This window comes from Pseudomonas sp. PS01301, from assembly GCF_029960215.1.
Classification (GTDB): domain Bacteria; phylum Pseudomonadota; class Gammaproteobacteria; order Pseudomonadales; family Pseudomonadaceae; genus Aquipseudomonas; species Aquipseudomonas coleopterorum.
The window spans coordinates 1-48,944 of sequence record NZ_JASCPM010000035.1 but is presented as its reverse complement, the minus strand read 5'-3'; the positions used below and the strand labels follow the sequence as shown (position 1 = coordinate 48,944).

Annotated in this window: 45 protein-coding genes; 28 read left to right on the top strand and 17 right to left on the bottom strand. The window is 63.3% G+C overall.

Annotation, left to right across the window (positions count from 1 at the left end):
- Positions 1-58: 58 nt before the first annotated feature.
- The 5 genes from QMX89_RS17040 to QMX89_RS17020 are packed head-to-tail and all read right to left on the bottom strand — an operon-like array spanning position 59 to position 6,264.
- Positions 59-1,804: a biotin carboxylase N-terminal domain-containing protein gene (locus tag QMX89_RS17040; RefSeq protein ID WP_282349106.1), complete on the bottom strand. Its 1,746-nt coding sequence runs from the start codon at positions 1,802-1,804 to the stop codon at positions 59-61.
- On the bottom strand, positions 1,801-3,420 hold the full coding sequence (locus QMX89_RS17035) for a 5-oxoprolinase/urea amidolyase family protein (RefSeq protein WP_282349105.1): 1,620 nt from the start codon (positions 3,418-3,420) through the stop codon (positions 1,801-1,803). The genes QMX89_RS17040 and QMX89_RS17035 overlap by 4 nt, the downstream gene beginning before the upstream one ends.
- Before the next feature lie 9 nt (positions 3,421-3,429).
- A complete protein-coding gene (locus tag QMX89_RS17030) occupies positions 3,430-4,236 on the bottom strand; it encodes a putative hydro-lyase (RefSeq protein WP_282349103.1) in 807 nt (268 codons plus the stop codon).
- Complete coding sequence (locus tag QMX89_RS17025; RefSeq protein ID WP_282349102.1) at positions 4,233-5,003, bottom strand: 5-oxoprolinase subunit PxpA; 771 nt, start codon at positions 5,001-5,003, stop codon at positions 4,233-4,235. The genes QMX89_RS17030 and QMX89_RS17025 overlap by 4 nt, the downstream gene beginning before the upstream one ends.
- A gap of 28 nt (positions 5,004-5,031) precedes the next feature.
- Positions 5,032-6,264: an NRAMP family divalent metal transporter gene (locus QMX89_RS17020; protein ID WP_090362396.1), complete on the bottom strand. Its 1,233-nt coding sequence runs from the start codon at positions 6,262-6,264 to the stop codon at positions 5,032-5,034.
- Positions 6,265-6,533: 269 nt separating this feature from the next.
- Here QMX89_RS17020 and QMX89_RS17015 point away from each other — a divergent pair, with 269 nt between their 5' ends.
- The 4 genes from QMX89_RS17015 to QMX89_RS17000 all read left to right on the top strand — a co-directional run bounded on the left by QMX89_RS17015 (position 6,534) and on the right by QMX89_RS17000 (position 9,533).
- The gene (locus QMX89_RS17015) at positions 6,534-7,199 is read left to right on the top strand and encodes a GntR family transcriptional regulator (protein ID WP_049860897.1); all 666 of its coding nucleotides are present in this window, start codon (positions 6,534-6,536) and stop codon (positions 7,197-7,199) included.
- A gap of 153 nt (positions 7,200-7,352) precedes the next feature.
- The gene (locus QMX89_RS17010; protein ID WP_282349100.1) at positions 7,353-7,913 is read left to right on the top strand and encodes a GNAT family N-acetyltransferase; all 561 of its coding nucleotides are present in this window, start codon (positions 7,353-7,355) and stop codon (positions 7,911-7,913) included.
- Positions 7,914-8,079: 166 nt separating this feature from the next.
- A complete protein-coding gene (gene tesB, locus QMX89_RS17005) occupies positions 8,080-8,949 on the top strand; it encodes an acyl-CoA thioesterase II (protein WP_049860899.1) in 870 nt (289 codons plus the stop codon).
- Positions 8,946-9,533: an HAD family hydrolase gene (locus QMX89_RS17000; RefSeq protein ID WP_282349099.1), complete on the top strand. Its 588-nt coding sequence runs from the start codon at positions 8,946-8,948 to the stop codon at positions 9,531-9,533. Before tesB ends, QMX89_RS17000 begins: the two co-directional genes overlap by 4 nt.
- Positions 9,534-9,593: 60 nt before the next feature.
- Here QMX89_RS17000 and QMX89_RS16995 read toward each other — a convergent pair whose 3' ends face one another.
- A complete protein-coding gene (locus tag QMX89_RS16995; RefSeq protein WP_049860901.1) occupies positions 9,594-10,481 on the bottom strand; it encodes a neutral zinc metallopeptidase in 888 nt (295 codons plus the stop codon).
- 143 nt (positions 10,482-10,624) lie between these two features.
- Here QMX89_RS16995 and pcaH point away from each other — a divergent pair, with 143 nt between their 5' ends.
- Both pcaH and pcaG read left to right on the top strand, forming a co-directional pair.
- Positions 10,625-11,344, top strand: a complete 720-nt coding sequence (gene pcaH / locus QMX89_RS16990; protein WP_282349097.1) for a protocatechuate 3,4-dioxygenase subunit beta — start codon at positions 10,625-10,627, stop codon at positions 11,342-11,344.
- 12 nt (positions 11,345-11,356) lie between these two features.
- A complete protein-coding gene (pcaG, locus tag QMX89_RS16985; protein WP_282349095.1) occupies positions 11,357-11,962 on the top strand; it encodes a protocatechuate 3,4-dioxygenase subunit alpha in 606 nt (201 codons plus the stop codon).
- 129 nt (positions 11,963-12,091) lie between these two features.
- On the opposite strand, the gene QMX89_RS16980 is transcribed toward pcaG, so the two are convergent.
- A complete protein-coding gene (locus tag QMX89_RS16980; RefSeq protein ID WP_049860903.1) occupies positions 12,092-12,916 on the bottom strand; it encodes an aldo/keto reductase in 825 nt (274 codons plus the stop codon).
- A gap of 14 nt (positions 12,917-12,930) precedes the next feature.
- Entirely contained in the window at positions 12,931-14,661 is a 1,731-nt protein-coding gene (locus QMX89_RS16975) for an FAD-dependent oxidoreductase (protein WP_282349094.1), read from the bottom strand.
- Positions 14,662-14,801: 140 nt separating this feature from the next.
- Between QMX89_RS16975 and QMX89_RS16970 the strand changes: the two genes are divergently transcribed.
- From QMX89_RS16970 to QMX89_RS16960, 3 genes are all read left to right on the top strand, one after another.
- Complete coding sequence (locus tag QMX89_RS16970; RefSeq protein ID WP_282349093.1) at positions 14,802-15,578, top strand: IclR family transcriptional regulator; 777 nt, start codon at positions 14,802-14,804, stop codon at positions 15,576-15,578.
- Positions 15,579-15,704: 126 nt separating this feature from the next.
- Positions 15,705-16,766, top strand: coding sequence for a Gfo/Idh/MocA family oxidoreductase (locus tag QMX89_RS16965; RefSeq protein ID WP_282349092.1), 1,062 nt, complete (start codon positions 15,705-15,707; stop codon positions 16,764-16,766).
- A 54-nt stretch (positions 16,767-16,820) separates the two neighbouring features.
- Complete coding sequence (locus tag QMX89_RS16960) at positions 16,821-17,636, top strand: sugar phosphate isomerase/epimerase (protein ID WP_282349091.1); 816 nt, start codon at positions 16,821-16,823, stop codon at positions 17,634-17,636.
- 130 nt (positions 17,637-17,766) lie between these two features.
- Here the strand turns inward: QMX89_RS16960 and QMX89_RS16955 are convergent, their stop codons facing one another.
- The gene (locus QMX89_RS16955; protein WP_282349090.1) at positions 17,767-19,107 is read right to left on the bottom strand and encodes an MFS transporter; all 1,341 of its coding nucleotides are present in this window, start codon (positions 19,105-19,107) and stop codon (positions 17,767-17,769) included.
- A 556-nt stretch (positions 19,108-19,663) separates the two neighbouring features.
- Between QMX89_RS16955 and quiC the strand changes: the two genes are divergently transcribed.
- Complete coding sequence (gene quiC, locus QMX89_RS16950; protein WP_282349089.1) at positions 19,664-21,574, top strand: 3-dehydroshikimate dehydratase QuiC; 1,911 nt, start codon at positions 19,664-19,666, stop codon at positions 21,572-21,574.
- A gap of 94 nt (positions 21,575-21,668) precedes the next feature.
- Positions 21,669-22,340, top strand: a complete 672-nt coding sequence (locus tag QMX89_RS16945) for a TetR/AcrR family transcriptional regulator (protein ID WP_049860910.1) — start codon at positions 21,669-21,671, stop codon at positions 22,338-22,340.
- A gap of 177 nt (positions 22,341-22,517) precedes the next feature.
- Here QMX89_RS16945 and QMX89_RS16940 read toward each other — a convergent pair whose 3' ends face one another.
- From QMX89_RS16940 to QMX89_RS16925, 4 genes are all read right to left on the bottom strand, one after another.
- Entirely contained in the window at positions 22,518-23,369 is an 852-nt protein-coding gene (locus QMX89_RS16940) for a shikimate dehydrogenase (protein WP_056844053.1), read from the bottom strand.
- 68 nt (positions 23,370-23,437) lie between these two features.
- Positions 23,438-24,871 (bottom strand): MFS transporter, encoded by a 1,434-nt coding sequence (locus tag QMX89_RS16935; protein WP_349012775.1) that lies wholly within the window; start codon positions 24,869-24,871, stop codon positions 23,438-23,440.
- 158 nt (positions 24,872-25,029) lie between these two features.
- Positions 25,030-26,115 carry a tRNA (uridine(54)-C5)-methyltransferase TrmA gene (gene trmA / locus QMX89_RS16930; protein ID WP_282349087.1) on the bottom strand — a complete coding sequence of 362 codons (1,086 nt, stop codon included), beginning with the start codon at positions 26,113-26,115 and terminating at the stop codon, positions 25,030-25,032.
- Positions 26,112-27,404 carry an NCS2 family permease gene (locus QMX89_RS16925; protein ID WP_282349086.1) on the bottom strand — a complete coding sequence of 431 codons (1,293 nt, stop codon included), beginning with the start codon at positions 27,402-27,404 and terminating at the stop codon, positions 26,112-26,114. Before QMX89_RS16925 ends, trmA begins: the two co-directional genes overlap by 4 nt.
- 237 nt (positions 27,405-27,641) lie before the next feature.
- Here QMX89_RS16925 and QMX89_RS16920 point away from each other — a divergent pair, with 237 nt between their 5' ends.
- The 10 genes from QMX89_RS16920 to QMX89_RS16875 all read left to right on the top strand — a co-directional run bounded on the left by QMX89_RS16920 (position 27,642) and on the right by QMX89_RS16875 (position 37,830).
- Positions 27,642-28,160 (top strand): (2Fe-2S)-binding protein, encoded by a 519-nt coding sequence (locus QMX89_RS16920; RefSeq protein ID WP_049860915.1) that lies wholly within the window; start codon positions 27,642-27,644, stop codon positions 28,158-28,160.
- Positions 28,157-29,146 (top strand): xanthine dehydrogenase family protein subunit M, encoded by a 990-nt coding sequence (locus tag QMX89_RS16915; protein WP_282349084.1) that lies wholly within the window; start codon positions 28,157-28,159, stop codon positions 29,144-29,146. The genes QMX89_RS16920 and QMX89_RS16915 overlap by 4 nt, the downstream gene beginning before the upstream one ends.
- Positions 29,143-31,332 carry a xanthine dehydrogenase family protein molybdopterin-binding subunit gene (locus QMX89_RS16910; RefSeq protein ID WP_282349083.1) on the top strand — a complete coding sequence of 730 codons (2,190 nt, stop codon included), beginning with the start codon at positions 29,143-29,145 and terminating at the stop codon, positions 31,330-31,332. The genes QMX89_RS16915 and QMX89_RS16910 overlap by 4 nt, the downstream gene beginning before the upstream one ends.
- Positions 31,333-31,770: 438 nt before the next feature.
- Positions 31,771-32,361, top strand: a complete 591-nt coding sequence (locus tag QMX89_RS16905) for a hypothetical protein (protein WP_282349082.1) — start codon at positions 31,771-31,773, stop codon at positions 32,359-32,361.
- A 30-nt stretch (positions 32,362-32,391) separates the two neighbouring features.
- Positions 32,392-32,895 carry a hypothetical protein gene (locus tag QMX89_RS16900; protein ID WP_282349081.1) on the top strand — a complete coding sequence of 168 codons (504 nt, stop codon included), beginning with the start codon at positions 32,392-32,394 and terminating at the stop codon, positions 32,893-32,895.
- A gap of 60 nt (positions 32,896-32,955) precedes the next feature.
- Positions 32,956-34,212 (top strand): transporter, encoded by a 1,257-nt coding sequence (locus QMX89_RS16895; protein WP_282349080.1) that lies wholly within the window; start codon positions 32,956-32,958, stop codon positions 34,210-34,212.
- A complete protein-coding gene (locus QMX89_RS16890; protein WP_282349079.1) occupies positions 34,212-34,844 on the top strand; it encodes a C39 family peptidase in 633 nt (210 codons plus the stop codon). Before QMX89_RS16895 ends, QMX89_RS16890 begins: the two co-directional genes overlap by 1 nt.
- A gap of 325 nt (positions 34,845-35,169) precedes the next feature.
- Positions 35,170-36,606, top strand: coding sequence for a cytochrome ubiquinol oxidase subunit I (locus QMX89_RS16885; RefSeq protein ID WP_049860918.1), 1,437 nt, complete (start codon positions 35,170-35,172; stop codon positions 36,604-36,606).
- A 2-nt stretch (positions 36,607-36,608) separates the two neighbouring features.
- Positions 36,609-37,616 (top strand): cytochrome d ubiquinol oxidase subunit II, encoded by a 1,008-nt coding sequence (cydB, locus tag QMX89_RS16880; RefSeq protein WP_056844062.1) that lies wholly within the window; start codon positions 36,609-36,611, stop codon positions 37,614-37,616.
- Positions 37,617-37,668: 52 nt separating this feature from the next.
- Entirely contained in the window at positions 37,669-37,830 is a 162-nt protein-coding gene (locus QMX89_RS16875; RefSeq protein WP_084139847.1) for a DUF2474 domain-containing protein, read from the top strand.
- A gap of 85 nt (positions 37,831-37,915) precedes the next feature.
- Here the strand turns inward: QMX89_RS16875 and QMX89_RS16870 are convergent, their stop codons facing one another.
- Positions 37,916-39,040: a class I SAM-dependent methyltransferase gene (locus QMX89_RS16870; protein ID WP_282349077.1), complete on the bottom strand. Its 1,125-nt coding sequence runs from the start codon at positions 39,038-39,040 to the stop codon at positions 37,916-37,918.
- A 150-nt stretch (positions 39,041-39,190) separates the two neighbouring features.
- On the opposite strand from QMX89_RS16870, the gene QMX89_RS16865 reads away from it, so the two are divergent.
- Positions 39,191-39,967 carry a ferredoxin--NADP reductase gene (locus QMX89_RS16865; protein WP_282349076.1) on the top strand — a complete coding sequence of 259 codons (777 nt, stop codon included), beginning with the start codon at positions 39,191-39,193 and terminating at the stop codon, positions 39,965-39,967.
- 154 nt (positions 39,968-40,121) lie between these two features.
- On the opposite strand, the gene mscL is transcribed toward QMX89_RS16865, so the two are convergent.
- Positions 40,122-40,574, bottom strand: a complete 453-nt coding sequence (gene mscL, locus QMX89_RS16860) for a large-conductance mechanosensitive channel protein MscL (RefSeq protein ID WP_282349074.1) — start codon at positions 40,572-40,574, stop codon at positions 40,122-40,124.
- 211 nt (positions 40,575-40,785) lie between these two features.
- On the opposite strand from mscL, the gene radA reads away from it, so the two are divergent.
- From radA to QMX89_RS16845, 3 genes are all read left to right on the top strand, one after another.
- Complete coding sequence (gene radA / locus QMX89_RS16855; RefSeq protein WP_049860923.1) at positions 40,786-42,153, top strand: DNA repair protein RadA; 1,368 nt, start codon at positions 40,786-40,788, stop codon at positions 42,151-42,153.
- 151 nt (positions 42,154-42,304) lie between these two features.
- Entirely contained in the window at positions 42,305-43,540 is a 1,236-nt protein-coding gene (locus QMX89_RS16850; protein WP_282349073.1) for a M20/M25/M40 family metallo-hydrolase, read from the top strand.
- A gap of 106 nt (positions 43,541-43,646) precedes the next feature.
- On the top strand, positions 43,647-44,339 hold the full coding sequence (locus QMX89_RS16845; protein WP_049860925.1) for an HAD-IA family hydrolase: 693 nt from the start codon (positions 43,647-43,649) through the stop codon (positions 44,337-44,339).
- A 51-nt stretch (positions 44,340-44,390) separates the two neighbouring features.
- Here QMX89_RS16845 and QMX89_RS16840 read toward each other — a convergent pair whose 3' ends face one another.
- Positions 44,391-44,759, bottom strand: coding sequence for a PilZ domain-containing protein (locus QMX89_RS16840; RefSeq protein ID WP_056844068.1), 369 nt, complete (start codon positions 44,757-44,759; stop codon positions 44,391-44,393).
- 40 nt (positions 44,760-44,799) lie between these two features.
- Positions 44,800-45,261 carry an isoprenylcysteine carboxylmethyltransferase family protein gene (locus tag QMX89_RS16835; RefSeq protein ID WP_282349072.1) on the bottom strand — a complete coding sequence of 154 codons (462 nt, stop codon included), beginning with the start codon at positions 45,259-45,261 and terminating at the stop codon, positions 44,800-44,802.
- A gap of 173 nt (positions 45,262-45,434) precedes the next feature.
- Here QMX89_RS16835 and QMX89_RS16830 point away from each other — a divergent pair, with 173 nt between their 5' ends.
- The 3 genes from QMX89_RS16830 to yjiA all read left to right on the top strand — a co-directional run bounded on the left by QMX89_RS16830 (position 45,435) and on the right by yjiA (position 48,823).
- Entirely contained in the window at positions 45,435-47,501 is a 2,067-nt protein-coding gene (locus tag QMX89_RS16830; RefSeq protein WP_056844070.1) for a carbon starvation CstA family protein, read from the top strand.
- Positions 47,502-47,519: 18 nt separating this feature from the next.
- Positions 47,520-47,717, top strand: a complete 198-nt coding sequence (locus QMX89_RS16825) for a YbdD/YjiX family protein (protein WP_043192786.1) — start codon at positions 47,520-47,522, stop codon at positions 47,715-47,717.
- Between the two features lie 146 nt (positions 47,718-47,863).
- A complete protein-coding gene (gene yjiA / locus QMX89_RS16820) occupies positions 47,864-48,823 on the top strand; it encodes a GTPase (protein WP_236690514.1) in 960 nt (319 codons plus the stop codon).
- Positions 48,824-48,944: the final 121 nt, after the last annotated feature.

Sequence of the window (48,944 nt, the reverse complement as noted above, 5' to 3'; positions counted from 1 at the left end):
CGCGGCACCTGGGCCAGGGCCCGGTGCCGCCGGCTGCTATTGGGCCTGCAGCCACCGCTCAGTTGTCGGTCTGGATACGACCGATCACGGCGCCAGCTTCGAAGTAGTCACCGGCTTGCTGGCCGATCTGCACGCGGCCTGCACACGGCGCCAGCACCGAGGTCTCCATCTTCATCGCTTCCACCACGGCCACTACCTGCCCGCTGGAAACGTCGGCGCCGTCTTCCACCACCCAGGTGTGCAGGTTGCCCGCCACTGGAGTGAGCAGCGCCTGGGCGTCCACCTCTGCCGAAGCCGAAGCCGAAGCCTGTGCCTGGGCAGCGGGTGCCGCGTCCAGGCTCATGCCGCGCAGCAATGCAGCGGGCAGACCGAGCGCGTGGCGCTTGCCGTCGATCTCGACGAAGGTGCGCAGGATGTCCGCGTCGGCCTTGGGTTCGACCCGCGGCGCCAGGGTGATGGATTCGGCGAAGTCGGTTTCGATCCAGCGCGTGTGCACGGCGAAGCGCTCGGGACCGGTGAAATCCGCGTGATCCATCACGGCGCGGTGGAACGGCAGTACCGAGGCGATGCCTTCGATACTGAATTCGGCCAGGGCGCGTCGGGCGCGGGCAATGGCCTGCTCACGGGTGGCGCCGGTGACGATGAGCTTGGCCATCATCGAGTCGAAGTGGCTGGGCACGCTCGACCCGCTGACCACGCCACTGTCCAGGCGTACGCCGGGGCCGAACGGCGGAAGGAACTCACCGATCTGGCCAGGTGTGGGCAGAAAGCCCTTGCCCGGGTCTTCGGCGTTGATGCGGAATTCGAAGCTGTGGCCTCGCGGCACGGGCGTTTCGGTGAACGACAAGGGCAAGCCGTCGGCGATCCGCAGTTGCTCGATCACCAGGTCCACGCCTGTGGTTTCCTCGGTGACCGGGTGTTCGACCTGCAGGCGCGTGTTGACCTCCAGGAACGACAGGGTGCCATCCTGGCTGAGCAGGAACTCGACCGTACCGGCGCCGACGTACCCGGCCTTGGCGCAGATGTCGCGGGCCGCCTGGTGGATACGCTCGCGCTGCTGTTGCGTGATGAACGGCGCGGGCGCTTCTTCCACCAGCTTCTGGTTACGGCGCTGCAAGGAGCAGTCGCGCGTGCCCACGACCACGACCTGGCCGTGCCGGTCGGCCAGGATCTGCGCTTCGATGTGGCGCGGGCGGTCGAGAAACTGTTCGACGTAGCATTCGCCGCGGCCGAAGGCGGCCTCGGCCTCGCGCACCGCCGAGGCGAACAGTTCCGTCACCTCGTCCAGGCGCCAGGCGACTTTCATGCCGCGTCCGCCACCGCCGAACGCGGCCTTGATGGCGATGGGCAGGCCATGCTGCTCGGCGAAGGCCAGCACCTCGTCGGCGCTTTCCACCGGCCCCGGCGTACCGGCCACCAGAGGCGCACCCACGGCCTGGGCGATCTTGCGGGCTTCGACCTTGTCGCCCAGCACGTCGATGGTCTCGGGGTTGGGGCCGACCCAGATCAGCCCGGCCTCGATGACGGCGCGGGCGAAATCGGCCCGCTCGGAGAGGAACCCATAGCCGGGGTGCACGGCATCGGCGCCGCTGCGCTTGGCCACCGCCAGCAACTTCTCGATGTTCAGGTAGGTTTCGGCAGAGCGCTGGCCGTCGAGCCCATAGGCTTCGTCGGCGTGGCGTACATGCAGGGCGTCGATGTCGGCATCGGCGTACACCGCCACGCACTGCACGCCGTGGTCGCGGCAGGCACGGGCGATACGCACGGCGATCTCGCCGCGGTTGGCAATCAGGAGCTTTTTCATGGAAGTCGTTCCACATCGGCAGGTGAAGAAGGGGCAGGCGCGGTGGGGTGTAGCGCTTCGAAGGCGGCCACCGGGTTGAAGCGAATCCAGGCGTTGACCGGTATCTGTCCTGCCAGATCGAGATGGTAGTTGGCGACCACGGCGATCACCGGGTAGCCGCCGGTCAGCGGGTGGTCGGCGAGGAACAGCACCGGCTGGCCGCTGGCGGGTACCTGAATGGCGCCCACGGCGGTGCCTTCGCTGGGCAGCTCCTGGTGATTGCTGCGTTCCAGCGGCGTTTCACCGGCCAGGCGAATGCCGACGCGGTTGGACTGTGCGGTGACCTGCCACGGCTGGCTGCTCAGGCGCTCGATGGCGTCGGCGGTGAACCAGTCGCTGCGCGGGCCCATCAGCACATCGAGAGTGACGGTGTCGGCGGTTTTCGGCAGGGCAAACGCCGGGGCTTCACTGAGCGATACGCTGGTGCCGCCCGTTGGCGGCGTGAACCCCAAATGGTCGCCGGCGGCCAGGGCGGGCGGACCGACCTGGGCCAGGGTGTCGGTCGACAGGCTGCCGAGCACCGGCGTCACGTCGAAGCCCCCGCGGATCGCCAGGTAACTGCGCAGCCCGGCGCTGGGCGCACCCAGCGTAACGGTGTCGCCCGGCGCCAGTTCGATGGGCCGATAGTTGTCCACAGGCCATTGCAGGCCACTGGCGCTGGTAAGGATGACCGGGGTCTGTGCGCCGGTGACGGCGATCACCGCGTGGCCATGGCAGGTGAAGCGCAGGCCGCCGAGCACGGTTTCCACGCAGGCCATGTCCGAGCGGTTACCAACGGCGCGGTTGGCGGCGCGCAGGGCGCCCAGGTCCAGCGCGCCGGAGCGGGACACGCCCTGGCCGGTCTGGCCGATGCGCCCGGTGTCCTGCAGCACGCTGTGCAGGCCGGGGCTGAGAATCTGCAGGTACGCGCCGCTCGGCGGCAGGGCCGCGGCGGGCGCAGCCGGTGCGGGCAGGCCGCCTGCGGGCAGAGGCCCGGCATCGACGAAGCGGACCTTGTAACCGGGCCGCAACAGCGCCGGTTCGGCGCGCTCCAGGTCCCACATCTGCAAGGGCGTAACGCCGATGATCTGCCAGCCACCGGGGCTGGCCTTGGGGTAGATGCCACTGAATTCACCCGCCAGCGCCACGGCGCCCGCAGGGATGCGCGTGCGCGGCGTCTTCCGGCGCGGCACCTGGAATCCGGCGCCGCCGGTCAGGTAGCCGAATCCCGGGGCGAAGCCACAGAAGGCGACGCTGTAGTCGTCGGCGGTGTGGCGTCGGATCACTTCCTCGCGGCTGATCTGCAACAGCGCGGCGACCTCATCCAGGTCTTCGCCGTTGTAGTGCACCGGGATCTCCACCCGCCGCTGCTCGACGGCACGGCGCTGGCTGGCATCGCGCCGGGCGAGTTGATCGACCAGCGTCTGCCGAGTGATGGCGCTGGGTCGGAACTGGATCAGCAGCGTCCGCGCGGCCGGAATGATTTCTTCCACGCCGGCGATCGGCTCGGCGCTCAAGGCGTCGAACAGGGCCAGGGTCTGCTCGAGGTCGTCGAGCTCGACCATCAGGGTGTCCAGGTTGACCGGTAGAAAACGCACGGCAATCTCCTAGACGTGGTACGTGCTGTCAGGCACGTCGGTGATGAACATATGGCCGGGTGAATGGGTGATGGCGAACGGCACACCCGAGGCCATGACCGCTGCCTGGGGCGTGACCCCACAGGCCCAGAACACCGGCACTTCGCCCGGTTCGATGCGCACGGCGTCGCCGAAGTCGGGACGGGCCAGGTCGGCGACGCCCAGCAGCGCCGGGTCGCCCACGTGCACCGGCGCGCCATGCACCGAGGGATAGCGGGCGGTGATGGTGCAGGCTTCCGCCACACGGTCGGCGCGGATCGGGCGCATGGACACCACCATGTCACCGCGCAGCCGCCCGGCGGGGCGGCAGGCACGGTTGCTCAGGTACATCGGCACGTTGCTGCCATCGGCGATGTGCCGGACTTCGATGCCCGCTTCCTGCAACGCGGTTTCGAAGGTGAAGCTGCAACCGATGAGAAAGGTCACCATGTCGTCGTGCTCGGCCCAGGCGTGGCGGGCGTCGCTGATCTCTTCGACCAATTGGCCGTTGCGCCAGACACGGTACAGCGGCAGATCGGTACGCAGGTCTGCGCCCTCGGCCAGTACGGTGTGCGGGCTGCCGGCATCGGTGACGTCGAGGATCGGACAGGCTTTCGGATTGCGCTGGGCGTACAGCAGAAAATCGTAGGCCCAGTCGCGGGGCAGGGCGATCAGGTTGGCCTGGGTCATGCCTGGGGCGATGCCAGCGGAAGGCGCTACCCGCCCGCCGCGGTAGTCGGCGCGGGCTGCCCGAGCGGCCTCGATGGCGCTCTTCGCTGCGCGTTCGAGTGCGCTCATGGTCGGCCTCCGGCAAACGGCTGCAGTTGCATGTTCGCCTGCTCCAGCACGCGCCGCAGTTCGCGGGCCATGGCCACGGCGGCCGGGCTGTCGCCGTGCACGCAGATGGAATCGGCCTGGATGCGGGTGATGCTGCCGTCGATGGCCTCCAGGGTGCCTTCCTCGACCAGGCGCAGCATGCGTTGGCCGATGAGTTGCGGATCGTGCAGCACGGCACCGGGCTCGCGACGCGACACCAAGGTGCCTTCAGGCGTGTAGGCGCGATCGGCGAAGGCTTCGGCGACGCATGTCAGGCCTTCTTCACGGGCCAGTTCGATCAGGCTCGAACCGGCCAGGGCCACCAGTACCAGGCCAGGGTCGACCGCGCGGATCGCGGCGATCACGGCCAGCCCCTGGCGGCGATCGTGGGCGATGGTGTTGTACAGCGCGCCATGGGGCTTGACGTAGCTGACGCAGGTGCCCGCGGCCTGGGCCAGGCCCTGCAGCGCGCCGATCTGGTAGATGACGTCGGCGGTCAGCTCGTCGCTGGCCACGTCCATGTTGCGGCGACCGAAACCGACCTTGTCCGGGTAGGACACATGGGCGCCGATGCTGACCTGCCTGGCCGCAGCCGCCTTGAGGGTGCGCAGGATGCCGGCCGGATCGCCCGCATGGAAGCCGCAGGCGACGTTGGCGCTGGTCACGATGTCGAGCATGGCGTCGTCGTCGCCCATGCTCCAGGCGCCGAAGCTTTCACCCAGGTCGCTGTTGATATCTATGCTTGGCATTGGGGAGATTCCTTGTAGTTGTTCTGGCTCATACGACCTTGAGGAAGGCGAAGATTGGTCCGACCGACTTGATCGCCATGTACCAGGTGAGCAGGCAGGTCAATACACCCAGCACCAGCAGCCAGCGAGGATAATGGTAGCCGTCCATGAGGTCCGACCGGCGCCAGCCGACGTAGATAAAGATACTCAGCCCGATGGGCAGGATCAGACCGTTGAAACCGCCGGCGAAGAGCAGCAATGCGGCAGGCGGCGTACCCATCAGGACAAAGACGAGCAGCGACACGCCGATGAAAATGGTGGTGGCGCGGTTGCGCGCCTTCTCGCTGATGTTGGGCGAGAACACGGTGATGAACGAGATCGAGGTGTATGCCGCGCCGATTACGCTCGTAATGGCAGCCGCCCACAGGATCAAGCCGAAAATACGCAGGCCGAATTCACCTGCGGTGGCCTGAAAAGCCTGAGCCGCCGGATTGGCACCCTGGCCCGAGATGTCGATGACCACGCCACTGGCAACCACCCCGAGAATGGCGAGAAACAGGATGTAGCGCATCAGGCCGGTCACCAGGATGCCGCTCAGGGCAGCCTTGTTCACCGCCTGCAGGTTCTCGATCCCCGTAGTGCCACGGTCCAGCAGACGATGCGCACCGGCGTAGGTGATGTAACCACCTACCGTGCCGCCGACGATGGTGGTGATGATGGCAAAATCCACCGTCTCGGGCAGGATGGTCTGGTACAGCGCCTGACCCAGCGGCGGGTTCGAGGCAAAGGCAACGAACAGGGTCATGCCGATCATCACCAGGCCCAGCACGACGATGATACGGTCCACTGCCAGGCCAGCGCGGTGAGACATGAAGATACCGATGGCCAGCAACGCGCTCAGGGCGCCGCCCCATTTCGGATCCAGCCCGAGCAGCGCATTCAGGCCCAGCCCGGCCCCGGCAATGTTGCCAACGTTGAACACCACGCCGCCGAAAATGACCAGTACCGCCAGCAGGTAGCCGCTGCCTGGAATCGCTTTGTTGGCTACGTCGGCCGCCCGCATGCGCGTCAGTGTGACGATACGCCAGATATTCAACTGGACCACGAAGTCGATGAGAATCGAAGCCAGGATGCCGAACGCGAACGCCGCGCCCATCTTGGCCGTGAAGGTCGCGGTCTGGGTAATGAAGCCTGGGCCGATGGCCGAAGTGGCCATCATGAAGATCGCGGCAATCAGGGAAGAGCGACGCGCCTTGGTGAAGTCCTTGGCGGTCTGTGTCACGGCTGTGTGTGTCACGGCATCGTTCCTGCGATGGGGGATGCAGGTGGTAGAGCAATCAGCATGCCAACGCCATGATAAAAGGCCAAGAGTGTTGATCTGCATGATGTTGATTGTTCAACAATAAATATATGCATGACCCACAATATGCACCACTTTGTAACGCTTTCGGGTGTCGCTGTTACTTAATGATGCACCGAGGCCGCATGGGTCTTGCTTGCGACCGGCCTGTGATGGAACATCGCCGGGACTCTTTTCCACCAGGACCGAACATGAACGACACCTCGCTGTGCCCCCCTCGTTCGCTGGGTGAATCCATTACCCAGGAGATTCGCAGAATGCTGGTGGAAGGCGAGTTGGTTCCCGGCCAGCGCCTGTCCGAGGCCGCGCTGGCGGAAACCCTGCAGATCTCGCGCAACACCTTGCGCGAGGCCTTCAGGGGCCTGACCCGTGAGGGTTTGCTCAAGCACGAGCCGAACCGGGGGGTGACCGTGGCGGTGCCGGACATGGCGTCGATCATCGACATCTACCGGGTCCGCCGTTTCATCGAGTGCCAGGCCCTTGCCCAGGGCTATCCGCTGCACCCCGGCACCGTGCGCATGCGCGAAGCGGTCGCCATGGGCCAGCAGGCCAGCGAGGCGAAGGACTGGAAAGCCGTGGGCACGGCCAACATGATGTTCCACAAGGCGGTGGTGGAGTTGGCCGACAGCCCCCGATTGGAGGCGTTCTACGCGCAGATCTCGGCCGAATTGCGATTGGCCTTCGGCCTGCTCGATGACCCGCGGTTTCTGCACATGCCCTACCTGGACATGAACGGCTCCATCCTGCACTGCCTGGAAGAGGGGCGTGCCGAGGAGGCCACGCAGTTGCTCGAAGCGTACCTGGTGCGCTCGGAACGCACCGTGCTCGCGGCCTACGAGCGCAGCACCCGACGCTAGCGTGCAGCGGGGTAGCACGTCCGCTCGCAAGTCCGGATGCGCCGTTGGTCTTGCCGTGAAAACTCCCTTGTGACCTCGCGTTCGAAATGTGCGGGAAGGTGCCCGTGAGCTCGGAATCGAACCGGGGCGGGCGGTATCGGCAAGGAATCAGCAATGAAAGAGATCCTCCAACTTGAAAGTGCGCGACTGATCCTGCGTCAGTGGCGTGACAGCGATTTGCCCGCGTTTGCCGACCTGTGCGCGGATCCGCGGGTCATGCGTTATTTTCCCGAAACCCTGGGGCGTTTGCAGAGCGCCGAAGTGATCGGTCGCGCACGCGGTCATTTCGCCGAATTGGGCTATGGCCTGTGGGCGCTGGAGCGCAAGGACAGCGGGCAGTTCATCGGCTTCACCGGATTGGGGCAGGTGGGCTTCGACGCGCCCTTCGCGCCGGCCACCGAGATCGGCTGGCGCCTGGCCTATGAGCACTGGGGCCTGGGTTTCGCCAGCGAAGCGGCCTGGACCTGCCTGGCTTGCGCCTTCGACAGGCTGGGGCTGGAAGAGGTCGTGGCGTTCACCGCGGTGGCGAACGCGTCGTCGGAAAAGGTGATGCAGTCCATCGGTATGCAGCGCGATGTGGAGGGTGATTTCGACCATCCGAACCTGCCGGGGCACGAGTTGCAGCGGCACATGCTGTACCGCATCACCAAGCCCCAGTGGCAGCACAACCGGTAGGAGCGGCCAGTGGCCGCGAAGGGCGCGCTGCGGTGTGCCAGATGTACCGTGTCGCGTTTTCGCGGCCGATGACCGCTCCTACAGGTGTTCGCGGCGTGGCTGTCCGCTATCATTGCGCCCATTTGGTTCTGCCTATTTGGGTAATGCCTGTGCCGAGGAGTTTTGAATGAGCCATGTGTTGGACGATCTGGTCGAGCTGTTGAGCCTGGAACCCATCGAAGAAAACCTGTTTCGCGGCCGCAGCCAGGACCTGGGCTTTCGGCAGCTGTTCGGCGGCCAGGTACTCGGCCAATCACTGTCGGCTGCCAGCCAGACGGTCGAGCCCGATCGCCACGTGCACTCCCTGCATGGCTACTTCCTGCGCCCCGGCGATGCGCAATTACCTGTGGTGTACATGGTCGACAGGGTGCGTGACGGGGGCAGCTTCAGCACCCGGCGCGTCACGGCGGTGCAGAAGGGCCAGCCCATCTTCACCGGTACCACCTCGTTCCAGTACGACGAAGAGGGCTTCGCCCATCAGAGCGCGATGCCTAACGTGGTCGGCCCGGAAAACCTGCCCACCGAGCTTGAGCTGATGCAGCAGGTCGCCCATCTGATCCCTGCGCACATGCGCGACAAGCTGCTGTGCGCCAAACCCATCGAGATGCGTCCGGTGGCCGAGCGTGACCCGTACAATCCATCGCCAACCGACCCGATCAAGTACATCTGGTTTCGCGCCGACGGCGCCCTGGCGCAGACCCCGGCGTTGCACAAGTACGTCATGGCCTATGCCTCCGACTTCAACCTGCTGACCACCTCGCTGCTGCCCCACGGTAAATCGGTCTGGCACCGCGACATGCAGATCGCCAGCCTCGACCATTCGCTGTGGTTCCATGGCAACCTGGTCGCCGACGACTGGCTGCTGTATGCCCTGGACAGCCCCTGGGCGGGCAACGCACGGGGCTTTGCCCGCGGCAGCGTGTACAACCGCGCCGGCCAATTGGTGGCGTCCTCGGCCCAGGAAGGTCTGATCCGTCATCGGCAGGACTGGTCATGAGCCTGGCCCACGTCCGTCACTGGGTGTTCGATCTGGACGGCACCCTGACCGTGGCCGTGCACGACTTCGCTGCCATTCGCCGTCATCTGCAAATTCCGCCCGAGGCCGACATCCTCAGCCACCTGGCTGCCTTGCCGGCCCACGAGTCGAAAGCCAAGCACGTCTGGTTGCTCGAACACGAGCGCGCCCTGGCCGTGGCCTCGACGGCGGCGCCTGGAGCGGTGGAGCTGGTGCGTGAGCTGGCCGGTCGTGGTCATCGCCTGGGGATTCTCACCCGCAATGCGCGGGAGCTGGCGCATATCAGCCTGCAAGCAATCGGCATCGCCGACTGTTTCCAGCCGAATGACGTGCTGGGCCGCGACGAAGCCGCGCACAAGCCAGACCCGGCCGGTCTGCTGCACCTGGCCGGCGCCTGGCGCGTGCGTCATCCGGACATGGTCATGGTGGGTGATCATCAAATGGATCTGCAGGCAGGCCGAGCGGCCGGTACCGCCACGGTGCTGGTGAACCAGCCGGAGAACCTCTGGCCGGAACTGGCGGACTGGCATGCGTTGGATTGCACGCACCTGCGCAACCTGATCTGAATCGCCCGCCGCCCGCGTAAGCGGGTGGCGAGCATCAATACGTTCAGAGGCCCTTGAAAATCAGAGACTCTTGGCGCCGAACGTATCGCACTGGTCGATCTGACCCTGAGCAAACCCGGCCTTGAACCAGCGCACGCGCTGCGCCGAGGTGCCGTGGGTGAACGAGTCAGGCACCACACGTCCCTGGCCCTGCTGTTGCAGGCGGTCGTCACCGATGGCGTTGGCCGCGTTCAGGGCTTCTTCGATGTCACCCGGCTCCAGCCAGTTCAGACGCTTCTGCCCGTTGAACGCCCAGACCCCGGCGAAGCAGTCGGCCTGCAGTTCCTGACGCACCAGCAAACCGTTGGCGCCTTCCATGCGCTGGCCACTCTGGCGCGCCTGCTGAACCTGGTCCGATACGCCCAGCAAGGTCTGCACGTGATGGCCCACCTCGTGCGCGATCACATAGGCCTGGGCGAAATCACCCGCGGCACCGAAGCGCTGCGACATCTCGCGGAAGAATGCCATGTCCAGGTACACCTGCTGGTCGGCCGGGCAGTAGAACGGTCCGCTGGCCGCCGTGGCGTGGCCGCAGGCCGACTGCACCTGGCCGCTGAACAGCACCAGTTTCGGTTCTTTGTAAGTCTGCCCGCCCTGTTGGAAGATCTGCTTCCAGGTGTCCTCGGTGTCGCCCAGTACCGTGCTGACGAATTCGGCCTGCTCGTCATTGGCCGGTGGCGCCTTGCGCTGGCTGGTGTCTACCGGCGCCGCCTGCTGGCTCTGGCCGGTCAGCTCGCCGAGGATCTGCATGGGGTCCTGGCCGGTCAGCAGGCCGAAGCCGACGATCAGCACCACTGCGGTCAGGCTCAGGCCCTTGCCGCCCATGCGCATCCCGCCGCCGCCACTGCCGCCACCGTCACCGCGGGCATCCACGACGTTATCGCTGCGTCGGCCTTTCTTCCATAACATGGCAAAATCCTCATTCAATTCATGCATAACCATTCGGGTATGCCTGTGACCGTGTTTTTCAATATTCGTTGTCGACCATTTCCTTGAGACTAGTCCGAAGCCTGGAAACAGGTCCTCTATAAATCGAATAACAGGAGAACGGCATGTCTTCCCAAGACAGCAGTCGCTTCATCATCCGTGATCGCAACTGGCACCCCAAAGCCCTGACGCCGGACTACAAGACCTCGACCATGCGCTCGCCCCGCCAGGCGCTGGTGAGCATTCCGCAGTCGGTCAGTGAAAACACCGGCCCCAATTTCGCCCATCTCAAGTTCGGCGAGTTCGACAACGACCTGCTGCTCAACTACAACCATGGCGGCTTGCCGATCGGCGAGCGGATCATCCTGGCCGGGCGCGTCTGCGACCAGTTCGGCAAGCCCATTCCCAATACCTTGGTGGAAATGTGGCAGGCCAACGCCGGTGGCCGTTATCGGCACAAGAACGACCGTTACCTGGCGCCCCTGGACCCCAACTTCGGTGGCGTCGGCCGTACGCTGACCGACAGCGACGGCTACTACAGTTTCCGTACCATCAAGCCGGGTCCGTACCCATGGCGCAACGGGCCGAACGACTGGCGCCCGGCCCACGTGCATTTCTCCATCAGTGGCCCGTCGATCGCCACCAAGCTGATCACCCAGCTGTATTTCGAAGGCGACCCGCTGATTCCGATGTGCCCCATCGTCAAGTCGATCAACGACCCCGAGGCGGTGCAGAGCCTGATCGCCAGGCTGGACATGGCCAACGCCAATCCGATGGATTGCCTGGCCTACCGTTTCGACATCGTGTTGCGCGGCCAGCGCAAGACTCACTTCGAAAACCGCTGAGGGGGAACCGACATGCCTATCGAACTGCTGAAAGAAACCCCTTCACAAACGGCCGGACCTTACGTCCACATCGGCCTGGCCCTGGCGGCAGCCGGCATCGAGCCGCGCGAGCATGAAATCTGGAACCAGATGGCCAAGCCCGAAGCGCCGGGCGAGCACATCCTGCTGCTGGGCAATGTCTACGACGGCAACGGTCACCTGGTGCGTGACTCGTTTCTGGAGCTGTGGCAGGCCGACCATCAGGGCCACTACCACATCGATTTCGACCAGGACAAACCCTTCAAAAGCTTCGGCCGCACCGCCACCACCTTCGACGCCGGTGAATGGACCGTGCAAACGATCAAGCCGGGCGTGGTGAACAACGCCGCCGGTGTGCCGATGGCGCCGCACATCAACATCAGCCTGTTCGCCCGTGGGGTGAACATTCACCTGCACACGCGGCTGTATTTCAGCGACGAGGCCGAAGCCAATGCCAAGGACCCGGTGCTGAACCTGATCGAACAGCCGGCGCGGCGCGAGACGCTGGTGGCGACTCGCTGCGAGGTGGATGGCAAGCTGGCCTACCGCTTCGATATGCGCATTCAGGGGGAAGGGGAGACGGTGTTTTTCGATTTCTGATCCAGATACTGCGGTGCTCCCTTCGCGGGCAGAGGGCTCGCCGCCCGCCCCGCTCCCACATGAGGTCGCATGTCTTATGTGGGAGCGGGCTCTGCCCGCGAAGGGGTCACTGCGGTTCAGCGTCCCACCTCAATCCCACTCAGGCGCAAAATCCGGGCTCACCAACCGCTGATCCTTGGGCAACGCCGCAATGATCCGGCGATCTTCATCGTCCAACTGCACCTTCAATGCATCCAGGTTGCTCTGCTGGTTGGCCTTGCTGGCCGCCTTCGGGATCGCGGCGACATTGTCCTGATCCAGCAACCACTTCAACGCCACCTGGGTCGGCAGCACGCCATGCTTTTTGGCAATCGCCTGTAGCTCGGGAATCTGCGACACCTTGTTGCGCACCAGAGGGCTGTAGGCGGTCAGCGCCATGTCGTGCTGGCGGGCGTAGTCGAGCAGGGCGCTTTGGTCCAAGGTCACATGATATTCAACCTGGATGGCCGCCAACGGTGCGTTCAACTCCTCGACCACATGGCGCAGCAGTGGCAGGGGGAAGTTGGCCACGCCGATGTTCAACGCACGGCCGTCCTGCTTGAACGACACCAGGGTCTCGATGGCTGCTTTCACATCCCAGCCCTCCTGGCCGGGCCAGTGGATCAGGAACAGGTCGATGTAGTCGCTTTGCAGCGCATTCAGACTGTTCTGGAACGATTCGCGCATGGCGTCGGGCGCCAGCTTGTCCCACCAGACCTTGCTGGTGACATGAATGTCGCCGCGCGGCACGCCGGATTCGGTCAGGCCGCGGCCCACGGCGGCTTCGTTGTTGTAGCCGGCAGCGGTGTCGATGTGCCGGTAGCCCAGTTCCAGTGCCTGGATCACGGCCGAGGTGCATTCCTCGTCGAGCATCGGCCAGGTGCCCAGGCCCAGTTTCGGCATCTTCAACTGTTGGGCGTTGGTGATGAGTTGCATGTCGATCTCCTTCTCTACTGGCGGTTATTGTCGTGTGTCGCTCCGGCCATGTGTCGCGCGGCAATGTAGCCGAAGGTGGCGGCAGGGCCCAGGTTGATGCCCCCGGCCGGGTAATGGCCGCCCATGATGCTGGCCATGTCGCTGCCGGCGGCGTACAGCCCGGCAATCGGCAGGCCCTGGCGATCGAGCACCTGTGCGTGCTCATTGGTCTTGAGCCCGGCGAAGGTGCCGAAGCTGCCTGCTTCAACCTTGACCGCATAGAAGGGCCCCTGTTCGATCGGCGCCACGCACGGATTGGGTTGGTGCAGGGCATCACCCTGTTTGCGGTTGTAGGCGCTGCCGCCGCGGCCGAATGCCGGGTCCTGCCCCAGCCGCGCGTGCCGGTTGAAGTCGTCCACCGTGCGGCGCAGCCCTTGCGGGTCGATGCCGCAGGCGCTGGCCAGCGCTTCCAGCGTGTCGCCGACTTTCAGGTAGCCGCTGTCCAGATGCGGTTTGATCGGCAGGGGAAAGGGCCGCGAGATGCCCAATCCGTAGCGGCGCTGGAAGCGATGACTGCAGATCAGCCAGGAGGCGACTTCGCTGCCGGGCGCATGCTCGACCATCGCCTTGACGTAATCGTAGTAACCGTCCGCTTCGTTGACGAAGCGCTCGCCGTTGGCCAGCACGCCGATGATGCCGGGCTTGGCACGTTCGATGATGTGCGGGAAATGGCCGACGCTGCCATCGGGGTAGGGCACGCGCGAGACCGGGCACCAGGCCGCGGCCGAGGCCAGCTCGCTGGCCACTTCGCCGCCGGCGGCTTCCCCCAGGCGCAGGCCGTCGCCGTTGACGCCCTGCGGTGGCAGGGCCAGGTGTTCGTGGCCGGTGGGTGTTCGCGGAAACAGCGTCCGCCGTCGCTCGATATCGTTGGCGAAACCGCCGGTGGCCAGCATCACGGCCTTGCGTGCGTGGATCACGACCTCGCCCCTGGCCGTCTCGACCACGGCACCGCAGACCCGCGAACCTTGCATCGACAGCCGTCGAACCGGCGCCGACTCCCACAGCAGTACGCCCAGATCATCGGCCGACTTGGCCAGCCGCGCCACCAGCGCTACACCGTTACGCAGTTGCATGGCGCGTCCGTGCCAGGCCAGGTCGAACAGATGTCGGCCCACTCGCTGGCTGACGTGCAGCAGCGAACGCCATGACCGGGTCAGCGTAAGAAAGGCGCTCAGGTCGGCCCCTGCCATGATCGGCATGCCCAGGAAGGAGGTTTCACGCATCGTTGTGCGCAGGCGCTTGAGCAGCTTCGTGCCCAGTTCGCGTGCGTCGTAGGGCGCCGCGATGACCGAGCGGCCACCGGTGCCGGCGCCCGGCGTATCACCATGGATGTCGGCGATGGCATTGCCATCGGCGAATTGCAGGCGGGTGTGTTTCTCGAAGAACGCGACCATCTTCGGGGCGGCTTCGAGAAAGGCATCGACCCGCGCCGGATCGAAGTGCACCCCCAGTTCATGTTGCAGGTAGGTGCGCGGCAGGGCTGGATCTTCATCGATGCCGGCGCGCCGTGCCAGCGGATTGCGCGGCACCCACATCCAGCCACCCGACCAGGCGGTTGCGCCGCCGAAGGTGCTGTCCTTTTCCACCACGATCACGCGCAACCCGTGGTAGGCGGCGGTGACGGCAGTGGCCAGGCCCGCGGCTCCCGAGCCGATCACCAGCACGTCGCACTCCACCGGGGTCGTTACGCAGTCGGGCGCAGGCATGGGATGAATCTCCAAGAAGCAGGTGGGTTGAATTATGATTTTATAGAACCTGGTTCCATATTCTATGGATTGCCGACCGGATCGCCAAGTGTAGAATCGGCGAAATTTTTTCATTCGTTCCAACTTCACGAGACCCCATCATGGCCGGCAGTCAGATCGAACGGGCGCTCAGCCTGCTTGAGAGCCTTACCAACGAGCCTCGCGGCCAAGCCCTGCAAACCCTTGCCGAGCAGTTGGGCATGCCCAAGAGTGCAGCCCATCGCATGCTGTCCGAACTGGGTCGGCTGGGGTATGTGCGGCAGAACGCCGAGACCTTGCGCTATCACTTGTCGACCAAGCTGGTCGCGCTGGGCTTCCAGTACCTGTCGGGCAGCGGCGCCGACATCGTTCAGCCGATCCTCGACCGGCTGGCCCAGGACACCGGCGAGCTGGTGCGCCTCGGCTTGATCGAAGGCGACCGGCAAACCTGGATCGCCAAATCCCAGGGCGCCCGTTCCGGCTTGCGCTACGACCCGGAAATGGGTCGGGATGCGCCCCTGTTCTACACCGCCTCCGGACATGCCTGGCTGGCCTCCCTCAGTGATGCCAAGGCATTGGCCCTGGTGGAGCAGCAAGGCATTGCCAGCCGTGACGATTTCGGACCGAACGCTCCGCGTTCCAACGCCGATCTGCTCGAACGCCTGCGGGTGGCTCGCGAGGCCGGTTATGCCTGGGTGGTTGAAAGTTCGGCGCTGGGCACGTCGGCCCTGGCTGCCGTGATCCGGCATCCGCGCGACGCTCATGTGGTGGGTGTACTGAGCGTCGCCGGCCCCAGCGCGCGCTTGTCCGAGGCGCGCATGCATGAGTTGGCCGCGGACTTGTTGGCTGCTGCGCAGGAGTTGTCTCAGGTCAGCGTGGCGTCGGAGCTGTTCAGCTGAGTGTAGAGACAAGAGGTAACACCGCTATCCGTGGAGTCGCCTGCGCGATTGCATTCGGAGTCACTTGAAATATTCCGGAACTTGGTTCTAAATATTTGGAGAAAACAAAAACTAAGGACCTGCATCGTGACCTCCCCACTGCGAATCGCCCTGATCGGTGCTGGCAACATGGGCCGCCAGCATTACCAGCATCTGCAACAGATGGACGGCGCCCAGCTCTGCGCCATCGCCGACCCAGGCCCTCAGGCAACCGCCTTCGCCGCTGAATGCGCGGTGCCGCATTTCACCGATCATCGGCAGATGCTGGCGCACGTGGCGCCCGAGGCCGTCATCGTCGCCAACCCCAATGCCCAGCATGTGCGCACGGCACTGGATTGCCTGGCGGCCGGTGTCCCCGTGTTGCTGGAGAAACCGGTGGGGGTGGATCTTGACGAAGTGGCCGAGCTGGTAGCCGCCAGCGCCGCCAGTGGGGTACCGGTCCTGGTCGGTCATCACCGGCGGCACAACCCGATGATCAGCCGCGCCCGACAGGTCGTACAAAGCGGCGTGCTCGGTCGGCTGACCACGGTCACGGCGCTGTGGCAGTTACAGAAGCCCGACAGTTACTTCGACATCGCCTGGCGTCGCGAGCCGGGGGCAGGGATGCTGCTGACCAATCTGATTCATGACCTGGATCTGCTGCGCTACCTGTGCGGCGAAGTCCGCCAGGTGCAGGCCTTCGGCAGCAATGGCATTCGCGGCTTCGGCAACGAAGACAGTGTGGCGGTGCTGCTGCAGTTCGAAAACGGTGCGCTGGGCACCTTGACCGGTTCCGATGGGGTCGCCGCGCCCTGGAGCTGGGAGCTCGGCTCGGGCGAGAACCCGGTCTATCCACGCCAGGCCGATCAGCCGTGCTACCTGCTGGCAGGCACGGCCGGTGCGCTGAGCGTGCCGCAACTGACGCGTTGGCATTACGCCGAACCGGGCGCGGGCTGGCATGAACCCTTGCAGCAGGTGCAGGAAACCTTCGCCCCCGCCGAAGCGTTGCGCGTGCAGCTTGAGCATTTCATCGAGGTCGCGCGCGGGCAGGTCGAACCGCTGGTGAGTGTGGTGGATGCTGCGCGAACCCTGGCGTTGGTCGACGCCATCGGGGACGCTATGCGCACCGGGCGCGCCTGTGCACCCCGCGCGTTGGGCCAGGCCGGTTAGTTGGCTGAAACGCTCTCATCTTGACCGACACCTTCAAGCCCCAAGGAACCGCTCATGACCCACCGCATCCTGTCTCTGGCCGCCTTGACCGTGCTCGAGCTTTCGCCTCCCGAGATGGTCGAGGTCGCTGCCCGCGCCGGCTACAGCCACGTTGGCCTGCGCACCGAACCGGCCACGGTCGAGGAGCATCACTATCCGTTGCTGCGCGACAAGGCGCTGCAACGCCAGACGGCTGCTCGTTTGCGCGATACCGGCATCAAGGTGCTGGACATCGAAATCCTCCGGCTGAAACCGCTGACCCGTGTGGCGGATTTCGAAGCTCATCTGGCGTTGGGCGCCGAGTTCGGTGCCAGCGAATTGCTGGTGGCGGGTAACGATCCAGACGTGCAGCGGGCCAGCGACAACCTGGCTCAGCTGTGCGACCTGGCGCGGCCCTATGGCATCCATCCGCACCTGGAGTTCATGCCTTGGACCGACTGCCCGGATCTGGCCAGCGCGAGGGTGATGCTCGACAAGGCCGGTCGCGACAATGCCTGCATCCTGGTCGATGCCTTTCATTTCGACCGCTCCAACTCGCGACTCGAAGACCTGCGCAGCCTGCCACCGCAACGCTTGCGTTATGCCCAACTGTGCGACGTGGCGGGTCCATGCCCTGATGACATGGCCGAGATACTGCGCCAGGCCCGCCAGGAACGTCGTTTTCCGGGAGACGGCGATTGCGACCTGGTTGGCTTGTTGCGAGCGCTGCCCGAGGATGTGCCGCTGAGCCTGGAGATACCCACGGCGCGGCTGTTGGAGCAGGGGGTGAGCGCTTATGAGAGGGCCCGGATGGCCCTCGAGAAAACCCAGGCTTTACTGGCTGGGATCTAGGGTGATGCCACTGGCCTCTTCGCGGGCAGAGCCCGCTCCCACACGCCAAGCCTGAACCAGTCGGTGTGGGAGCGGGGCGGGCGGCGAGCCCTCTGCCCGCGAATAGCCCCACCGCCACCCCGCGCCTGGCTCAACCCCCCTGCGGCACCTTGCGCGGTGCCATCAGGTACAACCACACCAAGGCAATGAAATACATCGCCGGAATGATCGTGAACAACACCGTGTAGTTGTTGTTCGTCACGGTCAGGATATAGCCCACCACCTGGGTCATGAACATCCCGCCCACCGCCGCGCACATGCCGCCGAAGCCGAACACCGTGCTCATCATGTGCTTGGGCGTGTAGTCCATCACCACGCTCCAGATGTTCGCCGTCCACGCCTGGTGCGCGGCGATGGCCAGCGAGATCGCCGCCACCGCCACCCACAGGTTGGCCGCGCCAGCAGCGAACACCACGCTGATGATCGCCAGGGCAAACACCAGCATCGACAGCAGGCGCGCCTTGACCGGTTGCATGCCGCGTCCGATCAGGAACGAGGACAGCACGCCACCGCCCACACTGCCGACGTCGGCACACAGGTAGATGATGATCAGCGGGATGCCCATCTGGGTGACGTTGATGCCCAACTGGTATTGCTGGTTGAGGAACGGCGGCAGCCAGTACAGGTAGAACCAGAACACCGGGGCCGTCATCATGAAAGCCCCTGCAAACGCCCAGGTGCCGCGCATGGTCATGATCTTCCAGAACGGTACGCCCGGTTGCTCTGGGGCTTCCTGATCCTGGATGTATTCGAGCTCGCTGGCCTTGACCCGTGGATGCTGGTCCGGATCGAAGTACTTGATGCCCCAGAACACCGCCCAGGCCAGCCCCAGCAGGGCGATGGTGAGAAACGCCGCCTGCCAGCCCCAGACACTGAGAATCAACGGCAGCATCATCGGCGTCAGCAGCGCGCCGACGTTGGTCCCGGCATTGAAGATGCCGGTGGCCACTGCGCGCTCCTTGGCCGGGAACCACAGCCGGGTGGTCTTCACACACGCGGGGTAGTTGGCGGCCTCGGTCAGGCCGAGGATGAACCGGCAGACCATGAAGCCCACCGCCGAGGTCGCCAGGCCGTGGGCACCGGTGGCCAGGCTCCAGAGCAACACCGCACAGAAGAACACACGCTTGACGCCAATCCGATCGATCAGGCGGCCTTGCAGCAGGAAGCCGATGGCATAGCCGACCTGGAACCAGAAGTTGATGTTGGCGTAGTCCATCGCCGTCCAGCTCATTTCCTTGGCCAGAATCGGCTGCATCACGCCCAGTGCGGCGCGATCGATGTAGTTCAAGGTTGTCGCGAAAAACACCAGGGCGAGCATGCCCCAGCGAGTCTTGCCGACGGCGGCGCCGGCCTTGACCATGTCCCTGAAGCCGACTTTGGTCTCAGGCGCTTGTTGGGCGCGGGGCAGGGCGGAGCTGTGGGGTTGTGTCATCGTTGGGACCATCCGTACAGGCGCGGTGGTTTCGACCACCGCCGAACTTCGACTGAGCGTGAGGCAGTCTGATACAGGGCATGCACGGTATCAGAGACATTGCCGTCAGGGAGCACTCGGTGGCGTCAAACGCGTGCGTATTGACCGGCTTCGACGCCGCTGGGGAAGGTCACAGGTACGGGATGGGTGCGAAATCGGATGGGCATGAGTGATTACCTGAGTTCTTGAAATTCTTATGGGGTGTTGGCCGCCACGGCGGGCGGTCTGCGCCGGGTCGATTGCAATCTGCGTCTCGACCAGCTTCACTGTCGGGACCGATGGTGCGCACACCGCCTGGGCTAATCAATCGATGCACACGGTAAGTGGTCGATAATCGCACGCAAAACTAACCAGTTGGTACGTGCTCGGGTAGAGTGGCAAACTGATACAACCCCCTTTTTTCATCACGGTTCTGCCTGCCCTCAGGCGCTGGGCGGAACCGCAGAAAAGGCGCGTAGTCGAGGCCTCGGCGCAAGCCCTCGTAGCGCCTTTTCGTAGAGCCTTATTGGAGCGTGCCATGCAGCGTTCGATCGCCACCGTATCCTTGAGCGGTACCCTGCCTGAAAAACTCGAAGCCATTGCCGCCGCCGGCTTCGATGGCGTGGAAATCTTCGAGAATGACCTGCTGTACTACGACGGCAGTCCGCGTGAAGTGCGCCAGATGTGCGCCGACTTGGGCATCGCCATCACACTGTTCCAACCGTTCCGTGACTTCGAAGGCGGCAATCGCTCGCGCATGGCGCGCAACTTCGACCGCGCCGAGCACAAGTTCGACCTGATGCAGGAACTGGGCACCGACTTGGTGCTGGTGTGCAGCAACACCGCCGCCGACTCGCTGGGCGAGCAGCAGATCCTCGTCGACGATCTGCGCGAGCTGGGCGAACGCGCCGGCAAGCGTGGCTTGCGCATTGGCTATGAAGCCTTGGCGTGGGGCCGCCACGTGAATACCTATCAGCAGGTCTGGGACATCGTCCGGCAGGCCGATCACCCGGCCCTGGGTGTGTTGCTCGACAGTTTCCACACGCTGTCGCTCAAGGGCGACCCGCGCGCCATCGCCGACATTCCCGGCGACAAGATCTTCTTCGTGCAAATGGCCGATGCGCCCATCCTGGCCATGGACGTGCTGGAATGGAGCCGGCATTTCCGCTGCTTCCCAGGGCAGGGCGAGTTCGACCTGCCGGGCTTCCTCGCACCGATCATCAAGACCGGTTACACCGGCCCGTTGTCGCTGGAAATCTTCAATGATGGTTTCCGCGCCGCGCCGCCTCGGGCCAATGCCGCCGATGGCCTGCGCTCGCTGCTGTACCTGGAGGAAAAGACCCGCAAGCTGCTGGAACAGGAAGCAACGCCGGTGGCGAACCTGGACATCCTCTTCGCACCGCCTCCCGCAGATGACTACAAAGGCATCGAATTTCTCGAATTCGCGGTCGACGAAGCCTTGGGGGCCAAGCTCAGCCACTGGCTGCAGCAACTGGGCTTCGCCAAGGCCGGCCAGCATCGTTCCAAGAACGTCAGCCTGCTGCGTCAGGGCGATATCAACCTGATCCTCAATGCCGAACCCTATTCGTTCGCCCACAACTTCTTCGAGTCCCACGGCCCATCGCTGTGTGCCACCGCGTTGAGGGTGAAGGACAGCGCCAAGTCCCTGGAGCGCGCCGTGGCCTACAAGGCCCAGCCGTTCCGCGGCCTGGTCGGGCCCAACGAGCGTCAGTTGGCGGCCGTGCGGGCGCTGGATGGCAGCCTGATCTACCTGGTGGACGAGGCCAGCGACGGACCAACCATCTACGAGAACGACTTCAGCCTCAGCCCATCGCCAGCGACGCCGGGCATGCTCAAGTCCATCGACCACATGGCCATGGCCATTCCGCCGGACACCCTCGACAGCTGGGTGCTGTTCTACAAGACGGTGCTCGATTTCAAGGCCGACGACGAGGTGGTGCTGCCCGACCCCTATGGCCTGGTGAAAAGCCGTGCGGTGCGCAGCCAGTGCAGTTCGATCCGCCTGCCGCTGAACATCTCGGAAAACCGCAACACCGCGATTTCCCATGCGTTGTCGACCTATCGCGGTTCGGGCGTGCACCACATCGCCTTCGATTGCGACGACATTTTCGCGGCCGTCAGCAAGGCCAAGGAGGCTGGGGTGGCGCTGCTGGACATCCCGCTCAACTATTACGATGACCTCGGCGCGCGGTTCGATTTCGACGACGAATTCCTCAGCGAGCTGGCGTACTACAACGTGCTGTACGACCGTGACGCCAACGGCGGTGAGCTGTTCCATGTCTATACCGAGCCGTTCGAGGAGCGCTTCTTCTTCGAAGTACTGCAGCGTCGCGGCGGTTATGCCGGCTATGGTGCTGCCAACGTTGCAGTGCGCCTGTCGGCCATGGCCAAGGCGCGCGCCGGTGGCATACGCCACGCCAAGCTCTGATCGGGTGCCCGCCGCGCAGGTGCGCGGCGGGCTTTGCTTGCCTGCGCGGCGCGCCGCATAATGCCCGCTGACCAACGACGGCCGTGAGCCCAGCATGACTACAATCTCAGAGGCCGACGCGCACGCTGCCGACGTTCCTCGCAAGCCCCGCAAGAACAACCCCGAGAAGACCCGCGAGAACATTCTGCAGGCGGCCATCACCGAGTTCGTCGAGCAGGGCCTGGCGGGCGCCCGCGTCGATGCCATCGCCGAGCGTACGCACACCTCCAAGCGCATGATCTATTACTACTTCAGCAGCAAGGAGCAGCTTTACCTGGAGGTGCTGGAAAAGCTCTATGGGGATATTCGCGGCACCGAAGCCAAGTTGCATCTGGACGAGCTGACGCCGGTGGAAGGCATTCGCCGGCTGGTGGAATTCAGCTTCGATCACCACGATCGCAACGAGGATTTCGTGCGTATCGTGTGCAACGAAAACATGCACAAGGGCGAGTACGTCAAGAAATCCACGAGCATTCGCGAGTTGAACAAGACCGTGCTGCTGGCACTGGCCGACCTGTTGCGGCGCGGCACCGAGCAGGGCGTGTTCCGTCCGGGGCTGGATGCCATGGACGTGCATTTGATGATCAGCTCGTTCTGCTTCTACCGAGTGTCCAACAAGCACACCTTCGGCCAGTTGTTCCAGGTGGATTTCAACGAAGCCACGTTGAAGCTGCACCACCGCGAAATGCTCTGCGAATCACTCTTGCGCTTCATCCAGGCCCCGTAGCAGCCACAGACGCCGCATCCACCGCCGACGCGGCTCGCGCCGCTGCTACAGACACCGCGATCCCCTGTAGCAGCGGCGCAAGCCGCGTCCGGCCGCACCGCGTTGTGCCTGACACACCGCATCGATCGCCGACGCGGCTTGCGCCGCTGCTACAGGGGTCGTGATTCGGGTCTTGGCTTATCCGTTCATTTCGGCAAAATGCGCCATCATGCGTTCGGCATCAGCTTGCCGGCCGCTGAACAGCTCGAAGGCTTTCACGGCCTGGAACACGGCCATGGTGCCGCCGTCCAGCGTGCGGCAACCCAAAGCCCGGGCTTCGCGCAGCAGTTCGGTCTCAAGGGGAAAATAGACGATCTCGGCCACCCACAGCGCCGGGCGCAGGGCCGACTTGGGCACCGGCATGCCTGGCAGCTTGGCCATGCCCATCGGTGTGGTGTTGACCAGGCCATCGGCCTCGGCCAAGGCCGTCAGCAGGTCGCTGCCCGCCTGTGCCGGCTGCCCCGGAAAATGCTGGTTGAGGTTGTCGGCCAGGGCCTGCGCCCGCGCCGGCTCGACATCGAAGATGCTCAACTGCTGCACGCCTTCGAGCAGCAACGCATGGGCCACCGCCGCACCGGCACCGCCGGCACCCATCTGCACCACCCGGTCACGCTTGGCCTCACGCATGCCGCGGCGGAAACCCTCGGCGAACCCCAGGCAATCGGTATTGTGGCCGACCCGTTTGCCATCCTTGAGCACGACGGTGTTCACGGCGCCGATTCCAGAGGCCTCCGGCGACAGCTCATCGAGCAGGGGAATGATCGCCTGCTTGGCCGGAAAGGTGATGTTGAGGCCGGTGAAGCTCATGCGTTGAGCCGCAGTGAGCAGCTCTTCAAGCGCACCGTTGTCGAGCTTCAGTGCATCCAGGTCGATCAACCGGTAGACATACCCCAAGCCCTGCGCCGCGCCTTCGCGCTCGTGCATGGCTGGGGTTCGGGACTGCTGGATACCGGCGCCGATCAGGCCCGCCAGGACGTTTTTACCGCTCATCGAGTGACTCCATTATTTTTGTTGGGTGCGATGCGGGTAAATTGTACTAACCGGTTAATTACGTCAAATCATTTTGTCGGCGTCGTCTGCTTGCCATGGCCCGACACGGCAGCGCCCGCATTGCGGGGTAATTGCCAGAGGTCGAACATCGATACCAAGGTCAGAATCCCCACCAGCACGAACGCCATGTGATAGCTGGCCAGGGATTCGCCGTTCACGCCCAGCACCGATTCGCTCAGGCGCAGGAAGATCACCGCCAACGCCACGCCCAGGCCGAAAGCCAACTGCTGAGTCATGCTGAACAGCGTGTTGGCCGAAGACATCAGCGGCTGCGGCATGTCGGCGAAGGCGACGCTGCTGTAGGCGGTGAACCCCATCGAACGAGCCATGCCCGACACCAACAGGACCGGCAGGATCACCGCCAGTGGCGTGGCCGCGGTCATTGCCGCGCAGGCGAAGGTAGTGCTCGCAAGTACCAGGCTGCTGCCGATCAGCGTGGTCCGGAAACCCCAGCGACGCAGCACCCAAGAGGTCATGGGCTTCATCCCGATGTTGCCGGCGAACAGCGTGAGCACCAGCAGGCCGGCGGTGAAGGCGTCATGACCGAACCCCAGTTGGAACATCAGCGGCAGCAAAAAAGGGTGTGCGCTGACCATGGCACGAAACAGCGAGCCGCCGTTGAAGGTTATCCGGTAGGTAGGGATCTTCAGGGCGTCCAGTTTCAACAGGGGCGTGGGGTGCCGGGTGAAGTGACGGTACATCGCCCACAGCAGGACGGCACTGGTGGTCAGCATCAGATAGCCGTACCCGCTGCGTGGAGCCTGGCCTATGAAATCGAGGCCGAACAGCAGGCCCACGCACGCCAGGGCACAGAGTACAAAACCCACTGTGTCGAAGGGGCGGTGGGGATGTTCGCCCCGGCCCTCGGGCATCAGCTTGTAGGCACACACCAGAGCGATCAGGCCCAAAGGCAGGTTGAGCAGGAAGATCCAATGCCATGACGCATAGGTGGCCAGGAAGCCCCCCACCGGCGGGCCCAGCACCGGCGCCACCAGTCCGGGCCAGGTGATGAAGGCGATGGCAGTAAGCAGGTCGGACTTCTCGGTGTTGCGCAGGACCGCCAGGCGCCCCACCGGCACCATCATGGCCCCACCGATGCCCTGCAGCACCCGCGCGGCGGTGAACTGCCAGAGCTCCTGCGAGGCTGCGCACAGTACCGAGGCCAAGGTGAACAGCGCCAGCGCTGCCATGAACACGCGACGATACCCCCAACGATCAGCGACCCAGCCACTGCCGGGAATGAAGATCGCCAGGGTCATGACGTAGGCGGTGATGCCGATGTTCAGGTCCACGGCGGTGGCCTGGAAGGATCTGGCCATGTCCGGCAGGGCGGTGACGATCACCGTCGCGTCCAGGTTTTCCATGAAGAACGCCGCGGCCACCAGAAGAGCCATCAAGCGTGAGCGCGAAGCGGACAGAGGGGCAGTGGCAGCGTTGTTCAAGCCGGTCTCCATGACAGTGGTAACTTCTTGTTACCTCTGTTCTACCACAGGCACCTCCGCCGTTGCAGCCACGCAGGCCGCGTCAGGGGCCTGCGTGGTTTGCCTGATAGGGCGCGTAACCGTCTCGCGTGGTTCGGCCCGTCACTGCAGCACGGCGTTCAACGGCGTACCAGCAAGACCCCTGATTCCATGTGATGGGTGTACGGAAACTGATCGAACAAGGCGCACTTGGCCACCCGATGGGTATCGTGCAATTGCTCGATATTGGCCGCCAGCGTTTCCGGATTGCAGGAGATGTACAGGATGTTGTCGAAACGCCGGGTCAGCTCGCAGGTGTCCACGTCCATGCCGGCCCGTGGTGGATCGACGAACACGCTGCCGAAGTCATAGGCCTTGAGATCGATACCCTGCAGACGACGGAACGGACGCACCTCGTTGAGTGCTTCGGTCAGCTCTTCGGCCGACAGGCGCACCAGGGTCACGTTGTCGACGCCATTGTCATCGAGGTTGTGCAAGGCGGCGGCGACCGACGTCTTGCTGATTTCCGTGGCCAGCACCTTGCGCACCTGGGTGGCCAGCGGCAGAGTGAAATTGCCGTTGCCGCAGTACAGCTCCAGCAGATCGTCGTCGCGCGGGCCCAGGGCCTCGTACGCCCAGTTGAGCATCTTCTGGTTGACCGTGCCGTTGGGTTGGGTGAACGCGCCTTCGGGCTGGCGATAGCGGAACGTACGACCAGCCACCTCGAGCGCCTCGAGCGCATAGTCGCGGCCAATGACCACACGCTTGCCCTTGGAGCGACCGATGATGCTCACACCCAGGTCGCTCGCCAGTTGCTCGGCAGCGCGCTGCCAGTGCTCGTCCAGCGGGCGGTGATAGCACAGCGTTACCATCGCGTCGCCGTCCAGTGTGGTCAGAAACTCCACCTGGAACAGCTTGGTGCTCAGCGCCGCATCGGCCTGCCAGGCAGCCTTCAGGCGCGGCATCAGTTCGTTGATGCGCTGGCTTGCGATTGGAAAGCTGTCGATCAGGATCGGCACATGCTTCTCGCCGGGCGCGAACATCGCGTAATGACGCTGGCCATCCTCTCGCCACAGGCGAAATTCCGCGCGCAGCCGGTAGTGCTCGCGAGGCGAATCGAACACAGCCGGTTCCGGCGCGTCGAACGGCGCCAGCAAGGCGCGCAGGCGCGCTACCTTTTCATCCAGCTGCTGGGTGTAGGAGGTGGGGTCGAGAACAACACTCATGGATACCAGCCCAGTTTCACAACGAACAGAATGGAAAGAATCACCAGCGCCGAGTTCAAGTCGCGGGCGCGGCCCGCCAGCAGCTTGATCAAGGTCCAGGCGATGAAGCCGAAGGCGATGCCGTTGGCGATCGAATAGGTCAGCGGCATGGCCAGGGCGGTGACCACCACTGGAGCGGCTTCGGTGATGTCGTCCCACTCGATTTCAGCCAGGCCCGACGCCATCAATACCGCCACGAAGAACAACGCCGGTGCCGTGGCGTAGGCCGGCACGCTGCCTGCCAGCGGGGCGAAGAACAGTGCCAGCAGAAACAGCACCGCGACCACGATGGCGGTCAGGCCGGTACGGCCCCCGGCGCTGACGCCCGCTGCCGACTCGATGTAGCTGGTGGTGGTGGAAGTACCCAGCAGCGAACCGGCCATGGCCGCCGTGCTGTCGGCGATCAGCGCGCGGCCCATCTTCGGCATGTGGCCGTCCTTGCCCATCAGACCGGCGCGCTTGGCCACGCCGATCAAGGTCCCGGAGTTGTCGAACAGATCGACGAACAGGAAGGCGAAGATCACGCTGAGCAGGCCGATGTCCAAGGCCCCGGCGATGTCCAGCTGCATGAAGGTCGGCGCCAGCGAGGGTGGCATCGACACCAGCCCGTTGAACGGGCTGAAGCCCAGCAGGATCGACGCGGTGGTCACCACCAGAATGCCGATCAGCACCGCCCCGCGAACCTTGCGCGACTCCAGGGCGACGATCAGGAAAAAGCCCAGGATCGCCAGCACCGCACCGGGCTTGGTCAGGTCGCCCATGCCCACCACGGTGGCCGGGTTACCCACCACGATCCCGGCGCCTTGCAGCGCGATCAGCGCCAGGAACAGGCCGATGCCCGCAGCGATGGCCGAACGCAATGGCAGGGGGATGCTGTTGACGATCCACTCGCGGATCCGAAAGATCGACAGCAGGAAAAAGCACACCGCCGAGATGAACACCGCGCCCAGCGCCACCTGCCAGGTGTGGCCCATGTGCAGCACGACGGTGTAGGTGAAGAAGGCGTTCAGACCCATCCCTGGCGCCAGGGCGATCGGGTAATTGGCGATCAGGCCCATGACCGTCGAGCCGATGGCCGCGGCCAGGCAGGTGGCGACGAAGACCGCGCCCTTGTCCATGCCGGTTTCGCCCAGGATGCTGGGGTTGACGAACAGGATGTAGGCCATCGCCAGAAAGGTGGTGACCCCGGCGAGTATTTCCGTGCGCACGTTGGTGTTGTGCGCCTTGAGTTGAAACAGCCTTTCCAGCATGCCCGCTCCCTGTGGCGCGTTTTGCGCCGTTACCGTTGTTGTCGAGTGTTGTCGTGTCGACCCTGATAGCAAAGCACATCCGGGCGGTAAAAAAAGCCGCGCATCATACCAGCACGGTCGCGGGGAAACACTCATCAGCTCGTCTGAACGAATGACCGGCGTGCCAAGTCGTACCTGCAAACGACGCGACATGAAAAATGCCGCGCACGCAAGCTGAACCACCGTGAGGTCGACCCGATGAGCACCCTTTCTTCCAGCGCTGGCGCGCAGCCGTACGCCAGCCACAGCATTTCCCTGCAACTCAATGGCCAGTCGCGCCAGCTCGATGTATTGCCCTGGACCACCCTGCTGGATCTGCTGCGCGAACAGCTCGACCTGGTCGGCAGCAAAAAAGGCTGCGACCACGGTCAGTGCGGCGCCTGCACCGTGCTGCTCAATGGCAAGCGGGTCAACGCCTGCCTGACCCTGGCCGTGATGTGCGACGGCGCCGAGCTGACCACCATCGAAGGCCTGGCGCAGGGTGATCAACTGCATCCGGTCCAGGCCGCGTTCATCAAGCACGATGCCTTCCAGTGCGGCTACTGCACGCCGGGACAGATCTGCTCGGCCGTTGGCCTGATCAACGAAGGCCGCGCCGACTCCAGCGCCGACATCAAGGAATTGATGAGCGGCAACCTGTGCCGTTGCGGCGCCTACAGCAACATCCGCGCGGCCATCGAAGAAGTGGTCGAAGTGCAGGGAGGGGAGCGCTCATGAATCCGTTTACCTACGCCAAGCCTGCCGGTGTCGATGAAGCTGTACGCCTGGCCGGTCCACGCTCGCGCTTCATCGCCGGTGGCACCAACCTGCTCGACCTGATGAAAGAAAACGTCATGCAGCCCGAGCAGCTCATCGATATTACCGGGCTGCCCCTGCGCGAAGTCGAGGAAACCGCCGACGGCGGCGTGCGCATCGGCGCCCTGGTCAGCAATGCCGACCTGGCCTGGCACCCGTTGATCGAGCAGCGTTATCCGTTGCTCAGCCAGGCGATCCTGGCCGGTGCTTCACCGCAGCTGCGCAACATGGCCAGCACCGGCGGCAACCTGCTGCAGCGCACGCGCTGCTACTACTTCTACGATTCGAAAATGCCGTGCAACAAACGCGAGCCCGGCACCGGTTGCCCGGCCAAGGACGGCTTGAATCGCATCCACGCCATTCTGGGCGCCAGCGAGCAGTGTGTCGCCACCCATCCTTCGGACATGTGTGTAGCCCTGGCAGCGTTGGCTGCCGTGGTCCATGTCCAGGGTCCGAACGGCGCGCGCACCATCGAATTCGCCGACTTCCATCGCCTGCCGGACGACGCGCCCGAGCGTGACAACCAGTTGGCCGATGACGAACTGATCACGGCGGTAGAACTGCCCGCCGCTGGTTTCACGGCCCACAGCCAGTACCTGAAAATCCGCGACCGCGCTTCCTATGCCTTCGCCCTGGTGTCGGTTGCCGCAGCGCTGGAGCTGGACGGCGAGACCATTCGCGACGCCCGCCTGGCGCTGGGCGGTGTCGCCCACAAGCCGTGGCGCGATCAAGCGGTGGAGCGCCTGCTGATCGGCCAGCCCGCCACCGCCGAGACCTTCGGCAAAGCTGCCGACGCCCTGTTGCAGGACGCTCGCGGTCTGCAACACAACACCTTCAAGATCAAGCTGGCCCGCCGCGCGATAGTCCGTGCCCTGAGCGATGCCGCCAAAGGGGAGATGCAGCGATGAGCACACTTGGCAAACCCATGGACCGCGTCGACGGTCTGCTCAAGGTAACCGGCCAGGCGCGCTACGCTGGCGAGTTTCCCGAAGATGGCCTGCTGTTCGGCAGCGTGGTCTCCAGCACCATCGCCAACGGCCGCGTGCTGTCCATCGATGCGTCGAAGGCCCTGGCGCTGCCGGGCGTGGTGGCTGTGATCGACCACACCAACCGCCCGAAGCTGGCCAGCTACGACGAAAAATACGAAGACGACGATGCCGCCGACGGCTCGCCGTTTCGCCCGCTGTACAATGACAACGTGCTCTACAGCGGCCAGCCGCTGGCGCTGGTCGTCGCGGAAAACCTGGAACTGGCGCGCCATGCAGGCGCTCTGGTGCGGATCGAATACGCTCAGGAACCTCACCAGACCGACCTGCGCGCACAACTATCCGCCGCCAAGCCGGCGCCGGCTGAACTGCCCGAACCGCGCGGCGATTTTGCCGGGCAATACGCTGCCGCCCCGATCACCGTCGACGCCACCTACGACACGCCGGTCGAGCACCACAACCCGATGGAGCCCCATGCCAGCACCGCGCTGTATCAGGCCGACGGCAGCCTGGTGATCCACGACAAGACCCAGAGCACGCAGAACTGCCAGACCTATCTGTCCAACGTGTTCGGCCTGGACAAGGACAAGATCCGCGTCATGGCTGCTTTCGTCGGCGGCGCCTTCGGCTCCGGCCTGCGTCCGCAGTACCAGCTGCCGCTGGCCGTGATGGCCGCCCTGCACCTCAAGCGCTCGGTACGCGTGACCCTGACCCGCCAGCAGATGTTCACCTTCGGCTACCGTCCGCGCACCGTGCAGCAGCTGCAACTGGCCTGCAACGCCGACGGCAAGCTGCAGGCAGTCGGCCACACCGCGACCGGTCAGACCTCGCGTTTCGAAGACTTTTCCGAGCATGTCGTGGAGTGGAGCGGCATGCTCTACCACTGCGACAACGTCAAGCTGACCTACAACCTGGTGCCCTTGGACGTGTTCACGCCCCTGGACATGCGCGCTCCCGGCGCAGCCCTGGGAATGATCGGCCTGGAATGCGCGATGGACGAGCTGGCCGTGGCGGCCAAGATTGACCCCGTGCAACTGCGCCTGGTCAATTTCTCCGACACCAACCAGAACGAAGACAAGCCGTATTCCAGCAAGGAACTCAAGGCCTGCTACCAGCAGGGCGCCGAACGTTTCGGCTGGAGCCAGCGCACGGTCGAGCCGCGCAGCATGCGCCGTGACAACCAGTTGGTTGGCATGGGCATGGCCGGTGGGGTCTGGGAGGCCATGCAGATGCCGGCCAGCGCCAAGGCCAAAATCGACAAGCAAGGCAAGCTGGTGGTCAGCAGCGCGACCACCGACATCGGCACCGGCACCTACACGGTGATGACCCAGATCGCTGCGGCAGCGGCCGGCGTTGCCGCGCAGGACGTGGAGTTCAAACTGGGCGACTCGTCGTTGCCCACCGCGCCACTGCAAGGTGGCTCGTTCACCGTGTCGTCGGTGGGAACCGCCGTGCAGCAGGCCTGTGAAGCGCTCAAGGCCAAGCTGATCCACGCCGCCAGCCAGGTGCATCCGGCGTTTGCCGATGCCGACCCTGCACAGGTGTTCATCGAGGACGGCGAGCTGCGCTGCCCGGGCCATCACGTGTCGCTGCAGAACCTGAGCGGCATCGACGGCATGGACACCTTCGAAGCCCAGGTCGATGCCGAGCCGGACAAGAAGCGTGAAGGCTACGCCACGGCCACGCATTCGGCGGTGTTCGTCGAAGTGGAAGTGGACGAAGACCTGGGCACCATCCGCGTCACTCGCGTGGTGAGTGCCGTGGCCGCCGGTCGTGTGGTGAACCCGAAGATGGCCCGCAGCCAGATCCTCGGCGGCGTGGTCTGGGGCCTGGGCATGGCCCTGCAGGAAGAAACCCAGACCGACCATAACCTGGGCCGCTTCATGAACCATAGCCTGGCCGAGTACCACATTCCGGTGAATGCCGACATCAACGACATTGACGTGATCTTCGTCGATGAGCCCGACGACATCGTCAACGCGCTGGGTTCCAAGGGCGTCGGCGAGATCGGCATCGTCGGTGTCGCGGCCGCCGTGGCCAACGCCATCTACCACGCCACCGGCAAGCGTGTCCGCGAGTTCCCCATTACTTTGGACAAGGTGATGTAAGACCTACGGGTCCGAGCGCAGGCATGGAGATGGTGCATGCCTGCGGCTTCTATCAAGACGCTTTCAGGAAGTCTGGGCAATGGACGTCAATGCCTACCAGGCTGAATCGCCCTTGAACTCCTGCAAATGGTAAGGCCATACATCCCTTGTATCTTTCTTTCTTAGTGACTCGTCTGTTCGCCATAAGTTGTGCAGATGATGTCGATGTGCGTACTGTTATTGTCGCAGTCGTTATCAAAATGTTCCTACAGAACTTTCCGAATAATCCCAAGAACTTATCCTGTGCTGTAACAATTTCTAATCAATGGGTTGGAAGCTTTGCTTGACTGTGAGCGGGCCAATCCGGCTAAAGTACCGCCGCGCCACGATCAAATACGCGATGCCAATGCCGTATTTTTCCAGCGTCCGCAATGAATATTAATTGCCAGGAGGCATTTGGTGAATGTATCGAAGATCGACTCTATTTCAATTGCAAAACCGCCAGCTCAAGGATTGAAGTCAGCGCCTGAAGATACGGGTAACTTTCATCAGACATTGATGGGCGTGTCGAATACCGCACTCCTCAGGCACGACAGCGTCACCCTTTCTCCAGCGGCCACGGGCATGGCCGAAAGACAAAGAGAAATCGAGCGGGTGCGGGCGCAGGGGCAAGAGTTGGGTGAATGTGGAATAAGCCGCGCTGAGTTGGCAACGAGTCAGGTGCCCAAATGGATGATGGGTTTTGCCAACGTCATTGTCGAGGTCGTGGGTTCGCAAACTTTCGAGACCCGTCTCACACCCAATGCGACAGACGACCAGATGAAAGAGTTCAGTGAGCGCCTGCAGGTCAAACAACAAGCAGTGCTGGAAGCTCATGGTTTATGGGGGCTCGATGCTCTGGACGAGTATGTGGTCATGAATACCACGCCTGGATTGGAAGCTCTCCTGCATCAAGACATGAACGACGTCATACGTGCGGATTCACGTTTGATGCAACTTATCAAGGAAATAGGCTTTTACATGACCGATGTTGAATCATCAGAGGTCTGAGTTCTCAGCTTTTATCAAGGAGTACAAAAGATGTCCATGCAATGGAAAGCTATTTCAATGGGTGCGGTATTGCTCGCGTGTTCGGGTAGCAACTATGCTGCGGTTCCCATACTTGAAGCAGTGCGCAGCACGGGCATGTATGTGCCTGCACTCGACGATGGACAGATGGCGCAAATAAAAGGTACGGCCCGTATCAATGGTCAGGCCCGGCCAAGCGTTACTCAAGGGATCAAGACCCATCAGGTCACTTGGAAGAAGCGCGGCAGTCAATCTGATTATCGCGCCTATCAATATCAGGGGTTCAGTTATTCCCCGCATGAAAACAAATGGTATCGAGATGGGGGAACACAGGAGCTGGTTGCTGGCGATGTATGGCTCGCTGATTCCACGAGCCGTATGAACGCCTGGAATCGTGCCTATGCCCGCGAAATCGAGCATCACTATCAGGCCCTTGATCGCAACACCAAGGTACCGAAGAACTATGGCTTCCGTGCCAGTCAATGGTCGCGGCCGGTCTCCACGTTCCGCTGGTGACCCGAAAGCGCAGCCCGGCTTGGGGCTGCGCTCATTCTGCTACCCATCGCAAGGACGCCCATGGCTATCTTGTTTCCACTCGCGCGTCTGTTCGCGAGTGCCAGCATCCTGTTGTCCATCACTACTGGTACGTTAGCCGATACGGTGCACCTGAAGAATGGTGACAGCCTGTCTGGCAGGTTAATCAGCTACGAAGGGGATGTCTGCGTTTTCAGCACTCCCTACGCGATGGGCTTGACCATCCGAACTGCCGATATCGGGTCACTGCAAACCGATCTCCCTTATGAAGTGCAGTTCAAGAACGGCGATCGAGCCTCAGGACACTTGGTGAGTGAAAGCGCCCGGGTCACGCGACTTTCATCCGAAATTTTCGGTGAGGTCGAATTGAAGCTGGCCGACATCGCTGTACTGCAGCGAAACTTCATTGAACAGCGTGAAGCAGCAGTAGGGCGTGACCACATCGAATACGGAGAGCGTGCCGACCCGCCGCCGCTGGATTTTCTGGTGGGCTCCACGGTTTTGCTCGGGCCAGGCGAGTATGAACTCGACATGGGCCTGGTATACAAGCAAAGCCGCCGGCAACACAATCTGTTCGACGTTGGTTATTTTCAGAAATCTTCCTACAGCGCACGTGTGCTGCAGTTCGAACCCACGCTCCGTGCAGGGCTTTTTGACCGGCTCGAAGCGCATCTGACAGTGCCGTTCTCTTATACGAGCGTCGAAGATGTCTCCTCAAATGAGTATGTGAGCACTACCAGCGCATGGGACCTGGCGGACATAGGCATGGGAATTCAGTACCAGTGGCTCGACGAAACCGCCGCCTATCCGGCGCTTTCGTTTACGTTCGACATCGGTGCACCCACCGGCCGCAAACGTTACAACGATGCAGCCAACCGATGGAAGGATCCGTTGAACAACGGCTCAGGACACTGGAGCTTAGCGCCCGGCATTGCCTGGGTGCGCCGCACCGATCCGGCCATTCTGTTCGGCGGGCTCAGCTATCAACACTTTTTCCAGAACACCATCGATGGCTACACCGTAAAGCCAGGTTGGGCGTTGCGGAGTTACCTGGGCGCAGGCTTTGCACTCAATGAGAAGTTGTCCATAGGCGCTCGATTTTCTTATAGCTATACCGCCAATCTGAGAGCAGGTGGACGAACCATCAAAGGCACTGACATTGATCCCGCAGATCTCGCCTTCAATGTGTCCTATAGACTGCACGAGGACTGGGTAATTTCTCCTCAAGTCATGCTGGGCCTCAATGACGACGCGGGACCGGCTTCCATGTCATTGAACCTCAAGCGCAAGTTCAATTGATGCGTTATTCCGAGTTGGGTCTGGTCTCCGTCCTTGGATTGGCCACTGTGGCGAGTGCTTCGCCGTTTCAGGCACCCCGGCCACTTTCCGAATTGCGCATGGAACGCATAGAGCGCCAGACGCTGGATTATTCATGCGGGGCCGCGGCATTGACCATTCTGCTCAACCTGTATTTTGGCGAAACGCTGCACGAGCAGGATGTACTCGCTGACATGGTTGGCAGGCTGTCTCGGGAGCAGGCAGTGGAGCGAGCCGCTCAAGGATTTTCTCTGCTTGACCTCAAAACCACTGCTCAGCGTTTGGGTTACCAGGCCGAAGGTGTGATTTTGCCCCGTCAGGCATTGGCTTCGCTGAAAGGTCCGGTGATCATTCTGCTCAGGCAACGCTCACTCAATCATTTCGTGGTGCTCAAAGGCATAGGCCGGGGCAGTGCATTGCTGGCAGACCCTGCGCGAGGGCACATTCGTATGCCGCTGTTTGAACTGTATGAGCAGTGGCAGGGCGAAACACTGGTGCTGGGCCGTGACCACTTCGGCTTGCCATGGGAGCATGGATTGAAGGTGCCGGCGCATAGCCTGATTGCTCCTGAGCGGGAGACCGTGCGGACGCTTCAGCGCAGTCCTGTGCAGTGACGGGTACGACGGGGGAGCATCCCTATCTGCGAAGCATCAACAGAACAGATACCGCGATAAATCCCCATACCAGACGAAAGTAAACCGGGTGCGACATCCGGTCGTGCGGCACTAAACCACACAGCCCGATCGCGCAAACGGGGCTACTCTTTGACGGTATCTTGATCCATGTCAACGCCTCGTCCGGCGCGGCATGGCGGCCAAACGGCCACAATCCCTGCGTCGTGGAACCAAGCAGAACGAAGTCATCAGACCGCGCTTCCCTCGCAGGGGCCGCTGGCATGGGCCGCCCGCCCGCGCCGGTTCACCTGATAGAGGAAGCCCCATGTTCGGTTTAGAGGCAATCGATCTCGCCCGAATGCAGTTTGCGTTTACGGTCTCGTTCCACATTCTGTTTCCTGCCATTACCATCGGTCTGGCCAGCTACCTGGCCGTGCTCGAAGGCATGTGGCTGAAAACCCGTGACGACACCTACCGCGACCTGTATCACTTCTGGTCGAAGATATTCGCAGTCAACTTCGGCATGGGCGTGGTCTCCGGCCTGGTCATGGCGTACCAGTTCGGTACCAACTGGAGTCGCTTCTCCGACTTCGCCGGCGCCGTTACCGGCCCGTTGCTCACCTACGAAGTACTGACTGCGTTCTTCCTGGAAGCGGGCTTCCTGGGCGTCATGCTGTTCGGCTGGAACCGCGTGGGCCGCGGCCTGCACTTCTTCTCGACAGTGATGGTTGCGATCGGCACGTTGATCTCGACGTTCTGGATCCTGGCGTCCAACAGCTGGATGCAGACCCCTCAGGGCCACGAGATCATCGACGGTCGAGTGATTCCGGTCGACTGGTTCGCAGTGATCTTCAACCCCTCGTTCCCGTTCCGCCTGGCGCACATGTCCATCGCCGCCTTCGTTGCCACGGCGTTCTTCGTCGGCGCCTCGGCCGCCTGGCACCTGCTTCGCGGGCGCAACACACCGGCCATCCGCCGGATGTTCTCCATGGCCATGTGGATGGCGTTGATCGTCGCCCCGGTGCAGGCCTTCGTCGGCGACATGCATGGCCTGAACACCCTGGAGCACCAGCCCGCCAAGATCGCCGCGATCGAAGGCCACTGGGAAAACAAGGGTGACGAAGCCACCCCGCTGATCCTCTTCGGCTGGCCCGACATGGAAGCGGAGAAAACCCGCTTCGCGGTCGAGATTCCCTACCTGGGCAGCCTGATCCTGACCCACAGCCTGGACAAGCAGGTGCCGGCGCTCAAATCCTTTCCCAAGGAAGACCGGCCCAATTCGACCATCGTCTTCTGGTCGTTCCGGGTCATGGCCGGCCTGGGCATGCTGATGATCTTCGTCGGTCTGTGGAGCGTGTGGCTGCGCAAGAAAGACGCGCTGTTCACCTGCCGTCCATTTCTCTACCTGACCTTGTGGATGGGGCCATCGGGCCTGATCGCCCTGCTGGCGGGCTGGTTCACCACCGAGATCGGCCGTCAGCCGTGGGTGGTCTACGGCCTGATGCGCACCGCCGATGCTTCCTCAAACCACAGCGTCACGCAGATGAGCATCACCCTGGTGATGTTCGTCGTGGTGTACTTCTCGCTGTTCGGCGTGGGCCTGGGCTACATGATGCGCCTGGTGCGCAAGGGTCCGAAGGCACACGAAGAAACAATCAACACCGGCGGTCCTGGTACCCAGCGCACCCCTGCACGTCCTCTGTCCGCAGCCCATGAAGGCACGGAAGAAGGCCAAACCGACACCTTGAGCAAGGGGCACTAAGCATGGGTATCGATCTTCCATTCATCTGGGCCGTGATCATCATCTTCGGCATCATGATGTACGTGATCATGGACGGTTTCGACCTGGGCATCGGCATCCTGTTTCCCTTCATGAAGGATGAAGGCGACCGCGACGTCATGATGAACACCGTGGCACCGGTCTGGGACGGCAACGAAACCTGGCTGGTACTGGGCGGTGCGGCGCTGTTCGGCGCGTTCCCGCTGGCCTACTCGGTGGTGCTGTCGGCCCTGTACCTGCCGCTGATTCTGATGCTGATGGGTTTGATCTTCCGCGGCGTGGCGTTCGAGTTCCGCTTCAAGGCGACCGCAGCCAAGCGCCACGTGTGGGACAAGGCGTTCATCGGCGGCTCGCTGACAGCGACCTTCTTCCAGGGCGTGGCTTTGGGCGCGTACATCGACGGCATTCCCGTGGTCGGCCGCAACTACGCCGGGGGCGGCCTGGACTGGCTGACGCCGTTCAGTCTGTTCTGTGGCCTGGCGCTGATCGTGGCCTACGCCTTGCTCGGCTGCACCTGGCTGATCATGAAGACCGAAGGCAGCCTGCAGCAGGCCATGCACAAGCTGGCACCGCCACTGACCTACGGGCTGTTGATCGTCACCGGTATCGTCAGCATCTGGACGCCTCTGGCCCATGGCGACATCGCCACGCGCTGGTTCAGCACGCCGAACCTGTTCTACTTCCTGCCGGTGCCGATCCTGGTACTGGCCACAGTGGTCGGGTTGCTGCGCTCGGTGAAGCGCAACGCGCACTACACGCCGTTCCTGCTGACCCTGCTGCTGGTGTTCCTGGGTTACAGCGGGCTGGGCATCAGCCTGTGGCCGAACATCATCCCACCGTCGATCTCGATCTGGGACGCGTCGTCGCCGCCACAGAGCCAGGGCTTCATCCTGGTGGGCACGCTGTTCATCATTCCGATCATCCTGGTGTACACCTTCTGGAGCTACTACGTGTTCCGCGGCAAGGTCACCCACGAAGACGGCTACCACTAGTCCAACCGCCGCTGCCCAGGCTGCAAGGCCTGGGTCGGGCAGGAGTAGAAGCATGAGCGAGAAACCGATCGTTACGCACAGCGAAGAGAAAAAGCCCTTGTGGAAGCGCTTGGGCTGGCTGGTGGTGATCTATGCCGGCAGCGTCGTCGCGCTGGGCGTGTTTGCCATGTTGATCCGCCTGTTCATGACGGCGGCCGGGATGAAATCCCACTGAATCCCATCAGTGCTGCTCTGGCAGTGCTTTTTTTACAGCCCTCCTTGCGAGGGCTTTTTTTTGCTCTTCAAACGCACCGTTGCGCTCACTTGCGCGCGCGTAGCACCACGAACTTGGGCGTGGCAGCCACCTGTTCGACGCCGCGGAATAGCCTGGCCAGCTTGCTGTGATAACCCAGGTGGCGATTGCCGACGATGTACAGGTCGCCGCCGGTGACTAGCGCCTCGCGTGCCTGCTGGAACATGCGCCAGGCGAGGAAGTCACCCACCACTTGCTGCTGGTGGAACGGCGGATTGCACAGCACCACGTCCAGCGACTGCGGCGCCTGGCCGGCAAGGCCATCACCGGTGCGCACCTCGACCTGACGCGCGCCCAGGGCCGCCTGCCAGTTCTCCTGCGCCGATTGCACGGCCATGAACGACTCGTCTACCAGCGTGTAGTGAGCCTGCGGATTGGCCAGGGCGCTGGCGATGGCCAGTACGCCGTTGCCGCAGCCCAGGTCGGCGACCCGCGCTGCGCCGAGGTTGCGCGGCAGGTGTGGGAGGAACGCGCGGGTGCCGATGTCCAGCCCTTCGCGGCAGAACACGTTGGCGTGGTTGAGCAGCGTCAGCCTGGGGTCGTCCAGCTGATAGCAGGTCGGGTAGGGCGATGCCGGCGCGGGCTTGCCTTCGTCAGTGGCGATCAACAGCCGAGCCTTCTTGACCGCCAGTGACGGTCGCATCGTGCCGATGTATTTCTCCAGCAAGTCACCTGCGGCGTGGGGTAGGTGCTTGACCATGCCGGCAGCGACCACCTCGGCACCGGGCGCCAGGTGGCCGTGCAGGCGGATCAGCTGTTCTTCGAGCAAGGCCAGGGTCTTGGGTACACGCACCAGCACGCGGTCGAACGGACCCTGCACCGGCGCGCTCGCGGGGATGAATTCGATGCTGTCGAATGGCAGGCCATTGCGGGTCAGGTTCTTCTCCAGCCCCAATGCGCCGAGGAATGAATCGCCACTGCTGACCACCTGCACCGGGCCTTGCAGGCTGATGGCCAGCGCGCCGAAGCTGTTGTTGAGAATCAGCACGCGTGCCTGAGCGGGCAGGGGGTGCTCGGCCATGTGCGCCAGCAGGTACTCGTCTGCCGCATCGAACGCCTGCAACGGCTCGTTGGGTTGATCGGGCTGGCGGATCAGGTCGAGCTCAGCGAAGGGCGAAGTCAGTACAGGCATGGCAGAAGGCACGAAGCGGCAATAAAGGCGCGATTCTACCCGATCGCATGCAGTTCCTACAGGCGCGCCCCCCGGTGGCCACACAAACCAACGGTGTTTATCTGCAGCGGTTTGCGGGAAAATACCAGCACTTGAGCCCCGGAGCGCCCCATGACTGCCAGCGCAGAAAAATTCACCCGCCAGACCATCCTCGAGGTCCAGCCGCTGACCCCCAGCCTGTTCACCCTGCGCACCACCCGCGACGCCGGTTTCCGCTTCGTCGCCGGCCAGTTCGCCCGCCTGGGGGTGACCAAGGCCGATGGCAGCGTGGTGTGGCGCGCCTATTCGATGGCGTCCTCGCCCTTCGATGAGTTTCTCGAATTCTTCTCCATCGTCGTGCCGGGCGGCGAGTTCACCAGTGAACTGAGCCGGTTGCGCCCAGGAGACGAGCTGCTGGTGGAAAAGCTGGCAACGGGTTATCTGACCCTGGATCGCTTCGTCGACGGCCGTGACTTGTGGATGCTGGCGACCGGCACCGGCGTGGCCCCTTTCGTGTCGATCCTGCAGGACTTTCCCGTGTGGGAAAAATTCGAGCACATCAAGCTCGTATACAGCGCGCGGGAAGGTCAGGAGTTGGCGTACCGAGAGTTGATCGCTGGCCTGGAACAGCGGGACTACCTGGCCGAGTTTGCCGGCAAGCTACAGTTCATCCCGATCGTGACCCGGGAGCAGGTGCCGGGCACGTTGCACGGCCGTATCACCGATCTCATTCAGAATGGCGAGCTGGAAAAAGCTGCAGGGTTGGAACTGGTGCCGGAGCATTCACGGGTGATGATCTGCGGCAACCCCCAGATGATCGACGACACCCGCCAACTGCTCAAGGGCCGTGACATGAGCCTCAGCCTGAGCCGGCGCCCCGGCCAGGTTGCCGTCGAGAACTACTGGTAGCAGTCATCCCGTAGGAGCGGTCTATGGCCGCGAAAGCCTCACCGAGGTTTACCTGACTCACCGCATTGGCCCTTCGCGGCCACAGACCGCTCCTACAGAGCCAGTGTAGCCCTTCTGTAGGAGCAGTCATCGGCCGCGAAAGCTTGACGCGGTATCAGATCTGCGGACCAGTCGTCGGTGCAGTGGTGACCACGGTGCCCTTGCCATTCTGCTCTTTGAGCAGGTCACGGATTTCACCCAGCAGCACTTCTTCCTTGGAAGGTGCAGCAGGCGCCGCAGGTTTCTTCTCTTCCTGATGGCGCAGGCGGTTGATGGCCTTCACCCCCATGAAGATGGCAAATGCCACGATGATGAAGTCGACGACTGTCTGGATGAATTTGCCATAGGCCAATACCACCGCCGGCGCATCACCGACCGCCGCACGCAGCGTGATGGCGAGGTCGCTGAAGTCCACGCCACCAATCAGCAGCCCGAGCGGCGGCATGATCACATCGCCCACGAAGGATGAAACGATCTTGCCGAAGGCTGCACCGATGATGATACCAACGGCCATGTCGACTACATTGCCCTTGACCGCAAAGGCCTTGAATTCACTTAGCACGCTCATGAGGTTATTCCTTATTACAGATGAGGTTGGTCAACGCAGTCCAAGTCAGCGTATTGCTTCATTTTCCACGCCTGCTGCAAGGGACACAGCTGCGCCCGAGAAGTTTTGTCAAAGTACAGACTAGCCGCTTTTCCGCGCTGCAAGGGCTTGATTTACCCACTATTACAGCGCGCTCGATTATCATGAACGCACTTTTCGAACAGGAATTTTCATGGCCAAGGCTAAGCGCATGTACGGCTGCACCGAGTGCGGTGCCACGTTCCCCAAATGGGCCGGCCAATGCGGCGAATGCGGTGCCTGGAACACCCTGGTGGAGACGGTCATCGAAAGCGGCGCCGCCGCACCGCCCAGCGGCCGCACCGGCTGGGCAGGGCAGCAGGCCCAGCTCAAGACCCTGGCCGAAGTCAGCATCGAGGAGATCCCGCGCTTCTCGACCGCCTCGGCCGAACTGGACCGTGTGCTCGGCGGCGGTCTGGTCGATGGCTCGGTGGTGCTGATCGGCGGCGATCCGGGCATCGGCAAGTCGACCATCCTCCTGCAGACGCTGTGCAACATCGCCACGCGCATGCCTGCGCTGTACGTCACCGGCGAAGAGTCGCAGCAACAGGTCGCCATGCGTGCGCGGCGCCTGGGGTTGCCCCAGGACAAGCTCAAGGTGATGACCGAGACCTGCATCGAAACCATCATCGCCACCGCCAAGGTCGAACAGCCCAAGGTCATGGTGATCGACTCGATCCAGACCATCTTCACCGAAAACCTGCAGTCCGCGCCCGGCGGTGTGTCCCAGGTGCGTGAAAGCGCGGCGCTGCTGGTGCGCTACGCCAAGCAGAGCGGCACGGCCATCTTCCTGGTCGGCCACGTGACCAAGGAAGGCGCCCTGGCGGGCCCTCGCGTGCTCGAGCACATGGTCGACACCGTGCTCTACTTCGAAGGCGAATCCGATGGCCGCCTGCGCTTGCTGCGCGCCGTGAAGAACCGCTTCGGTGCGGTCAACGAACTGGGCGTGTTCGGCATGACCGACAAGGGCCTCAAGGAAGTCTCCAACCCGTCAGCGATCTTTCTGACCCGAGCCCAGGAAGAAGTCCCCGGCAGTGTGGTCATGGCTACGTGGGAAGGCACTCGGCCGATGCTGGTGGAAGTGCAGGCCCTGGTCGACGACAGCCATCTGTCCAACCCACGGCGAGTCACCCTGGGCCTGGACCAGAACCGTCTGGCCATGCTGCTGGCGGTGCTGCATCGGCACGGCGGCATTCCCACCCACGACCAGGACGTGTTCCTCAACGTGGTCGGCGGCGTGAAAGTGCTGGAAACCGCCTCCGACCTGGCGCTGCTTGCGGCGATCATGTCCAGCCTGCGCAACCGCCCGCTGCCCCACGACCTGCTGGTGTTCGGCGAGGTGGGTCTGTCCGGCGAGGTGCGTCCGGTCCCCAGTGGTCAGGAGCGGCTCAAGGAAGCGGCCAAGCACGGCTTCAAGCGCGCCATCGTGCCCAAGGCCAACGCCCCCAAGGAGGCCCCACCGGGCCTGCAGATCATCGCCGTGACCCGCCTCGAGCAGGCGCTGGATGCTTTGTTCGAGTAGCACGATCACCGCAGTAGGCTAAGGTTGTTGGGTGTCAGGACTTGCCCTATCGGCGCAGACGCTCCCGCTGTTCCATTGTGGGAGCGGGTCTCTGCCCGCGAAGAGGCCAATCCTGCCTACAAAAACCGCTCCTGCCCGAGGCTTCCGACCCATGCCTGTTCGACCCTCACGCATCACCGCAATCGCTGCAGCCTGCCTGTTCTCCCTGTCGACCCACGCCGTCGAGCTTCCCGCCGCCGACCTCTACAAACAAGCCCAGGCCGAACAACCTAGCTACCTGGAAACGGTCAAGGAGCTGGTTTCGGTCGACACCGGTACCGGCCAGGAAAAAGGCCTGGCGACGATCAGCGCACTGCTGGTCAAGCGTCTCAAGGAACTGGGCGCCACGGTCCAGACCACCCCGGCCACGCCGTCGGTAGGCGACAACATCGTCGGCACCTTCAAGGGCACCGGCAGCAAGAATTTCCTGCTCATGGTCCACTACGACACCGTGTTCGGCCCCGGCACTGCGGCCAAGCGCCCCTTTCGCACCGACCAGGAGCGGGCCTATGGCCCAGGTGTGGCCGATGCCAAGGGCGGGGTGGCGATGATCCTGCACGCGCTGAAACTGCTCAAGGCTCAGGGCTTCGACGGCTACGGCACGCTCACCGTGCTGTTCAACCCGGACGAAGAAATGGGCTCGGCCGGCTCGAAAAAAATCATCGCCGAACTGGCCGCTCAACACGACTACGTCTTTTCCTACGAACCACCGAACAAGGATGCAGTGACCACCGCCACCAACGGCATCAACGGGCTGTTCCTGGAGGTCAAGGGGCGTTCGTCCCACGCCGGCTCCGCGCCCGAAGACGGGCGCAATGCGCTCACCGAACTGGCCCACCAGCTGGTCCAGCTCAAGGACCTGGGTGATCCCGACAAGGGCACCACGGTGAACTGGACCATGGCCAAGGCGGGTGAGAAGCGCAACATCATCCCCGCCATCGCGACGGCCGAGGCCGACATGCGCTACTCGGACATCGAGGAAACCGACCGCGTGCTTGCGCAAGGCCAGCGGCTGATCCGCAAGCAACTGATCGACGACACCCAGGTCAGCCTGCGTCTGGAAAAAGGCCGGCCGCCCCTGGCCAAGAACAGCGGCTCCGAGCAGTTGGCCGGGGTCGCGCAGAAGGCCTACGCGGCGATCGACAAGTCCATCGAACCGATCGCCATGCGCTTCGGCACCGACGCCGGCTACGCCTATGTGCCAGGCAGCGACAAGCCTGCGGTACTGGAAACCATGGGCGTGGTGGGCGCGGGCTTGCACGCCGATGACGAATACATCGAGCTGAGCAGCATTGCGCCGCGGCTGTACCTGACGTTGTCGATGATTCGCACCCTGTCGGCGCCGTGAGCTACCGCAGCGCTGGGGCCTGGTGAAGGTGTCGGCGCTGCGACTTGCTCAACCCCCGACCGCACCCGTACTCTGGGGCCTTCTCAACGACCACGGAGCACGCCCTATGAACACTGCAGTAACGGGCATGGGCCCCGTCAAGGCCGTCATCTTCGATATGGATGGCCTGCTTCTGAACACCGAGGGCATCTACACCGAGGTCACGCAGATGATTGCCGAGCGGTACGGCAAGGTCTTCGACTGGAGCATCAAGCAGAACACCATTGGCCTGGGCGCCAACGACCTGTCGACCTATATCGTCGAAACCCTGGGCCTGCCCCTGACGCCCGCCGAATTCATGGAAGCGCGCGCACCGCTGATGGCTGAGCGCTTTCCCCACGCGCAGGCCATGGCCGGCGCCGAGGCACTGGTGCGGCACTTGAAGGCACACAATATTCCGATCGCTGTGGGCACCAGTTCGTCCCGTGGGCATTTCGCGATGAAAACCACGTTGCATGAAGAGTGGTTCGCGCTGTTCGACACCATCGTCACCGCCGATGACCCGGAAGTGGGCGCGGCCAAGCCGGCGCCGGATATCTTTCTGGTAGCGGCCAAGCGCCTGGGCGTGGAGCCCAAGGACTGCCTGGTGTTCGAGGACTCACCCTTCGGCGTCACCGCCGCCAAGGCCGCCGGCATGTTCGCCATCGCCGTCCCCGATGCCGCCATGGCCCCGGAGCGCTACCACCACGCCGACGATCGACTGCAAAGCCTGCTGGGCTTCGACCCCGCCCAATGGGGGCTGCCGGCTCACCTGGTGTAGCAATACTCGCCGTAGGAGCGGTCATCGGCCGCGAAGGCCTCGCCGGCGACCTCAAACCTCCAACAAAGCCCCCAGCTCGCGCTCCAGCTCCTCGGGGTCGCCCAGATTGAGTTCGATCAACCGACGCAAATGGCTGATCGAATCCAGGCCAATATGGGTGCACACGAACCCCAGCTGCCCATGGTCGTCATGGGCCAGCTTGACCTCCATCACCACATCTTCCTGTGGCCCCAGTTTCACATCCACATTGAAGGGCTTGTCGGCATCGCCCAGCCAGGGCGACGGCTTTTCGATCAACAGCCCCTTCAATGACAGGTCGAGCAGCTTCACCGGCCAGCGCTCGGTGCCTTGGCGCAGTTCGGTCTTGGCATCGAAGGCGATGCGCTTGAAGCGACGGCGTTCGGTATGGGGTTGCGTCATGATCGGGTCCTCGAGTTTTGCTGGACTATAGCGCAGTGGCTCAGAGCCAGCGGCGAACCCGTCGACAATATTGGCGATAAGCGTCGCCAAACAGCGCTTCGAGCTGGATTTCGTCGGGCCGGATCACCAGCCAGTTCATCAGATACAGCAGCACCGGCAGCAATAACCATGGCCACAGGCTGCCCATCAGCAGCGATAGCGCGACATAGGCCAGGGTATCGCCCAGGTTGATCGGGTTGCGCGACAGCGCGAACGGTCCGTCGCGCTGTAGTTCCTGAGGCGCATCGAAGTTGCTGGTCGCGGTGTGCTGACGCTTGAAACGCAGCATGGCCCAGAACGACAGACCCTGACCAAGGATGATCAAGGCCGCCGCGGTCGCTGCGGTCCAGCTGTTGACCGGCAGCGCAATGGGCAGTGCATAGCTCAGCGCCATGGCCACGGCGATGAACGCCAGATACAGCAGTGGCGGGGGCAGGGCGGCGCGTGCGGGTGGCTTGGGCATGGGGCGGACTCGCAAGGGACACCTTTAGTGCGACCGGCACGGGCGCCTGGTGTTCCGGGCCATCATCGCGTCATGCGCCGCGCCGCTCTAGACCAACGTGGGGATGGCCTTCGGACAAAAAATCGCTAGACTCGATAAGGCTGACACTCATCCACTGAGCTGGAAACAATAATATGAAAAACAATAGCAGTGCGTTCCGCCACGTTCCGTGGCTGATCGTGGCGATCATTGGTGCCTGTGCCCTGGGCGTCGTTGCGCTTCGCCGCGGTGAAGCAATCAACGCTTTATGGATCGTCGTCGCGGCCGTGGCCATCTACCTGGTCGCCTACCGCTACTACAGCCTGTTCATCGCCAACCACGTCATGCAGCTCGACCCGCGCCGCGCCACGCCCGCGGTGCTCAACAACGACGGTCTGGACTACGTACCGACCAACAAGCACATCCTCTTCGGTCACCACTTCGCCGCCATCGCCGGCGCCGGACCCTTGGTCGGCCCGGTACTCGCCGCGCAGATGGGCTATCTGCCCGGCACGCTGTGGCTGATCGCTGGCGTGGTGCTGGCCGGTGCCGTGCAGGACTTCATGGTGCTGTTCCTGTCCACCCGCCGCAACGGCCGCTCGCTGGGCGACATGGTGCGCGAGGAAATGGGCCGAATCCCCGGCACCATCGCCCTGTTCGGTTGCTTCCTGATCATGATCATCATCCTCGCCGTGCTGGCATTGATCGTGGTCAAGGCGCTCGCCGAAAGTCCGTGGGGCATCTTCACGGTCATGGCCACCATTCCCATCGCGATGTTCATGGGCGTGTACATGCGCTACATCCGCCCGGGCCGCATCGGTGAAATCTCCATCATCGGCGTGCTCCTGCTGCTGCTCTCGATCTGGCTGGGTGGTCAGGTGGCCGCCGATCCGGTCTGGGCCAAGGCCTTCACCTTCACCGGTGTGCAGATCGTCTGGATGCTGATCGGCTATGGCTTCGTTGCCGCCGTGCTGCCCGTGTGGCTGATCCTGGCTCCGCGTGATTACCTCTCCACCTTCCTCAAGATCGGCACCATCATCGCCCTGGCCATCGGCATTCTGGTGACCATGCCGGAACTGAAGATGCCCGCGCTGACCCAGTTCACCGACGGCACCGGCCCGGTATGGAAGGGCGGTCTGTTCCCGTTCCTGTTCATCACCATCGCCTGTGGCGCGGTGTCCGGCTTCCACGCGCTGATCTCCTCGGGCACCACGCCCAAGCTGCTGGACAACGAAACCAACGCCCGCTACATCGGCTACGGCGGCATGTTGATGGAGTCGTTCGTGGCGATCATGGCCATGGTCGCCGCTTCGGTGATCGAGCCAGGCGTGTACTTCGCCATGAACAGCCCGGCCGCAGTGGTCGGTACCGATGTGGTCGCAGTGGCCACGGCGGTTAGCAGCTGGGGCTTCGCCATCACGCCGGAAGCGCTGCAGGCGGTTGCCCATGACATCGGCGAAACCACCATCCTGGCGCGCGCCGGTGGTGCGCCGACGTTGGCCGTGGGTATCGCGCAGATCCTGCATTCGGTGCTGCCGGGTGAAAACACCATGGCCTTCTGGTACCACTTCGCGATCCTGTTCGAAGCGCTGTTCATCCTGACCGCCGTGGACGCGGGTACCCGTGCCGGCCGCTTCATGCTTCAGGATCTGCTCGGCTCGTTCGTCCCGGCGCTCAAGCGCACCGAGTCCTGGACCGCCAACGTCATCGCCACTGCCGGCTGCGTCGCGTTGTGGGGCTGGTTGCTGTACCAGGGCGTGATCGATCCGTTGGGCGGCATCAACACCTTGTGGCCACTGTTCGGCATCTCCAACCAGATGCTCGCCGGTATCGCCCTGATGCTCGCCACCGTCGTGCTGATCAAGATGAAGCGCCAGCGCTACATCTGGGTCACCATGCTGCCGGCCGTCTGGCTGCTGATCTGCACCACCACCGCAGGCTTCATCAAGCTGTTCGACGCCAATCCGGCGGTCGGCTTCCTGGCCCTGGCCAACAAGTACAGCGCCGCTCTGGCCCAGGGCCAAGTGCTTGCGCCGGCCAAGAGCGTGGAGCAGATGCAGCACGTGATCTTCAATGCCTACACCAACGCAACCCTGACCGTACTGTTCCTGCTGGTGGTCTTCAGCATCCTGTTCTTCGCCTTGAAGGTCGGCGTCGCCGCCTGGGGCAAGAAGGAACGTACCGACAAGGAAGCACCGTTCCAGCCGTTCCCCAATGCGTGATGACCGAGGGCTGCCGCCATGTTCAATGACCTGAGCAAGTTGGGAAAATACCTGGGCCAGGCGGCACGTCTGATGGTGGGCATGCCGGACTACGACAATTACGTCGAGCACATGCAGACCAAGCACCCGGACAAGCCGATGATGGACTACGAGGCGTTCTTCCGCGAACGCCAGGAGGCCAGATACGGTGGCAAGGGTGGGCCCAAGTGCTGTTGAGGCATGCCATCTCGTAGAGATGTGTCTTGAGTGATGGCCCTTTCGCGGCCACTGGCCGCTCCTACACGTGATCGAATATCCCTGTAGGGGCGGCCAGTGGCCGCGAAGAGGCCATTTGCATTTAAATGATTGTGGAGCCAACAACCTTGTCCGAAGCCGCCCCCCCCATTCCCGTCACCATCCTCAGCGGCTTTCTCGGCGCCGGCAAGACCACCTTGCTGCGCCACATGCTCAAGGCCGAACACGGCCTGAAGATCGCCGTGATCGAGAACGAATTCAGCGATGCCGGCATCGACACCCAGCTGTTGGGCGACGAGCCCGTGCAGACCATGACCCTGGCCAACGGCTGCGTGTGCTGCACCATTCACACCGACCTGACCAAGGCGCTGTACCTGCTGCTGGAGCGTCTGGACAGCGGCGAAATCGCCTTCGATCGGCTGGTCATCGAATGCACCGGCCTGGCCGACCCGGCGCCGGTGGCCCAGACCTTCTTCATCGATGAAGAACTGCGCGAGCGCTACATTCTGGACGGCATCCTGACGTTAGTGGATGCCGCTCACGCGGGTATCCATCTGGCTCAGACCATCGCCCAGGCACAGGTGGGTTTTGCAGACCGCCTGCTGATCAGCAAGACCGATCTGGTCGCGCCTTCGGTGTTCGACGAATTGAGCGAGCGCCTGACCCGCATCAACCGACGCGCGCCGATCCGTGTGGTCGAGCACGGTCGAATCGATCTGGCGGAGCTGCTCGATGTGCGTGGCTTCAATCTCAATGCCGGCCTGGCGCTGCGCCCGGTCAATCAGGGTCCCAGTGTGGACCGCATCGCCAGCCTGGTACTGCGCACCGACAAGCCGCTGGACATCGACCGCCTCAGTACCTTCATGAACGAACTGCTGGAAGAGCACGGCAAGCAACTGCTGCGCTACAAAGGCGTGTTGAGTATCGCGGGGGAAGATCGACGCCTGGTGTTCCAGGGCGTATTGAAGCTTTACGGCTTCGACTGGGACACCGAATGGGCCCCGGGGGAGGTACGCGAAAGCGTGATGGTCTTCATCGCCGATGATCTACCCGAAGCCAAGATCCGCGCCGGATTCGACCAGCTCTGAATCCCGCGTACCCAACACATCCCGGCAACGCCGGACGCGGCTCGCGCCGCTGCTACAAAATCACCCAACCCCGTAGCAGCGGCGCAAGCCGCGTCGGCGGTCCCCGCGAAATATCTGACAC

Coding starts and splice junctions, on each gene's coding strand:
- QMX89_RS17040 (WP_282349106.1), bottom strand. CDS start 1,804: ATGAAAAAGCTCCTGATTGCCAACCGCGGCGAGATCGCCGTGCGTATC.
- QMX89_RS17030 (WP_282349103.1), bottom strand. CDS start 4,236: ATGAGCGCACTCGAACGCGCAGCGAAGAGCGCCATCGAGGCCGCTCGG.
- QMX89_RS17025 (WP_282349102.1), bottom strand. CDS start 5,003: ATGCCAAGCATAGATATCAACAGCGACCTGGGTGAAAGCTTCGGCGCC.
- QMX89_RS17015 (WP_049860897.1), top strand. CDS start 6,534: ATGAACGACACCTCGCTGTGCCCCCCTCGTTCGCTGGGTGAATCCATT.
- QMX89_RS17010 (WP_282349100.1), top strand. CDS start 7,353: ATGAAAGAGATCCTCCAACTTGAAAGTGCGCGACTGATCCTGCGTCAG.
- tesB (WP_049860899.1), top strand. CDS start 8,080: ATGAGCCATGTGTTGGACGATCTGGTCGAGCTGTTGAGCCTGGAACCC.
- QMX89_RS17000 (WP_282349099.1), top strand. CDS start 8,946: ATGAGCCTGGCCCACGTCCGTCACTGGGTGTTCGATCTGGACGGCACC.
- QMX89_RS16995 (WP_049860901.1), bottom strand. CDS start 10,481: ATGTTATGGAAGAAAGGCCGACGCAGCGATAACGTCGTGGATGCCCGC.
- pcaH (WP_282349097.1), top strand. CDS start 10,625: ATGTCTTCCCAAGACAGCAGTCGCTTCATCATCCGTGATCGCAACTGG.
- pcaG (WP_282349095.1), top strand. CDS start 11,357: ATGCCTATCGAACTGCTGAAAGAAACCCCTTCACAAACGGCCGGACCT.
- QMX89_RS16980 (WP_049860903.1), bottom strand. CDS start 12,916: ATGCAACTCATCACCAACGCCCAACAGTTGAAGATGCCGAAACTGGGC.
- QMX89_RS16975 (WP_282349094.1), bottom strand. CDS start 14,661: ATGCCTGCGCCCGACTGCGTAACGACCCCGGTGGAGTGCGACGTGCTG.
- QMX89_RS16970 (WP_282349093.1), top strand. CDS start 14,802: ATGGCCGGCAGTCAGATCGAACGGGCGCTCAGCCTGCTTGAGAGCCTT.
- QMX89_RS16960 (WP_282349091.1), top strand. CDS start 16,821: ATGACCCACCGCATCCTGTCTCTGGCCGCCTTGACCGTGCTCGAGCTT.
- QMX89_RS16955 (WP_282349090.1), bottom strand. CDS start 19,107: ATGACACAACCCCACAGCTCCGCCCTGCCCCGCGCCCAACAAGCGCCT.
- quiC (WP_282349089.1), top strand. CDS start 19,664: ATGCAGCGTTCGATCGCCACCGTATCCTTGAGCGGTACCCTGCCTGAA.
- QMX89_RS16945 (WP_049860910.1), top strand. CDS start 21,669: ATGACTACAATCTCAGAGGCCGACGCGCACGCTGCCGACGTTCCTCGC.
- QMX89_RS16940 (WP_056844053.1), bottom strand. CDS start 23,369: ATGAGCGGTAAAAACGTCCTGGCGGGCCTGATCGGCGCCGGTATCCAG.
- trmA (WP_282349087.1), bottom strand. CDS start 26,115: ATGAGTGTTGTTCTCGACCCCACCTCCTACACCCAGCAGCTGGATGAA.
- QMX89_RS16925 (WP_282349086.1), bottom strand. CDS start 27,404: ATGCTGGAAAGGCTGTTTCAACTCAAGGCGCACAACACCAACGTGCGC.
- QMX89_RS16920 (WP_049860915.1), top strand. CDS start 27,642: ATGAGCACCCTTTCTTCCAGCGCTGGCGCGCAGCCGTACGCCAGCCAC.
- QMX89_RS16915 (WP_282349084.1), top strand. CDS start 28,157: ATGAATCCGTTTACCTACGCCAAGCCTGCCGGTGTCGATGAAGCTGTA.
- QMX89_RS16910 (WP_282349083.1), top strand. CDS start 29,143: ATGAGCACACTTGGCAAACCCATGGACCGCGTCGACGGTCTGCTCAAG.
- QMX89_RS16900 (WP_282349081.1), top strand. CDS start 32,392: ATGTCCATGCAATGGAAAGCTATTTCAATGGGTGCGGTATTGCTCGCG.
- QMX89_RS16895 (WP_282349080.1), top strand. CDS start 32,956: ATGGCTATCTTGTTTCCACTCGCGCGTCTGTTCGCGAGTGCCAGCATC.
- QMX89_RS16890 (WP_282349079.1), top strand. CDS start 34,212: ATGCGTTATTCCGAGTTGGGTCTGGTCTCCGTCCTTGGATTGGCCACT.
- QMX89_RS16885 (WP_049860918.1), top strand. CDS start 35,170: ATGTTCGGTTTAGAGGCAATCGATCTCGCCCGAATGCAGTTTGCGTTT.
- cydB (WP_056844062.1), top strand. CDS start 36,609: ATGGGTATCGATCTTCCATTCATCTGGGCCGTGATCATCATCTTCGGC.
- QMX89_RS16875 (WP_084139847.1), top strand. CDS start 37,669: ATGAGCGAGAAACCGATCGTTACGCACAGCGAAGAGAAAAAGCCCTTG.
- QMX89_RS16870 (WP_282349077.1), bottom strand. CDS start 39,040: ATGCCTGTACTGACTTCGCCCTTCGCTGAGCTCGACCTGATCCGCCAG.
- QMX89_RS16865 (WP_282349076.1), top strand. CDS start 39,191: ATGACTGCCAGCGCAGAAAAATTCACCCGCCAGACCATCCTCGAGGTC.
- mscL (WP_282349074.1), bottom strand. CDS start 40,574: ATGAGCGTGCTAAGTGAATTCAAGGCCTTTGCGGTCAAGGGCAATGTA.
- radA (WP_049860923.1), top strand. CDS start 40,786: ATGGCCAAGGCTAAGCGCATGTACGGCTGCACCGAGTGCGGTGCCACG.
- QMX89_RS16850 (WP_282349073.1), top strand. CDS start 42,305: ATGCCTGTTCGACCCTCACGCATCACCGCAATCGCTGCAGCCTGCCTG.
- QMX89_RS16845 (WP_049860925.1), top strand. CDS start 43,647: ATGAACACTGCAGTAACGGGCATGGGCCCCGTCAAGGCCGTCATCTTC.
- QMX89_RS16840 (WP_056844068.1), bottom strand. CDS start 44,759: ATGACGCAACCCCATACCGAACGCCGTCGCTTCAAGCGCATCGCCTTC.
- QMX89_RS16835 (WP_282349072.1), bottom strand. CDS start 45,261: ATGCCCAAGCCACCCGCACGCGCCGCCCTGCCCCCGCCACTGCTGTAT.
- QMX89_RS16830 (WP_056844070.1), top strand. CDS start 45,435: ATGAAAAACAATAGCAGTGCGTTCCGCCACGTTCCGTGGCTGATCGTG.
- QMX89_RS16825 (WP_043192786.1), top strand. CDS start 47,520: ATGTTCAATGACCTGAGCAAGTTGGGAAAATACCTGGGCCAGGCGGCA.